General features: G+C 56.2%; 52 protein-coding genes, 1 tRNA gene and 1 pseudogene (2 of these 54 running past the window's edge). 19 read left to right on the plus strand and 35 right to left on the minus strand.

What is annotated here, in order from left to right; translation table 11 throughout:
• The 3 genes in view from I9184_RS07660 to I9184_RS07670 are tightly spaced (at most 40 nt apart) and all read right to left on the minus strand, a layout consistent with a single transcriptional unit that may run on beyond the window.
• Nucleotides 1–256, minus strand: the 5' portion of a protein-coding gene (locus I9184_RS07660; RefSeq protein ID WP_117869464.1) for a BMC domain-containing protein. Its footprint begins 53 nt before the window's first position; the window shows 256 of its 309 coding nt (coding positions 1–256); it begins with the start codon at nt 254–256; its stop codon lies off the left edge, out of view.
• A 40-nt stretch (nt 257–296) separates the two neighbouring features.
• Nucleotides 297–563, minus strand: a complete 267-nt coding sequence (locus I9184_RS07665) for a EutN/CcmL family microcompartment protein (RefSeq protein ID WP_152457497.1) — start codon at nt 561–563, stop codon at nt 297–299.
• On the minus strand, nt 563–1,855 hold the full coding sequence (locus tag I9184_RS07670; protein ID WP_171723556.1) for a glutamine synthetase family protein: 1,293 nt from the start codon (nt 1,853–1,855) through the stop codon (nt 563–565). The genes I9184_RS07665 and I9184_RS07670 overlap by 1 nt, the downstream gene beginning before the upstream one ends.
• A gap of 91 nt (nt 1,856–1,946) precedes the next feature.
• Between I9184_RS07670 and I9184_RS07675 the strand changes: the two genes are divergently transcribed.
• Nucleotides 1,947–3,086: an FAD-dependent oxidoreductase gene (locus tag I9184_RS07675; RefSeq protein ID WP_171723557.1), complete on the plus strand. Its 1,140-nt coding sequence runs from the start codon at nt 1,947–1,949 to the stop codon at nt 3,084–3,086.
• Here the strand turns inward: I9184_RS07675 and I9184_RS07680 are convergent.
• The 5 genes from I9184_RS07680 to I9184_RS07700 all read right to left on the minus strand — a co-directional run bounded on the left by I9184_RS07680 (nt 3,083) and on the right by I9184_RS07700 (nt 7,276).
• Complete coding sequence (locus tag I9184_RS07680) at nt 3,083–3,433, minus strand: DUF1127 domain-containing protein (RefSeq protein ID WP_171633536.1); 351 nt, start codon at nt 3,431–3,433, stop codon at nt 3,083–3,085. The genes I9184_RS07675 and I9184_RS07680 overlap by 4 nt on opposite strands.
• A gap of 87 nt (nt 3,434–3,520) precedes the next feature.
• Entirely contained in the window at nt 3,521–4,216 is a 696-nt protein-coding gene (locus I9184_RS07685) for a type 1 glutamine amidotransferase (protein ID WP_209833538.1), read from the minus strand.
• The gene (locus tag I9184_RS07690; RefSeq protein WP_152457492.1) at nt 4,213–5,637 is read right to left on the minus strand and encodes an FMN-binding glutamate synthase family protein; all 1,425 of its coding nucleotides are present in this window, start codon (nt 5,635–5,637) and stop codon (nt 4,213–4,215) included. Before I9184_RS07690 ends, I9184_RS07685 begins: the two co-directional genes overlap by 4 nt.
• Complete coding sequence (locus I9184_RS07695; protein ID WP_152457491.1) at nt 5,622–6,335, minus strand: glutamate synthase; 714 nt, start codon at nt 6,333–6,335, stop codon at nt 5,622–5,624. The genes I9184_RS07690 and I9184_RS07695 overlap by 16 nt, the downstream gene beginning before the upstream one ends.
• Complete coding sequence (locus I9184_RS07700) at nt 6,332–7,276, minus strand: glutamine amidotransferase (protein WP_209833540.1); 945 nt, start codon at nt 7,274–7,276, stop codon at nt 6,332–6,334. The genes I9184_RS07695 and I9184_RS07700 overlap by 4 nt, the downstream gene beginning before the upstream one ends.
• A gap of 128 nt (nt 7,277–7,404) precedes the next feature.
• Here I9184_RS07700 and I9184_RS07705 point away from each other — a divergent pair, with 128 nt between their 5' ends.
• The 3 genes from I9184_RS07705 (at nt 7,405) to I9184_RS07715 (ending at nt 13,051) form a co-directional block, all read left to right on the plus strand.
• Complete coding sequence (locus tag I9184_RS07705) at nt 7,405–8,076, plus strand: GntR family transcriptional regulator (protein ID WP_171633543.1); 672 nt, start codon at nt 7,405–7,407, stop codon at nt 8,074–8,076.
• A 254-nt stretch (nt 8,077–8,330) separates the two neighbouring features.
• Nucleotides 8,331–8,723, plus strand: coding sequence for a hypothetical protein (locus tag I9184_RS07710; protein WP_171723560.1), 393 nt, complete (start codon nt 8,331–8,333; stop codon nt 8,721–8,723).
• A 38-nt stretch (nt 8,724–8,761) separates the two neighbouring features.
• Entirely contained in the window at nt 8,762–13,051 is a 4,290-nt protein-coding gene (locus I9184_RS07715; RefSeq protein WP_209833542.1) for a thiopeptide-type bacteriocin biosynthesis protein, read from the plus strand.
• A gap of 170 nt (nt 13,052–13,221) precedes the next feature.
• Here I9184_RS07715 and I9184_RS07720 read toward each other — a convergent pair whose 3' ends face one another.
• The 6 genes from I9184_RS07720 to I9184_RS07745 are packed head-to-tail and all read right to left on the minus strand — an operon-like array spanning nt 13,222 to nt 23,334.
• Nucleotides 13,222–15,444: a geranylgeranyl reductase family protein gene (locus tag I9184_RS07720; protein WP_209833544.1), complete on the minus strand. Its 2,223-nt coding sequence runs from the start codon at nt 15,442–15,444 to the stop codon at nt 13,222–13,224.
• 1 nt (nt 15,445) lies between these two features.
• Nucleotides 15,446–16,420 (minus strand): polyprenyl synthetase family protein, encoded by a 975-nt coding sequence (locus I9184_RS07725; RefSeq protein WP_209833546.1) that lies wholly within the window; start codon nt 16,418–16,420, stop codon nt 15,446–15,448.
• A complete protein-coding gene (locus I9184_RS07730; RefSeq protein ID WP_171633556.1) occupies nt 16,413–16,868 on the minus strand; it encodes a hypothetical protein in 456 nt (151 codons plus the stop codon). The genes I9184_RS07725 and I9184_RS07730 overlap by 8 nt, the downstream gene beginning before the upstream one ends.
• A gap of 30 nt (nt 16,869–16,898) precedes the next feature.
• Nucleotides 16,899–18,296, minus strand: a complete 1,398-nt coding sequence (locus tag I9184_RS07735; RefSeq protein ID WP_209833547.1) for a S8 family serine peptidase — start codon at nt 18,294–18,296, stop codon at nt 16,899–16,901.
• Between the two features lie 16 nt (nt 18,297–18,312).
• A complete protein-coding gene (locus I9184_RS07740; RefSeq protein WP_209833549.1) occupies nt 18,313–22,542 on the minus strand; it encodes a PKD domain-containing protein in 4,230 nt (1,409 codons plus the stop codon).
• Nucleotides 22,543–22,590: 48 nt separating this feature from the next.
• Nucleotides 22,591–23,334, minus strand: a complete 744-nt coding sequence (locus tag I9184_RS07745; RefSeq protein WP_209833551.1) for a hypothetical protein — start codon at nt 23,332–23,334, stop codon at nt 22,591–22,593.
• 354 nt (nt 23,335–23,688) lie between these two features.
• Here I9184_RS07745 and parE point away from each other — a divergent pair, with 354 nt between their 5' ends.
• The 3 genes from parE to I9184_RS07760 all read left to right on the plus strand — a co-directional run bounded on the left by parE (nt 23,689) and on the right by I9184_RS07760 (nt 27,742).
• Nucleotides 23,689–25,647 carry a DNA topoisomerase IV subunit B gene (parE, locus tag I9184_RS07750; RefSeq protein WP_209833553.1) on the plus strand — a complete coding sequence of 653 codons (1,959 nt, stop codon included), beginning with the start codon at nt 23,689–23,691 and terminating at the stop codon, nt 25,645–25,647.
• Nucleotides 25,644–26,429, plus strand: a complete 786-nt coding sequence (locus I9184_RS07755; protein WP_209833555.1) for a hypothetical protein — start codon at nt 25,644–25,646, stop codon at nt 26,427–26,429. Before parE ends, I9184_RS07755 begins: the two co-directional genes overlap by 4 nt.
• Before the next feature lie 344 nt (nt 26,430–26,773).
• Nucleotides 26,774–27,742 carry a UDP-glucuronic acid decarboxylase family protein gene (locus I9184_RS07760; protein ID WP_171723571.1) on the plus strand — a complete coding sequence of 323 codons (969 nt, stop codon included), beginning with the start codon at nt 26,774–26,776 and terminating at the stop codon, nt 27,740–27,742.
• Nucleotides 27,743–27,825: 83 nt separating this feature from the next.
• Here I9184_RS07760 and I9184_RS07765 read toward each other — a convergent pair whose 3' ends face one another.
• Nucleotides 27,826–28,437, minus strand: coding sequence for a hypothetical protein (locus I9184_RS07765; RefSeq protein WP_209833556.1), 612 nt, complete (start codon nt 28,435–28,437; stop codon nt 27,826–27,828).
• 144 nt (nt 28,438–28,581) lie between these two features.
• Between I9184_RS07765 and I9184_RS07770 the strand changes: the two genes are divergently transcribed.
• Entirely contained in the window at nt 28,582–28,929 is a 348-nt protein-coding gene (locus I9184_RS07770; RefSeq protein WP_209833558.1) for a hypothetical protein, read from the plus strand.
• A 39-nt stretch (nt 28,930–28,968) separates the two neighbouring features.
• Here I9184_RS07770 and I9184_RS07775 read toward each other — a convergent pair whose 3' ends face one another.
• On the minus strand, nt 28,969–29,808 hold the full coding sequence (locus tag I9184_RS07775) for a DMT family transporter (protein WP_209833560.1): 840 nt from the start codon (nt 29,806–29,808) through the stop codon (nt 28,969–28,971).
• A 98-nt stretch (nt 29,809–29,906) separates the two neighbouring features.
• Nucleotides 29,907–30,677: an alpha/beta hydrolase gene (locus I9184_RS07780; protein ID WP_209547222.1), complete on the minus strand. Its 771-nt coding sequence runs from the start codon at nt 30,675–30,677 to the stop codon at nt 29,907–29,909.
• A 103-nt stretch (nt 30,678–30,780) separates the two neighbouring features.
• On the opposite strand from I9184_RS07780, the pseudogene I9184_RS07785 reads away from it, so the two are divergent.
• A pseudogene (locus I9184_RS07785) lies at nt 30,781–31,536 on the plus strand (hypothetical protein); the annotation flags it as partial.
• A 7-nt stretch (nt 31,537–31,543) separates the two neighbouring features.
• On the opposite strand, the gene I9184_RS07790 reads toward I9184_RS07785, so the two are convergent.
• Nucleotides 31,544–32,218 (minus strand): TIGR04283 family arsenosugar biosynthesis glycosyltransferase, encoded by a 675-nt coding sequence (locus I9184_RS07790; RefSeq protein ID WP_209833562.1) that lies wholly within the window; start codon nt 32,216–32,218, stop codon nt 31,544–31,546.
• Nucleotides 32,219–32,291: 73 nt separating this feature from the next.
• Between I9184_RS07790 and I9184_RS07795 the strand changes: the two genes are divergently transcribed.
• Both I9184_RS07795 and I9184_RS07800 read left to right on the plus strand, forming a co-directional pair.
• On the plus strand, nt 32,292–33,029 hold the full coding sequence (locus I9184_RS07795) for a folate-binding protein YgfZ (protein ID WP_209833564.1): 738 nt from the start codon (nt 32,292–32,294) through the stop codon (nt 33,027–33,029).
• Between the two features lie 113 nt (nt 33,030–33,142).
• Nucleotides 33,143–34,084 (plus strand): ABC transporter transmembrane domain-containing protein, encoded by a 942-nt coding sequence (locus I9184_RS07800; RefSeq protein ID WP_171633590.1) that lies wholly within the window; start codon nt 33,143–33,145, stop codon nt 34,082–34,084.
• A 53-nt stretch (nt 34,085–34,137) separates the two neighbouring features.
• On the opposite strand, the gene efp is transcribed toward I9184_RS07800, so the two are convergent.
• Nucleotides 34,138–34,701, minus strand: coding sequence for an elongation factor P (gene efp, locus I9184_RS07805; RefSeq protein WP_170346480.1), 564 nt, complete (start codon nt 34,699–34,701; stop codon nt 34,138–34,140).
• Nucleotides 34,702–34,919: 218 nt separating this feature from the next.
• Here efp and I9184_RS07810 point away from each other — a divergent pair, with 218 nt between their 5' ends.
• The gene (locus I9184_RS07810) at nt 34,920–35,240 is read left to right on the plus strand and encodes a DUF6280 family protein (RefSeq protein WP_037310273.1); all 321 of its coding nucleotides are present in this window, start codon (nt 34,920–34,922) and stop codon (nt 35,238–35,240) included.
• A gap of 87 nt (nt 35,241–35,327) precedes the next feature.
• Here the strand turns inward: I9184_RS07810 and I9184_RS07815 are convergent, their stop codons facing one another.
• A complete protein-coding gene (locus tag I9184_RS07815) occupies nt 35,328–35,897 on the minus strand; it encodes a cobalamin biosynthesis protein CobQ (protein ID WP_171633593.1) in 570 nt (189 codons plus the stop codon).
• A 62-nt stretch (nt 35,898–35,959) separates the two neighbouring features.
• Here I9184_RS07815 and I9184_RS07820 point away from each other — a divergent pair, with 62 nt between their 5' ends.
• Nucleotides 35,960–37,417: a cobyric acid synthase gene (locus tag I9184_RS07820; RefSeq protein WP_209833566.1), complete on the plus strand. Its 1,458-nt coding sequence runs from the start codon at nt 35,960–35,962 to the stop codon at nt 37,415–37,417.
• 3 nt (nt 37,418–37,420) lie between these two features.
• On the opposite strand, the gene I9184_RS07825 is transcribed toward I9184_RS07820, so the two are convergent.
• From I9184_RS07825 to I9184_RS07835, 3 genes are all read right to left on the minus strand, one after another.
• Nucleotides 37,421–38,194 (minus strand): hypothetical protein, encoded by a 774-nt coding sequence (locus tag I9184_RS07825; protein ID WP_209833568.1) that lies wholly within the window; start codon nt 38,192–38,194, stop codon nt 37,421–37,423.
• A 73-nt stretch (nt 38,195–38,267) separates the two neighbouring features.
• A complete protein-coding gene (locus tag I9184_RS07830; RefSeq protein WP_171633600.1) occupies nt 38,268–39,686 on the minus strand; it encodes a TolC family outer membrane protein in 1,419 nt (472 codons plus the stop codon).
• A 94-nt stretch (nt 39,687–39,780) separates the two neighbouring features.
• On the minus strand, nt 39,781–40,434 hold the full coding sequence (locus I9184_RS07835) for a protein-L-isoaspartate O-methyltransferase (RefSeq protein ID WP_171723579.1): 654 nt from the start codon (nt 40,432–40,434) through the stop codon (nt 39,781–39,783).
• 225 nt (nt 40,435–40,659) lie between these two features.
• Here I9184_RS07835 and I9184_RS07840 point away from each other — a divergent pair.
• A tRNA-Cys gene (locus I9184_RS07840) sits at nt 40,660–40,733 on the plus strand.
• Nucleotides 40,734–40,748: 15 nt separating this feature from the next.
• On the opposite strand, the gene I9184_RS07845 is transcribed toward I9184_RS07840, so the two are convergent.
• Nucleotides 40,749–41,906 (minus strand): tyrosine-type recombinase/integrase, encoded by a 1,158-nt coding sequence (locus tag I9184_RS07845; RefSeq protein WP_348539512.1) that lies wholly within the window; start codon nt 41,904–41,906, stop codon nt 40,749–40,751.
• A gap of 565 nt (nt 41,907–42,471) precedes the next feature.
• Between I9184_RS07845 and I9184_RS07850 the strand changes: the two genes are divergently transcribed.
• The gene (locus I9184_RS07850) at nt 42,472–43,077 is read left to right on the plus strand and encodes a helix-turn-helix transcriptional regulator (protein ID WP_209833571.1); all 606 of its coding nucleotides are present in this window, start codon (nt 42,472–42,474) and stop codon (nt 43,075–43,077) included.
• A gap of 200 nt (nt 43,078–43,277) precedes the next feature.
• On the opposite strand, the gene I9184_RS07855 is transcribed toward I9184_RS07850, so the two are convergent.
• A complete protein-coding gene (locus tag I9184_RS07855) occupies nt 43,278–44,768 on the minus strand; it encodes an RES domain-containing protein (RefSeq protein ID WP_209833573.1) in 1,491 nt (496 codons plus the stop codon).
• Between the two features lie 164 nt (nt 44,769–44,932).
• Nucleotides 44,933–45,388, minus strand: a complete 456-nt coding sequence (locus tag I9184_RS07860) for a hypothetical protein (RefSeq protein ID WP_209833575.1) — start codon at nt 45,386–45,388, stop codon at nt 44,933–44,935.
• A 203-nt stretch (nt 45,389–45,591) separates the two neighbouring features.
• Between I9184_RS07860 and I9184_RS07865 the strand changes: the two genes are divergently transcribed.
• The 3 genes from I9184_RS07865 (at nt 45,592) to I9184_RS07875 (ending at nt 49,014) form a co-directional block, all read left to right on the plus strand.
• Nucleotides 45,592–45,765, plus strand: coding sequence for a helix-turn-helix transcriptional regulator (locus tag I9184_RS07865; RefSeq protein WP_245218050.1), 174 nt, complete (start codon nt 45,592–45,594; stop codon nt 45,763–45,765).
• 151 nt (nt 45,766–45,916) lie between these two features.
• A complete protein-coding gene (locus I9184_RS07870; protein WP_209833579.1) occupies nt 45,917–47,815 on the plus strand; it encodes an ATP-binding protein in 1,899 nt (632 codons plus the stop codon).
• A complete protein-coding gene (locus I9184_RS07875; RefSeq protein ID WP_209833581.1) occupies nt 47,815–49,014 on the plus strand; it encodes a hypothetical protein in 1,200 nt (399 codons plus the stop codon). Before I9184_RS07870 ends, I9184_RS07875 begins: the two co-directional genes overlap by 1 nt.
• Here the strand turns inward: I9184_RS07875 and I9184_RS07880 are convergent.
• The 9 genes from I9184_RS07880 to I9184_RS07920 form a co-directional block, all read right to left on the minus strand.
• Complete coding sequence (locus tag I9184_RS07880) at nt 48,957–50,051, minus strand: DNA cytosine methyltransferase (RefSeq protein ID WP_209833583.1); 1,095 nt, start codon at nt 50,049–50,051, stop codon at nt 48,957–48,959. The genes I9184_RS07875 and I9184_RS07880 overlap by 58 nt on opposite strands.
• A 266-nt stretch (nt 50,052–50,317) precedes the next feature.
• Nucleotides 50,318–51,589, minus strand: a complete 1,272-nt coding sequence (locus I9184_RS07885; RefSeq protein ID WP_209833584.1) for a hypothetical protein — start codon at nt 51,587–51,589, stop codon at nt 50,318–50,320.
• 297 nt (nt 51,590–51,886) lie between these two features.
• Nucleotides 51,887–52,393, minus strand: a complete 507-nt coding sequence (locus I9184_RS07890) for a DUF6634 family protein (protein WP_209833586.1) — start codon at nt 52,391–52,393, stop codon at nt 51,887–51,889.
• A 216-nt stretch (nt 52,394–52,609) separates the two neighbouring features.
• Entirely contained in the window at nt 52,610–52,927 is a 318-nt protein-coding gene (locus I9184_RS07895) for a hypothetical protein (RefSeq protein WP_209833588.1), read from the minus strand.
• On the minus strand, nt 52,924–53,292 hold the full coding sequence (locus I9184_RS07900) for a hypothetical protein (RefSeq protein WP_209833590.1): 369 nt from the start codon (nt 53,290–53,292) through the stop codon (nt 52,924–52,926). Before I9184_RS07900 ends, I9184_RS07895 begins: the two co-directional genes overlap by 4 nt.
• Nucleotides 53,292–55,484 (minus strand): DotA/TraY family protein, encoded by a 2,193-nt coding sequence (locus I9184_RS07905; protein WP_209833592.1) that lies wholly within the window; start codon nt 55,482–55,484, stop codon nt 53,292–53,294. Before I9184_RS07905 ends, I9184_RS07900 begins: the two co-directional genes overlap by 1 nt.
• On the minus strand, nt 55,471–56,007 hold the full coding sequence (locus I9184_RS07910) for a hypothetical protein (protein ID WP_209833593.1): 537 nt from the start codon (nt 56,005–56,007) through the stop codon (nt 55,471–55,473). The genes I9184_RS07905 and I9184_RS07910 overlap by 14 nt, the downstream gene beginning before the upstream one ends.
• The gene (locus tag I9184_RS07915; protein ID WP_209833595.1) at nt 56,004–56,855 is read right to left on the minus strand and encodes a helix-turn-helix domain-containing protein; all 852 of its coding nucleotides are present in this window, start codon (nt 56,853–56,855) and stop codon (nt 56,004–56,006) included. Before I9184_RS07915 ends, I9184_RS07910 begins: the two co-directional genes overlap by 4 nt.
• A gap of 214 nt (nt 56,856–57,069) precedes the next feature.
• Nucleotides 57,070–57,453, minus strand: a complete 384-nt coding sequence (locus tag I9184_RS07920; protein WP_209833597.1) for a hypothetical protein — start codon at nt 57,451–57,453, stop codon at nt 57,070–57,072.
• A 189-nt stretch (nt 57,454–57,642) separates the two neighbouring features.
• On the opposite strand from I9184_RS07920, the gene I9184_RS07925 reads away from it, so the two are divergent.
• Nucleotides 57,643–57,671, plus strand: the 5' portion of a protein-coding gene (locus tag I9184_RS07925) for an SLC13 family permease (RefSeq protein ID WP_171633868.1). The gene runs 1,828 nt beyond the window's last position; the window shows 29 of its 1,857 coding nt (coding positions 1–29); the start codon lies at nt 57,643–57,645; its stop codon lies beyond the right edge, outside the window.

The raw sequence follows: 57,671 nt of genomic DNA on the forward strand, positions 1-57,671 counted from the left end.
GCGGCCGCGCGATCACGTGAACCGAGACCACCTCGCCCACCTTGTTGGCCGCTGTCGCGCCTGCATCGGTGGCGGCTTTGACCGCGCCGACCTCACCGCGCACAAGGGTCGTCACCAACCCGCCGCCAGCTTTGGTCTGACCCACGATGGCAACGCTGGCTGCCTTGACCATCGCATCGGCGGCTTCAATCGCGCCGACCAAGCCGCGTGTTTCGATCATGCCCAGGGCCATCTGCCCCGCCACTGGTTTCGCCATTTTCTGTTCCTCCAAAAATAGATGTTTCGCGTATTGTGATTCAGGTCGTCGAGACGCGGTCGATCACCGCGATGATGGCCATGTCCACAGGGGCCGTGGACAACCCGGCCGCCATGCGGGCCGCAGACCCGCTGACAACCAGCACCGTATCCCCGACCCCAGCGCCGCAGGTATCGACCGCAACCCGCGCGGGATCGATCAGGCTGCCCTTGCTGTCGACCAGATCCGTCACCAGCAGCTTTGCTCCGACCAGCCTGGCGTCCTTGGCAGTTGCCGTGACAGTTCCAGCGACCTTGCCCAAGTGCATCAGAACGCCCTCAGGTAGCGGTCCAGTTCGACCTGTGTGACCTGTTGATTGAAGAATTCCAGCTCTCGCTCGGCCTGTTGCAGGACCAGTTCCCACTGCATTTCACCCATGACATCGCGCAGCCATTCCGACCCGCGCGCCAGATCGATGGCGGTTGGCAAATCGGTTGGAATTGGATCTCCGATCCCTTCTTCATACCCGTTGCCCGTCGTCGGCTCCGAAGGGGACAGACCCTGTTCGATCCCGTCAAGCCCGGCGGCAATCTCGGCCGCAAGCAACAGATACGGGTTGGCGTCTGCACCGGCATCGCGCTTTTCCACCCGCACGGCACTGTCCGAGCCTTCGATGACCCGGATACCAACCGTACGGTTGTCATAGCCCCAGCTCGTGTTGATCGGGCAGAACGTATAGGGCTGGCGACGGCGGTATCCGTTGACCGTGCCGCTGCCGCAAATCGCCGTCTCGCACATGCGCTTTTGCAGACCTGCGATGAAGGATTTTCCGGTGCCGTTGATCTTGCCGTTGTCGGCAAAGGCGTTTTTACCGTCTTTCCACAACGAGTAATGCGTATGAAACCCGTTGCCCGATTGATCAAAAAACGGCTTGGGCATGAAAGTCGCCAGATAGTCGTGCGCGATCCCCAACTGGCGGATCAGGGATTTGAACAGAACGACACGATCCGCAGCTGCCAAAGCTTCACCATAGCGAATGTTGACCTCGATCTGGCCGGCCGCATATTCCGGGTTCGACTGTTCGATGGGAATGCCACATTCGTTGATCTGCTGACGGATCGGGCCAACGATGTGTTCCATCCGGGCGGCGCGGCCCAGGCCATAGACCTGGATGCCCGTGTCGCGGGGCTGGCCGGTTTCCGGGTCCAGCAGATAGAACTCCAGTTCCGTGCCGACATTCACCTCGAACCCCATGTCGCGGGCCCGGTCCACCTGCCGCACCAAAGCCTGGCGCGGATCGATCGGCACAGGTTTGTGATCCATGCCCTCAGCGCGGCCAAAACAGACGGCCACGCCCGGTTCCCACGGGACAGCAACAGGCTTTGTCATCGGAAAGACATGCATGTCGGGATAGCCATTGTCGAAATTGACGTAAGGCGTATCCCAGACGTCGCAGGTCATATCGATCGCCAGCAGTGCAATCGACAGAGCATTGCCGCTTTTGCAGACATGATCCCAATGGCTGGCCGGAATGCGCTTGCCACGCATGATGCCGTTGAGATCCCCGACACCAAGAATGACGGTATGTGTGCCCTCGGGCAGATCAAACCCCGAACTCATTTGCGCGTGCTCCCTGTTTTTAGCTTTATAATTGTTGTATTCTGTATACAGTATTCACAAAGCCAGTCAGGAAACAAGGAAAATCTGCGCCATGTCCAAAAGCTCGGTCATCGTTGTCGGAGGCGGCATAGTCGGCGTCATGACGGCGCTTACACTGCAACGGCGCGGCGAGGCCGTGACATTGATCGACAGGTGGGAGCCGGGACATTCCCGTGCATCTTCAACAGATTACAACCGGGTGATTCGCGCCATATCCGGGCGGGACGAGTTCTATACACGCTGGGCGCGCGAAAGCCGCCTGCGCTGGCTGGAGCTGCAAGCCGAAAGCGGCCAGAACCTGATGTATGAATGCGGCGCCTTGATTCTGGCGACGGCGGGGCATTGCGACTGGGAAGACGCAACCGCACAAACTTTCGACCGGGTCGGGGTGCCCTATTACAAATTCGGTCGGTCGGATATCGAATCGCGGTTCCCTCAGTTCAAGGTCACCGACATCGAATACGCGCTGTTCGAACCCGAAGCCGGAATGCTGATGGCGCATCGATGCGTTCTGACCGGTTTGGATCTGTTCCGAAAGGCAGGAGGCAAAGTACAACGTGGTCGCGTCACCACGGATGGATCGGAACGTCCGATGCTTGACGGCAAACCGCTCGAGGCTGATCTGATCATCATGGCGACTGGCCCATGGATGGCTGACATGTTTCCCAGATCGATCAAGCCGATCTCGACCGTGGTTGGCGTTAATGTCCTCTACACCTCAACACCCGACGGGTCGGAAGATTTCGACATGAGCCGGATGCCCTGCTGGATCGATCACGGGCAAGGGTCATTTGGTCTGCCGTCGTCCGAAGGCTCCGGCGTAAAGGCGGCGGTTGTCATCCCGGACAAGATCGATCTGGACAATGATGAACGGCTGATCCGCCAGGAAACACTGGGCCGCACACGCAGCTATATCCGCCACCGGCTTCCCGGTTTAGAGGGGCAAAGGGTTGTGGATTCCAAGTTCAACCAGATCATTCTGACCCCGGATACACATTTCATTGTCGACTGGCACCCCGAGCATGAAAACGTGCTGTTCGCCGGCGGATGCTCTGGCCATTTGTTCAAGCACGCCCCGGTGTTTGCAGAATTTGCAGCAGGCGTTGGGCTGAAGGATTTTGGAACCGCGGACCGGTTCAAGATCAGCGGCCGCAGAAAGCTGAGCCCGAAGGAAAGCCCCAGTGGACGCTAACCATCCAGGAGGGCGCGATAAATTCCAGCATTTGGGCATTTGCCCTGGGGAAGTCGCGCGCCCGCCCGGATCGCGTCACGGCAGGTTTCGGCCTGAAGGCAGTGCCCGCATTTTTCCGCCAGTTCCAACCCCAGCTCGGGGTGCGCGTTCAGGTCTGCCTCGGTCAGTCCGAATTGTCCGGCCATGGCGAGTATACGCTCTCGTGCCTGTGGTGCGCCCGATCGCAACATGGCCAGATCCGCGCGGGACAAGCCAAGGTCTGAAAGCTCTCTGTCACTCAGGTTTTCATCCCGAGGTGAGCTGACGATGCGCGCTATTTTCTGAAAGAAATCTGTGTATCCCGACATATCGCGGCCTCCTCCACCACGTTATGGATACAGTATACACAGTGTTTCAAAGCCGGAATTGATCAGGATCAAGCGGGTTTTCAGGTTTTACGGCCGACCGCAGGCATTGCGAAACAAGTCAACCGCCTGCGCGGCGGCCAGATCCTTCGGCACATGTGCCATCTCAATCGAGGCCAGCCCCTCATCCGCCTTTTGCGGTGCAAGGAACACGTCGCTCCCGCGCACGAACAATTCACGCAGATGGCTTGCCCGGTATTCGGGATGGAATTGCACGGAACGGGCCGGGAAATCATAATCCAAGGCCCCTACCGGGCAGTGATCCGCCGACCCTGTCACCTGCGCCGAAGGCGGAACCTGCGTGACCTGATCCTGATGCCAGACAAAGGCATCTACGCTGGTTCCACCATAGTCGAAGCCTCGTGCGCCGACGACATTGCCGATCTCGGCTTTCTCGGCTTTGCCGCCATAGACATCCGCCATGATCTGATGACCAAAGCAGATGCCGAAGACCGGCTTGGCATGGTCCCGGCACAACTCCAGGAAATCGCGAAGGGGCCGCATCCACTTCGTGTCATCGTAGACGCCGAATTCGGACCCTCCGACAACAACCCCATCAAAATCCCCGAGCTGAGGCAATGCCTCGCCATCAACCACATCCACCGTGGAAAATCGGGCTTCGGGCAGATGTGGTTCAAGCCATGCGCGGATCTGCTGGGCCGTACGCGGCAGCCCCTCAAGCAGCGGCAATGGATGAAGGGTCAACTCAAGAAGCGCGATCCTCACCAGTCGAAGGCCCGGTCGATGCCCGCCATCTTGACGCCGGTAAAGGCCGAGGCCTGAAAACTGAGCGCGCGCAGATCTTCGGTTTCCAGATTGTGCACCGAAGATTTGCCGCAGGCCTTGGCAAGCGCCGTGATCTCCATTGTCATCGCGGTCAGATACCGCGCGACGCGCTCTGCACCTGCATGCGGGTTCATACGCGCCTCAAGGTCAGGATCCTGCGTTGCGATCCCAACCGGGCAACGGCCCGTATGGCAGTGATGGCACGCCCCCGGCGATGTTCCCAGCGCCTGGTAATCGTCCAGATATCTGGGAGTGTTGCATCCCAGCGCGACCATCGCGGCATTCCCGATCATGACTGCATCCGCCCCAAGCGCCAGACATTTGGCCGCGTCCACACCTGATCGGATCCCGCCCGCGGCGACAAGCGAGACCTTGCCGCTCATCCCGCACTCATCCAGCGCTTCGCGTGCCGCGCGTATGGCACTCATGGTCGGTATGCCCGTGTGATTCAGCAGCAACTCGGGTGACGCACCGGTGCCGCCCTCGGCCCCGTCCACCACGACCACATCCGCGCCCGCCTTTGCAGCCACGGCCACGTCGAACCGCGGCCGCGTGGCCCCCATCTTGATAAAGATTGGCACCTGATAGTTCGTGGCGATGCGCAATTCCTCGATTTTGACGGCCAGATCGTCAGCCCCAAGGAAATCGGGGTGCCGGATGGTGGATCGCTGATCGACCCCTTCAGGCAAAGTGCGCATTTCGCTGACCCGCGGGCTGACCTTCATTCCCAGCAGCAGACCGCCGGTGCCCGGTTTGGCCCCCTGCCCGACCACCAGTTCAAGCGCATCGGCGCGGCGCAGGTGATCCAGATCGACCCCATAGCGGGCAGGCGACATCTGGTAGAGCAGGCGTTGGGAGGCTTCGCGCTCCTCTTCCAGCATGCCGCCTTCGCCGGTGCAGGTCATGGTGCCCACCTTCGAGGCACCATAACCCAGCGACGCCTTGGCCGAGGCCGAGAGCGCACCGAAAGACATCGATGCGATATAGATCGGGATTTTCAGTTCCAGTGGCCGTTCCACCAATCCGCGCCCGCCGCCAAGAACCGTCGTCGTATCGCAGCTCTCGCGGTATCCTTCCAGCGGAAGGCGGGTCATCGTCGCCGGGACAAATGTCAGATCGTCGAATGTCGGCAACTGCTTGTTGAACGTGTTGTAGCCACGCACCTGATACCGCCCAAGCTGCGCCAATGCGTGAACTTCCGATATCGCTTCGGGCGTCCAGCGGGTTGATCCCCCTTCATCATAAGACGAAGGCACACCAGCCGGTCGTCCATCGACCGCACCTGCGTCGCGAAACCGTATTTCTTCCTCTGACGCGACCTCGAACGGGTAGTCATAGGGTTTACTCAGATCATGAGCCATGCGCTTGCGTCCCTGCTTTCAAAATACCAAAGGCGCTGGCCAGAGACCATTTTGCGCCAGTTACGAGAGCTGTCGACAAGCCCCAGAGGGTCAAGGATCGCATCGACCTCGGCCACCTCTTCGGCAGTGGGTTCGATCACCGAGACGTCCACACCCAGGCTGTCAACTTCGCCTGCGACCCAAACCTCGCCTTGCCACAAAGCGTCCGCACAGGATTCACCCGCACCGCCCAGCGCAATGATGCGTCCCGCATGCGCCATGAAACCGGATTGGTATCCGATCTTGCCCTCGACCACGATGTTGCCGCCCTTCATGGCAACACCGACACGCGGCCCGGCATCACCTTTGACATGAATGGTGCCGCCAATCATCGCCGCCCCGCAGGACATGCCCGCATAGCCACCGACAGTGATGTGACCCTTGGCCATCCCTTCGCCCACGGCCCACCCGCAATTGCGTTCGATAGAGATGTTGGCGCCAGTGTTCAGACCGCCGCAATAGTACCCCACCGAACCTTCGAAAGTGATGTCCACATTGTCCGGCAGGCCCACGCCCAGATTGTGTCGCGACAGCGTATCGACAACCCGGATCGGCCGTCCTGATGCGCAGGCTGCCATGATATCCCTGTTCACCTCACGAATATGCCGCTTGCCGACTTCGATGACGATTTCATCCATTTGTCTTGCTACCTCGCTCATGCTGCCAGGCTCCGGTTGCCGACGCCCCAGATGCCGGTCAGCGACGGGCCATCATAGTTGATCACGTCGCATTCTTCGGCCATCACGCGACGCACCGCCTGTTCTTCGGTCGCGGCAGCCAGATCGCCATTGCGATTGACCACAACCAACGGCTTCATCGCGAACCGATCCTTGGCAAATCCGATCCCGTCCGGCGTTGCGATCATGTAGGTGAATACTCCGTCGATAGAGGTAATCGACTTCTTCAGCGCCTGTTCCATCGTCAGACCCGCTTTCATCTGGTCACTGACCCAGACCGCAATCAACTCGCTGTCATTCTCGGTCAGAAAGCGATAGCCCTTTCGGCTCAACTTGTCGCGCCATGTGAAATAATCGGTGATCTGGCCGTTATGCACGATCGCCACATCCGAAAACGGCCGCGCCCAGAACGGGTGTGAAGCGTTGGGCAGAACCGAGCTTTCCGTCGCAAGCCGCGCGTGGCCAAGACCATGGGTGCCGATGATGTCGCGCACGCCATGCTTTTCGGCAACCGCTTCGGCGCCGCCGATGTCCTTGATGATCTCAAGACTGCGGCCGCAGGACTGCACTTCGAACCGGTCCGTCAGCTCATCTGCATCCCGCACCCAGGCCTGCAAATCAGTCGGGTCCGAGATTTCCGCGCGAAAGCAATAATGCCGGTTCTCATCGGTTACGATCTTCGGATCGGACAAAAAGCAAGAGCCGTGATCCTTCAACACCGCCTCAAACGCATTCAGGTCAGCATCCTGCCGGGATTTGTCAAATCCCATCCCTCGTAAAACATATCCGGTGTCTCGTGGCGGTCCAAAAACTGCAAACCCGGTGCTGTCTGCGCCACGGTGTTCCTGCGCATCCATCAGGTCTACCAGGTCCGCCCCGACCTGCCCGGGTGCGGTAAGAATCCTTCCAGCGATTCCACACATGAAAAGCTCCCTGTTCAACTGTGTTTGTATACTGTATACAGTACACGGACAATAGCAAGCCCATTCGCCTTGGCACCAGATGCTTTTTTGAATACAGAATTCACAAAACACGGAAAGAGAGGCTCCGAGTGGCTCTGAAACAGATAAAAACACAGCGCAGACGGCTGGCGGACGAGGTTTATGATCAGTTGGTCGAAGCCATAATGAGCCGCGAAATCTCTGCCGAAGACCGATTGGTTCAGGAAAAGCTGGCAGCGGAACTGAACATCAGCCGCACCCCGGTTCGCGAGGCTTTGATGCGGCTGGAAACCGAAGGTGTTCTGGAAGTCGCCGCAAGCGGTGGTTTCCGGCTGGCCCGCATGGATCAAGCCGAAGTCCGGCAGCTGTATCAGGCCCGCGCCGCAATCGAAGGTCAGGCCGCCCGGATTCTTGCGGCCCACGCAGACCCCGCGGTTCTGGAGGGTTTGCGCGCGCTGATTCGTCGTGAAGAAAACCTGACCAACCCTACGACGCGCGACTATTTCATTGCCAATCGGCGCATTCACCGCGCCTTCATGGTTGAAGCGGGAAACAAGTTCCTGCTGGACATGTTTGACATGATCTGGGGCAAGGCCATGGCCTTTCACCTGTTTTCCGCAATCGAAAATGTCGATATCTCACAGTCTCTGGGTGATCATCAGGCGCTTGTCGACGCGATTGAAACCGGAGACGTGACAGAAGCACTGGAAACCTTTACCGCCCATATTCAGGCCGGGTTCGATTTGCAGATCGAGGGGCTGAAAGAAGCGGACAACGGCTGACGCACGGAACCGTCGGCAAGGCGGACCGCGCCGGTTCGCCTGCCTGAAACCGGCTCATGCATCGCGGGCAATGCCATCAAGGTATCCGCGCGCTGTTCTGACGGCTTCATGACAAAATGGTCCTTTTCGTCTATTATTGAAATCTCTCATTACAAAGACCCTCCGATTCCATCGGAGTTGATATTTGAACGACACGTTTTTCCCCAGGCGGTCCCAAGTCGACTATTCGACCACCTCAGATTCCGGAGAGAGAAATGAGTGCTGACGAAAACGACAATCGCAAAGAACACGATTACACCGAAAGCGAAAAGACAGATCCGGAATGCCGGTCTGTCGATGACAGGCTGACCGCGATCGAGCAGCGCCTCGACCAGTTGATGCGCGTCATGGAACCAGGCCCGGAAGACAGGCTGGAAACCGTCGAACATCGCGTGGACGCGCTTTTGACATCCATCGAATCCCTGGGCGAGTTGGGGGATCATTCTTCTGGCTTCAATCCCACGTCCACCGGTCCTGCCTTCGGCTTCGTTGACGCCGGCAGCGTTGGGGCCCCGACGCGCCGCACGTTCAGCTGGGCCAAAAATTGCTGCAAGAATTGGTGCAGCATCCGTGCCAGCAGCAAAGGGTGCCATCCAAACGCCTGCTGAATGGTAAATCTCGCGTGGCGGAGAATTTATTTTGTTCAATGTCTATTTCATCAACGCGGATTGAAGCGGCAATACAGTCCATTGCAGGGTCGATTGTGGCGGCCCCGATCAGAACTGATGCTATCGGACTGGGAAGCGCCGTCGCCGGAGAGGCGATGGCATTGCTGGCGGCAGACAAGTTTCTGAAGGATGTTCGCGTGCGATCCGCCGCGTCACGTCGCCTTGCGACCATCTGGGCTTGCGACCGAGACCTGCGCGGAGCCCCTGTTTCACTGTTCGAAGGCCGCGCCGGCCTTGGGTTGCTGGCCTGTCATGCTCTGGACGCCAATCCAAACGATCCCGAAGCGCAACTGGCGCTTGACCGTGCCCTGCGTTCGGTTGCGCAACGCCTTCTCGAAGCCCCCTGGATGGGGCATTTCGATCACGTGTCCGGTCTTGCGGGTATATCCGTATTTTTGTGCGAACCGAAATCCCGGACGGCCCGTCTTGGGGGAAAGTCGCTGTGCCTGCGTTTAGCCGAGGAGCTTTGGAGGCACTCGGCACGCACAGAACGGGGGCTTGCGTGGACAGAACCTTTTTCCTCTCCGGAAGACGAGACCGGCCCCCTGAAAACAACGCGGTACCTCGTCAACATGGGGCTGGCGCATGGTTCTCCTGGCGCCGTTCTGGCTCTGGCTCGCCTGGGTCGGCGGCACGCGTTCACACCGCGACACATCGAAGACCTCAAAGACGCGGTCCTGTTTCTCCTTTCGCACCGGGGCGCGTTTTCAGACAGCGGCCTGTCATCCTGCTTTCCCTGCATGTCAGCGCTCAGTCATGCGTGGGAGGTACCGTCACGTCTTGCGTGGTGTTATGGCGATCTAGGTATCATATACACCGCGCTCGCGGCGGCGAGGCTGGTGGGTATGAAGGACGAAATACACGATGTCGCATCGCGAGTTCTGGTATCCTGCGTCGACAGACCTATTCGTGAGACAGGTATCAATGACGGCGGGCTGTGCCATGGCGATGCCGGAATTGTCGTGATGGCCCTTGCCATTCGATCGCTTTTTCCCAACGCGGACGTCGATCCCCTGATCGAAAAGCACGCCGAACGGCTTTTGTCCCTCGTTGAACGGGAATTGAGCCCGGACGGGCTTCCCGCGATCGGCGCAGGCTGGAAGACGTTTCAATCGACGGATCTTTTGACCGGGTCGAGCGGCGTTTTGTTGGCACTGCTTGCCCTAAGGGACACGGGTTACCTCGGATATCTGAAGTTCATGGGGCTGGATGTTGAAGAGAGTGCACACTGTCCGTCCCGACCAGAACCGCACAACTCTCGTCCGTTCCTCGGAATTCGTGTTAGTACGCGTTCACCGCAGCACGATCTTGGCGGAGTCACAAAAAGCACCCGAAAAAAGGATCTGGAAAAGCGTGCTTCAGATTTAATTCGCGATCCGGCCTTTGCCGTGTCGCTGTTCATTGCACGACCCGGTTTCTTTTCGAAGGTCATGCGGGAACTCGAGAAAGGCGAAGGCCTCTCCCCCGCAGTCCTCGGCACATTGTATCGGTTTGTTTACAGAATGTGTTTTCGCCCGACGCCGTTCGGCGCATTCGCGGCAGTGGGCACGGCAGTACCTGTTGCAGGCAAGGGCATCGTCACCGTGGCCGACCACCATCTGGATATGGATCTGGACTGTGGGTTTTTGTCCCATATTGCCGCCGGACTCGCCGAAACGCAAAGCACAAGGGTGAGGTGCAATCCATCGGCCTGGTGGGAACAGGACGTTCTGCACTGGATAACCAACGGTGATCTCGACGGCCCCTGGAACCACGAACAGATCATTGCAGCGGCGGATTCCGATCTGGCAGAGTTCATCTTTGATGTCGATTCCGTACCGATTTCCGATCTGGAAACGGCCCTTAGAGACCGATCTTTCAAATCTGCCGTGACGATCTCGGATCTCTGTCGGTCCGAGGCTCTGATACCACGGAAAGACCCAATACTTCTGGGACATGACGCAACGGCCAGAACCCTGAAGCGGCTGGAAAGAGATATGACCGCCCGCCAAAAGAGAGGTTTGGCGGCGCTCGGGCATGATCTTGATGCCGCGCGTGAAACTCCTTCGATGATCGCGTTAAAGCAACTGAGGCGAACAGCTGACTCTTTCGCCCCGGGTTGGAGAGGTGATTTTCTGCATGTCGATGCGCATTGCGTCGGCACGTTGGGAACACCACTGCGCGCGGTGCAGGCACTGACCGACGCATGGAACATTTTGGAGAAGATCGGCTTTCGCGTGCCAAAGCCAAACCGTTTTCTGGAATTTGAACGGCGTTTCCTTGACCGTTACGGTGACCGCGCCGTGTTGCTGGGTCAGGCCGTGGATGCCGAAAGCGGGCTTGCATATCTCGGCATGCCGCTGCGGATGGATTTCGTTACAGGTACGGGGTCGTCAAGTGATGCCCCTAGGCAAAACCTTCAGGAATTTCCGCTGGAACCCGATTGGGACGCGCACAAGTGGGTGCTTTGCGCGCAGGATATCGAGATCCTGCATGCCCGCAACACGGACCAGACCCCTTTCGCCATCCAGGATGGCGTTCTTCTAAGCAAAGTAGGACGCAGTGTAGGGCACAACCCCGTCTGGACGGCCTATCCCGAAGGTATTTTCCCGGGCGGACCCAAGGCGATTTTCGGCCGTTTCTCAAGGCGAAATCAGTTGATCGCAGACGCGTTGATGCAACACAGCCCCACGCGTGAAGAGGATTCGACAATTGTCGAAGCAGACATCCTGTGCGCCACGGACCCCCGGTCATCAAACATCCTCAGACGCGCCAGCCTTTCCCGGTATGTCATCGAGATCCTCGGCGACAGCGGGTTACCGCCCGAACTGAGGATTCCGCTGCACGATCTGTGGATTCGCCACGATGGCAGTCGGTTCCGACTGTTCTGGGGCAGCCAAGGCGTCGAGGTCATTCCACAACTGCACGCTGCCCACCAAAGCCCTCCCGGGGCGCCGGCTGTCTATCTTCTGCTCATCGACATCGCCATGCACATGCGGCAACCGTCGGTGATCTGGTCGTGGCAATCGCAAAGCAATCGGAACTGGCTGCCCAGGGTCTGTGCTGGAAATGTGGTCCTTGCGCCGCAACGGTGGCGTCTTTGCATCCCGACACAGGTGGTCAGGTCGGGCAAAGCGGAATTCTGGCTGGAAGCCAACCGACAAAAACTGGAATTGCCGCGATACGTGGCCCCTACGGATGAGGCCAGCGACATGGCCACGCCATGGGATCTGGACAACCCCTTTTCCACTGCGAACCTGATCAAGACGTTGAAAAGAGGGCCGCTTTCGATCTGCGAGTACCTTCCAACGCCCAAGGATTGGTGGATCGACTCGTCGCATGGTCGATTGGCCTCTGAACTGGTTTATGCCCCAGCAAAGCCAGTTGATACGCCCTTTGTCGAATACGATGCCAACCCGACCGCATGGCAACCGCTGGGGCACGGCACTGAAGAGGCTGGGTCATGGTTGTATCTGCGGCTTTTCGGGGATGCCATGAAGCTGGAACAGTTCCTGAAACTGCAATCGAACAGGTTGGTGCTGTGGCAGAAACGCAATCTGATCGAGAACTGGTTCTTCGTAAGATATGCAGACCCGGAGCTTGAACTGCGCCTCCGCATCAAGTTTTCAAACGATCATGAGAGAGTTCTGAGGAACCGGGTGCTTGTTCACTTGCAGAAAACGGCCGGTGGATTGGTGGACAGGTTTCTTGTTGACGAATACCTGCCTGAAACGGCGCGCTACGGCGGAGAACTGGGGCTCGGCGCATGCGAGAGGATATTCGGCGCCGACTCGATCACTGCGCTTGATGTGCTCAACGATCCGAAGATCAGCCGGTCCAGACGGTGGATGGCGTCAGCCGCCAGTATCGACGCCCTGTTCGAAGATTTGGAATTGCCTACAGGTGTTCGGCTGGCGATCTCCGAGCGCTGTTCGCAAAACTACGGCGGCGGCCCGGCGTCGTGCCGGATTGCGCGTCGTGCTATTGGAAAGGAATGGAAAAGTGCGTGTGTTGTTCTGAGTGAGCTCGGGGTGGGCAAAGGCATTCATTCGCGGCCATCGCGCTGGAACGCACGTGCGGCCAGGCTTCATCCGGATCTTGGACGCCTTCAGCGAGAAGAACAGGATGGCCGGTTGGGAAGCAGCTTGGCCGACGTTCTGGGAAGCCTCGCTCATATGTCCATCAACCGGATCCTCCACTGGGGAACCGCCGCGGAAGAGGCGGTCATCCACGAGGCGCTGTGTCGACATTATCGAACCAAATTGAGCCACGGGTGGAAATCGTCCTAAGCGGCATGCTCACGGCAGCGGGTTGGAACCTGAACCGTCCGCCCGAAACATGGGCTGTCCACACATACCCCCCCTGCCCCCGAATGAAGCACCCGGCGCATGGGGCAAGGCAACGCGAACGGTTGCGCTTTTGACCTACAGCGGGACACCACTGAACCTGGATCGCACTTTTACAGCACGCGGCGTTTTGGGACGTGTCGACTTACCGCGTAACCTGCAAGCGCCGAAAGCGATTTTGCTACGCCGCCCCGTGGCACGGGGCTTAGCGCTGCTATTGCCTGATCGCGGTATTCTTCAGGCAATTTCTGCCTCTTTATATGGCGCGCGGCCGGAGAAAGCTCTGCCAAAAACCGCGCAGGGTCGCGGTGACTGAGGAAAGCACGGACTGCCGCGCCCCCGGTTTGCCGCTGGGCTGCCTCGAGAACAGGCACGCTGAACAGGCCGCTCGAGAGGTCTGACGCAAATGGGGTGCTGCCCGGGGGGCGGTCCAGGGCCAGTTCATCCTCGGTCAGCAGGTAAGCCAGGCCAAGATTCTCGCCATAGTCGCGAAGGGCGTCTGACAGATCGTTTTGTTCGGCAAGCATCGCACCGAGTTCACAAGGCAGTCGGAAGAATGCAGCCATGCATTGCCGCATCTGCGCGATGCGCTTTTCGACCGCCAGATCCGGTTGCCATGCGGTCCGAAGCTCGGACACCCGGCCTTCACAGGCCGAGGCCATGGCACTCAGGATTGATGGCACCAGATCCGGGCAGTCCCGTGCGCCGACTTCATGCGCCTTCGCCAGAAGATAATCACCTGTGAGTATCCCAAGCTTGTCGCCCCAATTGGCCTTGGCGTCGGCTGCTACTGCCGCAGACTCGATCCCTCGAATGCCGCTTTGGGCAAGAAACCCCAGATACGCAAGTTCCATCGCCGTGGCCGCGGCACGACGCCTTTTTGCCTCAACATTACCCAGATAGGACGTCAGCAAAAGCAACAGCGAAGGTCGAAACGCAACCATGTCAGCCCGCTTGCCCGCGAAGGACATGCGCGTCAGAAACGGCCAATCGGTGCGCACGATGTGATTGAGGCGTGCGCCCACATCGCGCAGGTCGTCCCCAAGCGGCATCTCGGGCACTCGTACAAGGGGCGACACGTCATCCAACATGGCGCTTTCCACATCACCGCCAGTGCCTTCAGGCACCAAAACGGCGCGGCGCAGCATGTTGTGGACCGGCTTTTCGCTTTCGAACGTATCGTCCAACACGCGCCAGATGAACTCGTATCTGCGGCTTGCGCGGTTCCCGAGCGTGAAGTACCCGGCAAAGCGATCCCCCAACAAAAGCGCATAGTCGTCTGCCGCCACCCAAGGGCCTGCCCCTGTGCGGAGACATCGATCAGTGGTTTGCGCCGCAAGCACACCGGATTCCAGCGCAAAGCTAATTCCTTCGCCTGTAAACGGGCTGATAAGACCGGCGGCGTCCCCTACCAGCAACAGACCTGAATGGGCGGCGCGTTCCGGTGCGAAATCGAACCTCAGCGGTGCACCCAAGGTCGTACCGGACAACTGAATGCCCGAATATTCCGGATAATCCTTTCGGAGCACGTCCAGAAATTGGTCAAACAATGTCCTGACATTGGTGTCAAACGCCCTGCAGAACAGCCCGACACCGACATTTGCAGTTCCCTTCCCCGTTGGGAATGCCCAGCCATAGGACGGCAACAAGAACCGGTCCGTAACATCAGTCAATGGCAGCATTATTTCCAGCAGTGGCGGAGTGTCTCCGCAGCCATCGACATAACCGCGAAGCGCGGTGCCATAGCCTTGTTCCGGTGTTTCCCGCAATCCCGCTGCTTTCGCCAATCGAGACGCGGCCCCGTCTGCGGCGATGACCATGTACCCGGTCAGAACCACTGTCGTGCCATCCTGCATCCGAGCGGTGACACCTGTGACAGTCCCGCTTTCATCCGTTACCAGATCGTCGGCACGGCATTTCGGCAAGAAAGCCGCTCCTTCCGCGCGGGCCTGACGCAAAAGACAGTCATCCAGTATCAAACGGGGTACAACCAGCCCATAGTCGTCTTCGCCCTCGTATAGAAAATCCCGGTGGCCCTTGTTGCGCATATGGACACGCACGCCTTCGACCTCCTGTTGATCTGTAAGCGCGGACAGGATGCCGAGGCGTTTCAGCTGAGAGATACCGGACCGGGTGATCCCGTCTCCACAGCTTTTGTCCCGAGGGAAATCCTCACGGTCGATCATAATGACCTTTCGACCTCTCCGCGTCAGCTCAATGGCGGCAGCGCTGCCGCCGGGCCCCGCACCGACAATGATGGCGTCCCATGTCTCGGCGGCGGCTTCCGCAGGTGTCGCAAGCGGCAGATCCTCGGCAAGAGGGCCGAAACCGTCCATGTCAGGCCCTCCTTTCCACAGAGAGCCGGGCGAGGTTTGCCAGCGAGGCGCGCAGCACATGATCGTCCAGCCCCGAGATGACCTGTACGGCCGCTTCGGATTTGTCCCGCGCCAACTGTTCCGTAGCTTCGACCGCACCCGAATTGCGAATGATCTCTACAGCGCGCGAAATATCCGCATCCTGCATTTCAGCCAACCTCAACCGGGCCCGCAATTCATCGGCGGCCTGACCGTTCTGACCCAGGCACAGGAGCACCGGCATCGTATAGGCCCCTTCGCGCAGATCAGAGGCGGACCCCTTTCCAAGCTCGGTGCTGCTTGCAATGTAGTCCAGAACATCGTCGCGCAGCTGAAATGCAAGGCCGAGGCACTTTGAATAGGTGATCAGTGCGTCTCGTTCCTGATCACTTACGTCTGCCAACATCGCCCCCAGCGATGCGGCGAGAACAAACAGCTCGGCCGTCTTGCCCTCGAGCATTTCAAGATGCTCTTCAATGGTCCAATCGGCGTTGTAGGCGTTTTCTGCTTCGCGCAACTGCCCCAGACACAGCGCGGAACAGTGTTTGCCAGCCAGCTCAGAGGCTTTGGGGCTGATGGAATCCAACAGGTTTAGTGCACGGGCCAGAATGAATGTTCCGGCGAAGCTGGCGATGGGCGAAGACCAGCGACGGTTCACGCTTTCCGCTCCACGCCGAAGTTCGGCCCGGTCCATGACGTCGTCATGATAGAGCGACGCCACATGGATCATTTCGACAGCCGCCGCCGCCTGAATTGCGCGCTTGCGGCCTTCTGTGTCGGCGAGGCTTCGCGCGGTAAGCAGCAGAAGAATTGGCCGCAACCGTTTCCCGCCAGCGCCGATAAGCCAGTGGGCTATCTCTTCAAAACCCGGCTGGTCCGAGGCGACAGCATCCAACATGAATGCTTCAACCTGGGGTATCGTGGCCCGGATCTGTTCGTCCTGCAACCAGTCAGACATCCGCAATCTTGCGGAACTGCGCCAGCGTCTTCTGCAAACGCTTCGACCTGAGCGCCGCTTCAGAGTTCCTGATGAAACTGTCGTAGCCCTCGTGCAGTGCTGCGGACTCGGCGCGAACAACAATCTCACCACGGTGGAAAGCGTCCATTACGGTCATCCTGCCTTCGGAAATGGCCACGAGAGCTTCCGGTGAGATCGCGCCGACGCCCCGGCCTTTCCCTTTGCGCTTTTGGCTCGGGTTGATGTGAACTTCACCGCTCATCACCGAAACTTCGACCGACCCCATACCAAAAACACCAACCGTTGCACTGGCGCCCTCGTACTGCTTGACCAGTTCAGCATATTCCTTCTTGGCGTCCGCCTTGAAACCCGCCAAAGCATCTTCGGCCAGTTTTTCGACTGCCTTTGCACCCTCTTCCGGCTGCATCCGCTGTTCATAGTCTGCCACGTTCGTATCCTCCGTTCCAGAATTTCCAAATCAGACCGAGCCGACCGCCGCCCGAGCATCCACACGCCCGGCGCCCTGCTGCGTGGTCGGTGCGCCGATATCGACGGCGGTGGCCATGAGAACTGCCTTGATGTCAGCCGGCAGCAGTGTCGGGTTTCGCTGCAACATCAGCGCCGCGACCCCGGCGACATGGGGGCAGGCCATCGAGGTGCCGCTGGCCTCGAGATGAAGCGGATCTATCACCGTCGCGCCGCCATTCATGTCATTGCCGGTCGCCGATCGCGATGCCACGATATCCACGCCGGGGGCGGTGACATCCGGTTTGTCGCGTCCATCCGGCGTTGGTCCGGGACTGGAGAAACCGGCCATGTTGTCGCTGTCATCGCTTGCGCCGACGGTGATCACGCTCTGCGCAATACCCGGACAGCGAATGCGCGTGTCATAGGTGCCGCAACTGTCATTGCCCTCGTTGCCCGCGGCCACCACAAAGGTCACCCCGGCGGTCGAAGCCGCATCAGCGGCGACACACAAAACGCATGTTCCGTCCGGATCGACCCAATTGCCGTTTCTGTGCGAAAAGCCCCAGGAATTGGAAAGAACATCCATCCCGTCCGCGACGGCCTGTTGGATTGCCGAAACGCAGTTTGGAGCGTTCCCACTGCCAAACTGATCCAGCAGCTTGTAGTCGTGGATAACCGCCCCCGTGGCGACACCACGGAACGTCGCGCCATTGCTGGCGACAACACCCGCACAATGAGTACCGTGCCCGTTCAGGTCGCCCAACCCCTCGCCGGTAAAATCCTGTTGGGTGCCGAAATTTCCGGCAAGTTCGGGATGTGTCTGGTCCACGCCCGTATCCAGAACGGCAACATCCACTTCGGCACCGTTGATCCCGCTGGCTTCCACGACATCGGCATTGATCAGCGGACGACTGTTATCCAGGTCGATCAGGATCTGGTTTTTGCAATGAACCATCTTCATGACATCGGCGCGCCCCGCGATATCCGTAAGGCGCTGATCATCGGCAAGGACAACCAGACTGTGAGTCAGCCAAAACGACCGTTCGACCTCAATCCCCCGCTCTTCAAAGCTTCGGGCGATTTTGCCCACCACGTCTTCACCATGGCGTCGGTGTTGCATGATCGAACGGCGGCGCTGGCGCCGGTCGAACGCACGGGGCGGGCGATCCGGCGATGCCCTGCCGCTGCGCAGCGAGACCAGCACGCGATGCCGGGGAAGCTGGGCGGTTTCGGTTTGGCCAAGCAGGGCGTTCAGGCGCGCCTCTTTTCGGTTGGCCAAGAGGTCGCGCAAGATAATGCTGTCCATCTTCAAGATGGACTCGCTGCCAAACTCGGCACGAAGCTTCTCGATTTCACGACGTTCCGCTCTTTCGAAGCGATCAACGTGTTCCCGGCTTAACTCGGACATTTCGTGCTCCTTTAGATCATGGTCTTATGGGGTTTTCAGGAATGGCCTGACGTTTGGTGGAATGGGTGATCATCACCACGGAAGGATCGTTGGCCATTGTCGCGATGGCCCCGGGCGAAAGTTCAACGGCAACACTGTCGATCAGCCACAGTTCGGTAATCCCGACACCGCCCAGGCTTTCCAGGGTGCCGACCAGGGGCCGTGTGCGTCGGCGGAAATAATCTTCGCGTGCCTTCGTTTCGGCGCGCCGGAAAGAGGGCGCATTGCCTTCGGTGTCTGGCGCCAAGCGCAATATGACCTGCACCGAGTTCCCATCATCGCCGTCTGTTGCAGCCTTCGCCAATTCCGATCGCAGCTGAGTGTCCAGCTTGCCCCAAGCCGCCTCGGACAGGCCGAACGGATGGGGGCTGTTGGTTTCGGTCAAGGTTCTGTCCTCCGTGGTCGTCCCTGCACTGAACATGGCCGGTGCGACGGCACGGTCGAAGCGCGGATTCACGACAATGCCGGGCCCCGGTTCAGGTTCTGCCGAGGGCGTACTGCGCGGGTGTTCCGGCAGGAAACACAGTTCGATCAACGCCGCTTCCTGCGCGCGCATAGCGAGGGTCACCATACCGCTCGCCTGAACTTCGATAATCTGTACCCCCTGCTGCTGCGTTCCTGTCTGGGTCGTCAGGACATTGCCCGCCGCATCAAGTGCGATGATCGTTATGGGCTTTCCGCCAGCAAAGCTCAGCTTGAGGCGGGCCCAATCAGCAACGACCGGCAGATGGGCAAAGACACCGGCGATGGAAAGCAACAGTTTGGGTGTGCCTTGCGGCTGGAACCCGCCAATGATCTGAAGAAGGCTGCCCTTGGTCGGCAGGAACCGCACACCGCCGACGTTCAATACCGGATGGCGGGAAGGCAGTTTCTGGCCGCGAAAATCAATGCAACGTTCACGCGGTGGAATTTCCGGATCGGGCTTCGGCTGCTCCGGACAATGCGGCTGAATCGCGATGAAAGCGCAATCATCAATATAGCCAAGCGCATCGTTGCGCGGATCATCTCCGCTGAACTCCAGAAACACCGTCACGGCCTCGGCTTCCGCCGTCACGCGGCCCCGCAATTGCCGCCAGGCACCGTCTAGATTGCCGGTCCACCATTCCACCCAGGGCGCCCGCGGATCATCACCACCGCGCGGATCCAACCCTAGAGCATAGCCGCCTGCGTCGCCGGCCTCCTTCGCGAACCAACACGAGAACTCATAATCCCACCCCGGATTCGAACCCAGCGATTGCCACAGGCCGACACGAAGGCCGCGCTGCGCGATGACCCTTTGGGACCTGTCCCCGGTCCGGACGATGCAACCTTCGCAGTCAAAGGCATCGGCGGGGATCGGGGCCAATTGCGGAACGGGATTTCCCTTTCCGGCATGAAAGGCTGCCAAGTCGGTCAGCCATGCATAGGGTGTCCAGAAGCGACCGACATTGCCCGCTGGAAGCGAACGGAAACCATCTTCGAAACCAGGGTTCAGCAAATGCACGACCCGGACGGTCAGGTCATCCTGACCAAAGGCGCCATCGTCATCCATGACGGTACAGATGGCCCGGAAGTCACCACAGTTTTCATAGATATGTGAGGCGGTCGCCGTGCCTTCGGCTGCCGGTGGTTCATTCGTTTCCTCGATCAGGGCCGTGCGGGGTTCACTGCAATCGCCGAAATCCCACTTGGCCGTATGCGTGTCGCACCAGCCGGGATCCCCGAAATCGGCGACAAGCGTGATCGGTGTGCAGACATATGCATAAAGGTCCGGGCCAGCTTCGACTTCGGGCGGAACATTGGTCACGGTGACACGCAAGGTGTCGATGGCCTCGCCCCCGTTGACGTCGCGAATACGCACCGTGACGGTGTATTCGCCATTGTCGCACCAGGCATGGGTCACGGTCGACGTGCCTGTCGCCGCAGGAGGAGCATTGGTTTCAGAAATAACGCCGGGTTTGGGCGCGTGGTGATCACCGAAATACCACATGGACTCGTGGGTGTCGGGGTATTCGACATCTCGGAACCGTGCGACCAGAGTGACCTCTTCGCCCTCCTGCACCGTCAGATCAGGGCCGGCATCCACTGTCGGCGGCACGTTTTCGACGGTAACAAGCGAGAAACTGCGACTGCGCGCGCCGCCCGGCTGGTTGATCGTCAGCGCATGTTTTGCGGTGTAGACACCGCTTGCAGCATAGACATGCTGAATCGAGGGCAAGACCGCGGCCGGTGTTCCGTCACCCGGCAACCACTCGTACCCTGCGTCAGGATGTTCATTCGCAGCCGCAAGCGACATGGCCGATGCGGCCGCACCCGACCGTGCACCACCCGAATCCGCCGGGACGACATCCGTGGCTTCGCAACTGCTTATGACAGTGAAATCTCCGGCAATTTCAAGACCGTCGGTATCAATCACGATCGGGTCCGAAAATACCGCTTCGACCCGCCCGATCCTGGCAAGGTTCTCCGGCCAGCCGGTGATACCCGTGACCGTATTGGTAACTTCATCTGACAGGATTTCACTGCCCATGCTTTCGGCAATTCCCCGGACGACAAGGGCCACGATCACAACGACCAATGCGCCCAGAATTCCGAAAGCGCCGAATGACAATATCGCGGCGATTGCCGTCAGCACCCAAAGCAGCACGGATTCTTCGGGATCGACATCGCTGTCGATTTCAAAGTGATCCATTTGCTGCCCACCGGTTGGGCCCAGCGAACCGTTCGGCTGCCAGCGCAATCCGACATCATTGAAAAAGTCGGCATCCACATCAATACTGCCCAGGATCGCGTCTACGACCGTCACCTTGCCCGATATTCTGATCGCCCCGGCCCTGAGGCTCACGTCCAGATCGGTCAGCCGGACTTCGCGCCCGTCAGGTGTAAAGGTCTTCGGAAGGTCATCATCCGACAATTCGGCTTCGATGCGCGCCGTTTCAATCGATGCTTCAACCTGGGCCGCGCTGATGGCAATTGCAAAATCCCTGTCAGCAGGGATGAAATTGGCAAGCCCGCCTACGTCACCACCGCCATCATCGTTCAAGGCGATCGCCAGAAACTCGTTTGTCACGCCGACGGTGATACTGTCGACTTCAAACTCTTCGTCCGTTGCCTCTGGCCCCCAGATGTAAACGAAATCGCGGGCCTCAAGATCCTGATGAAAAAAGTCGCCGATGAATTCTTCGATCTCGGCTACTGTCGGGGCCGCAATTGAAATCTCGCCCAGCCCACTGGCCAATTCCTGCCCCCGCGACACCAGTTCGCTGGATATCTGGGCGTCGAGGTCAATCGCGACCAACGGGATCGCCGCCAGTTGATCACGGTTGTCGATGTAATTGTCACCCTCTGGCCCATATTCCGGACCGGCGGGGTTGATCGCGTCCACGGTAACGATGGCCGCGTTTAAATCCGTGCGGAATTCCGAACCGACCCGATTGAATGGTGCCGTGATGTTGATCCGCGTTTCGATCCCCATGGGATCCTGCGGATTGAAAAAAAGCTGTACCGTCGGCCCAACGACAATGTTGAACATGCGCAGATAGACCGGCAACGAAATTGTTATGTCACCGCCTGACACGGTGGTTTCAATATCGTGCGCCGTGTCCGAGGCGTCGTTGAAGATTTCCGCATGGACATCCGTCGTCAACGCTCCCAAGGCAAATTGCAGCTCGGTCTCATCGATGACATGGGGGATGGAGGGAAAGGCCGGATCGATCGGTCCGCCGGGGCCACCGTTCTCATAGGCTTTGTCCACGAATTCACTTGCGAACAACTCGATATTGGACGCAATCGGATCGCCGCTGGTCAGCGTGGCGGACACCTGGTTGCGAGGCAGGCCATCCAACAGCCATCCCACATCCTGACGCCCGGGAATTAGACCGATCGGCGCAGCCGCAGCAAGATCGGCCGTCATCGTCAGCATTTGCGCCGATGGAACCGGGGGGTTTTCGATTTCGATCTGGATCAGGACACCAAGTCGAATTTCGGCACCGGTGATGTCCGGACGCAAGCTGGCGTCCAACTGGTCTTCGGGAATCTGAACAGACCCGTCAGCGACGACAAAACCGCCAAAGGTTTCACCTGCGGGAACATCCATGAATTCGGGAATGCGGCCTTCATCGCCGGGATCATCGTCGCATTCCGCGGACTTCCACGCCCCCCGAATGACCTTTCGCAGGACCTCTTCCGAGGCTTCGACGACAACTTCATATCCTCTTGTATTTGCCATCCTGACGTCCTCGGTGTGACGGCGCGAGGAAATCGCGCCCGGGTGTCTTCAAGCAGTGCCGGTGACAACGGCGCGGGGCGTGATATTGACCAGCCTACGTTTCCCGGTTCGCACGGCACGATACAGCGCCTTAGTCGCAAAACGCGGTGTCGATGCATCAAGTTGCCGGTAGGCAAGTAACGGAGAGATGATTTTGTGCGCCTTGCCCAGCGCTTCCAGCGGGTCGGGAATCTTCACGGGCTCAATCAAACTCGGATCGAGCCCGGCGACGGATTTGCCTTTGGCTTTCCCAGGAAACCGGCGCGCGATTTCAGATGCCTTGACCTTGGCCACCTTCACTTTGGAGGTGGAATAGCGCACTTTTCGCATCGGCAAGGACAAGGGAGACAGGTCAGGGCGTTTCGAAGTATCATCGACCAGCTTCAACTCGTCGAAAAGGACCACAGCCAGATCGTGTTCCTGCCCGGGGTCAAATTCATGCCCGGACGCGGCGAAGATCTTTTTTCGCAAACTTTTGCGTTCAACGATCTGTTTCTTGGAAAACCGCGCTCTGTCCTCCAGCTCAAGTCGGCCAGACAGGTCCAATTCGAACCCAAGCTCCTCAAGCGCCAACACGGGGTTAATCAGCGCAGCACGAGCAAGCTCTGGGGTGACATTCAAACGGGCAGCAATATCATGCACTGCTGCTTGAACGTCCTGAAACGTAGCCATAGCAGCCTTCCAATTACGAAATAAACGTAACTCTTGAACGCTTGGAACTGATAGATAGATACTTTGGGAGTCTGCCTTCACGATATATTTTTAAAGCGATTCCGTCAATGAGCCGGAGACGCAGCAAGGCTGACCACAACCCGATCGCGTAACGTTATTTGTCGCGTCGCTGGTTTTATCGGACGGGATTATCGTGAATTTTGCGGCCTGAAATACAGGCCCTGACCAACTATCGATAACAGCAGTACGGAACCTTCCCGCGCCATGGCCAGGGGCGGTGGTTTCAAGCAAAACCGCCAATCGTGACGTTCGACGAATTGCCCACGCAATCCGCGGCCCCGCGCCTTCTATCCGTCCACAACACCTCGCGCCCCTCTTCCCCCGGACCACATCACCTGCCATAATGGGGGAAACTCAAAAACAAGAGCAGCACCCATGCCCGACGATCTGTTGACGCCAGAAGCGACCACAACTTATGACGCCTCCTCGATCGAGGTGCTCGAAGGTTTGGAACCGGTCCGCAAGCGACCCGGCATGTATATCGGCGGCACGGATGAGCGCGCTTTGCACCATATGGTGGCCGAGATCCTCGACAACTCGATGGACGAGGCCGTGGCAGGCTATGCCAACCGGATCGAGGTGGAACTGCACGCCGATTACGCCCTGACCATACGCGACAACGGGCGCGGCATCCCGATCGATCCGCACCCCAAGTTCCCGGACAAATCCGCGCTCGAGGTGATCCTGTGCACATTGCACGCGGGCGGCAAGTTCTCGGGCAAAGCGTATCAGACCTCGGGTGGTCTGCACGGCGTGGGCGCTTCGGTGGTGAACGCGCTGTCGGATTCGATGGTCGTACAGGTGGCGCGCGACAAGACGCTGTTCGAACAACGGTTCTCGCGCGGTGTTCCGCTGGGCCCTGTGGAAAAAGTCGGCGCCGCCCCCAACCGGCGCGGCACGACCGTAACCTTCCACGCGGATGAGGAAATATTTGGCCACCACCGGTTCAAACCGGCGCGCCTGTTCAAATCGATCCGGTCCAAGGCCTACCTGTTCTCGGGTGTGGAAATCCGTTGGAAATCAGCCATCGACGACGGTGAAACCCCGACCGAGGCCTCGTTCCACTTTCCCGGCGGCCTGTCGGATTACCTGAAAGAGACGATGAACGGCTCGTCCACCTACGCCGAGCAACCTTTTGCGGGCACCGTCGATTTCAACGAGAAATTCGGCACCCCCGGCAAGGTCGAATGGGCGATCAACTGGACACCGTCGCGTGACGGGTTCATCCAGTCCTATTGTAACACCGTTCCCACCCCCGAAGGCGGCACCCATGTGGCCGGTTTCTGGGCCGCGATCCTCAAGGGGATCAAGGCTTATGGCGAGTTGATCAACAACAAGAAGGCCGCCCAGATCACGCGCGACGACCTGCTGACCGGGGGCTGCGCGCTGGTCTCGTGCTTCATCCGCGAACCGGAATTCGTCGGCCAGACCAAAGACCGCCTTGCCACGGTCGAGGCGCAGCGGCTGGTGGAAAACGCGGTGCGCGACCATTTCGACAACTGGCTGGCCGCCGACACGAAATCCGCCGGCGCGATCCTCGACTTCCTGATCCTGCGGGCCGAAGAACGCCTGCGCCGACGGGCCGAGAAGGAAACACAACGCAAGTCCGCCACTAAAAAACTTCGTCTTCCCGGCAAGCTGGTGGACTGTTCCAGTTCAACACGCGAAGGCACCGAACTATTCATCGTCGAGGGCGACTCGGCCGGCGGCTCGGCCAAAATGGGGCGCGACCGCAAAACGCAGGCCCTGCTGCCCTTGCGCGGCAAGATCCTCAACGTGCTGGGCGCGGCCAGTTCGAAACTGGGCACCAATGCCGAGATCAACGACCTGACGCAGGCGCTGGGCGTGGGGCTGGGCAGCAAGTTCAACCTCGACGATCTGCGCTATGACAAGGTCATCATCATGACCGACGCGGATGTGGACGGGGCGCATATCGCGTCCTTGCTGATGACATTCTTCTTTACCCAGATGCGCCCGATGATTGACGCGGGTCACCTGTACCTGGCCTGCCCGCCTTTGTACCGCCTGACGCAGGGTGCCAAACGGGTTTACTGTCTGGACGAGGCCGAGCGGGATGAATGGCTTGAGAAAGGTCTGGGCGGCAAGGGCAAGATCGACGTGTCCCGCTTCAAGGGGCTGGGCGAGATGGACGCCAAGGACCTGAAAGAAACCACGATGGACCCCAAGTCCCGGAAATTGATCCGGGTCACCATCGACGAGGATGAACCCGGCGAAACCGGCGATCTGGTCGAGCGTCTGATGGGTAAGAAGCCCGAACTGCGGTTCCAATACATCCAGGAGAACGCGCGGTTTGTGGAGGAGTTGGATGTTTGAGTGAGACGACTGATTTTAGTATTCGCACAGATGAGTTGATCAAAGAAATATCTCTTGTACCGATGCTAGGGTTCCTGTTGGCGTTTTGTCATGAAAGCGCTTACTTTTTTTCTCTTGGTATCGACGCTAGATATATAATTTCACTACAGGATATAATAAGAGCTAGCACCTTAAGCATTTTGCCAGCAATTCCTCTAATTTTGATTGGGCTTTGGCTTGGCTCAGTCCCAAAACCAAAGCCCGCGAAAAGTGTCCGTGAAAAGGCGAAGAACTTCGTTGCTCTAGCTCCCGAAAAGATGGTGTTCATCACCGTCTATTTGTCGGCAGCGTGTTTTATTCTTTTGGGAGCGGCACCTGAGTTAAGTATTTCCTTTTTATATTTGGTAATCATAGTCGTAGTTGGAAGGATTTTCATTTTCCCCCATCTTAGACAGACTGGGGTTACTTCCTTCTTTGGGATTTGGATCATAATAGCTTCCTTGGGGCTATTCGCAGGCATGGGCTCATCGGAAGCATACGACGTAAGGTCAGGACAGCGAGAAAAGTTTCCGGTTTTGTCTTCAACTCAATTCTCGGAAGTCGCTGACTCCACTGCGTTTGTTCTCAGGAGTTTTTCTTCTGGACTTTTGGTCGGAACTAACGACCGCGAAAGAGTCTGGTTTTTAGATAGTACAACGACATCCACGTTGGAATTCGAAATTGACCCGGAACCCTTCAAAGGTCTTCTGTGTTACGCATTAGACTGGTGTTGGGCCAGTGGATGGGCGAACAAGCCCAAATAGACAGAACAGCAGGCGTAGTAGGGGTGCCCGTATCCATCATGTTGCTGCATCAAACTGGATGCAAAAGCCCATGCAACATAGCACCTTCCTGCGCCCGGTCCAAAGGCGAGCGAAAACGCGTTTGCAGTCACTACCGATGGTTTGCCTTCAGCCAAGCGGGGCGGGTCGGGCGCGTGCTTGATGCTCTGCATCAAGCATTGGATCGATAGGAAGCGCACCAACACCACACGCGCCCTCAAAAAACCAAAATCTACTGCAATTCAAATCCCTTCGGTTTACTAATCAAACCAAGACCCGGCTTCCCCGTGACAAGCTGGCTTGGATTTAACGATTAAGGATTTGCAATGGCCCGCCTTTATGACAGTCGAAAACGTGTTCTCGTAACCGGTGGGGCCGGATTTCTGGGCTCGCATCTGTGCGACCGGCTTCTGGATCAGGGGCATGAGGTTTTGTGCGTCGACAACCTGTTCACCGGCACCAAGCGCAATATCGACCATCTGCACAGCAACCCGCGGTTCGAGTTCATGCGCCATGATGTGACCTTCCCTCTGTTTGTGGAGGTCGACGAGATCTATAACCTCGCCTGCCCGGCCTCACCCGTGCATTATCAGCACGATCCGGTGCAGACGACCAAGACCAGCGTTCATGGCGCGATCAATATGCTGGGTCTGGCGAAACGGCTGAAATGCAAGATCTTTCAGGCCTCGACCTCCGAGGTCTATGGCGACCCGACGATCCATCCGCAGACCGAAGATTATTGGGGCAACGTCAACCCGGTTGGTCCGCGATCCTGCTATGACGAAGGCAAACGCTGCGCCGAGACCTTGTTCTTCGATTACCACCGGCAGATGGGTTTGGAGATCAAGGTCGCCCGAATCTTCAACACCTACGGGCCCAGAATGCACCCCGCCGATGGGCGCGTCGTGTCGAACTTTATTATGCAGGCCTTGACGGGTGATCCGATCACGATCTTTGGCGACGGTACGCAGACCCGGTCTTTCTGTTACGTGGATGATCTGATCGAAGGGTTCATTCGCCTGATGGAGACCGGCGCGGACGTGACCGGCCCTGTCAATCTGGGCAATCCCAACGAATTCTCGATGAACGAACTTGCCCGCGAAGTGCAGGCCCTTGTGGGGGCCGAGACCCCTGTCAGTTTCAAGGAGTTGCCAGAGGATGACCCGAAACAGCGCCAGCCCGATATCACACTGGCGCGCACCCTGCTGGGCTGGGAACCCAAAGTGCAACTGAAAGAAGGATTGCACGCAACCATCCGGTATTTCCGAGACCTTCAGGCCGAAGTCGAGACCTAGGGCCAAGGCCCGGTTTAAGATCCGGGCACGCCCCCAGCCCCTGTCCTGCCCCGGCGCTTGCAGAACCTTCGCAAAGCACCGCCTTATTCGAAATCTGCCTGATCCAGCAACGTATAGGTGAACTTGTTGCCAAACGCGTCGCGCCCGGCTTCGCATTTCAGCAGAAACTCGGCAAAGTGACGCTGATCGGCGAATACCTGACACCCGGCGGAATAGATCGTATTCGCCGTGTCATCGTCACCGTTGTTTGGCCCCTTGTGCAGATTTATGCCGAACATCCCGCTTTGAGGATTAACAAGGTTCAGGTTTCCATCCCTGTTGTTGTCCCGAAACACGGTAACGTTTCCCAGCCTTTGACACAGCGCCTTGTGGCCTCCGGGCCGGCCTCGTTTATGAATATCGATCTTGTAGCAGGACCGATATTGCCCCGGCGCCAGAATGGCCGTCCCATCCGGGTTTATCGGGTTCTTCAGGTAGTGATCGCTGGGATCGGCCGTCATCGGGTAATACGCTATATCCCAAACGCCAAGAAACCGGTGAAACACCGTCATGACATCATCGAATTTCTTGGGTGAAACCGGGTGGGCGCGAATGCCCACTATGTTCAGGTTCCAATCGACAGTTGGGGTGTCGAAAACTACGTAATCCTTTTGGGACATGACATCCATAATCGCTTCCACAGAGGGTCTGAACATCTCTCAATTCTCCTTAAACAATGCGGCCATGTTACCACAGAAGTGACCGACCGTAAAAATCGTCCCCTTGGCTTGTCGCTGAGCGCGTAGGATTTTCGTTGCCTAACCCGTTGATCTCGTTCAAACTTGCTGAAACACAAAACCATGATTGAGGTCCGGGCGTCCAAACCCTTTTTGATCGACAACAGATTTGCAGGACGAGAGGACGACCTGAAAACACTGACCTATGGGCTGGCCTTTGCTATGCTGGCGACCCAGGCCCCGGCGAAAAAGACGCTCAGCCTGGCATCTCCGATCCCGGACGGAACGGAAACACGGTTTTGCTATTACAAGGGGCTGGCTTTTTCCCCGGATTCCTTCATCGTGATCTCTGGCCACAACACCGTCACAGAAACGATCAACACGCGCGAGGAACGCCTGCTGCGATGCGTAAGCAGCGACAAAGGCACCATGCACTGCAAGCCACAATGCACGTTTCAGGTCGGCCGCTAAGCCAGAGGTATCACTGTCGCCCGAGGCTTTTCCGCCGGATCAGACTGTCATTCCGATCAGGGCGACACCCACGGCCATGAGCACCGCGGCACCCAACCGTCGCGCCCAGTTCCCTTCCTTGAGGAATACGAACCCGATCAGTGCGGCAAAGATGACCGAAGTTTCCCGCAGCGCCGAAACCGCGCCCAACGGTGCGAAATTCTTGGCGTACAGCACCAGACCATAAGCTGTCATCGATACCAGCCCGCCAAGAATGCCGATCATCCATACTTTGGCCGGCAGGTCTTTTAAGGTCGCACGTTTCCGAACCCCGACAAACCCGGCAATGAACAGGTGCAGAAACGCCCCCCATGCCCAATAGCTGAGCGTGTTGCCCGACAGCCGAACACCGATCCCATCAACGACCGAATAGATCGAAATGCAGAACCCGGTGCCCAGCGCAAACATCAGTGCATTGCGCCCAACGCCCGAGCGCAGAGCTTTCCAACTGCTCAGCTGGATGCCCACGGCAATCAGGGCGATACCTGTCCAGGCCTGAAAAGGCAGCACTTCTCCGACCAGGACCATTGCCCAAAGCGAAACCAGCGCCGGGACAATCCCACGGGCGATGGGGTAGACCACACTCAGATCACCGTGCTGATAGGCTTTACCCAGCATGAAATAATAACCGAAATGCACAACGGTCGAGAGCAGGATGTAAATAAAGCTCTCTGGGTTTGGCAGCGGTAGAGCCATCACCATGACCGCCGCAGGCAGCACTTGACCCAGAGCGACCAAACCCAGCATCGTGGTTCGATCAGCCGCTGTCTTCACGATTGCATTCCACACCGCGTGCAGCAAAGCAGCCGAAAGAATAATAAGGACAACGAACAGGGTCATGTCCGGACCTTTCCCGCAGAGGTTTCGCGTCAAAAGGGTCAACTGCCCTATTCACTTGGCGCCATGTCCGCAAAGGGTGGATTGTTGTCAAGCCCGTTTCAGGTCACCTGGGTTGTCATCCAAGTCTCGATCATCGAGGCCGGCCCTTCCCAACCCGGCTCCATGAACAGGAAATGCGCATGGTCTTCGACCAGCAAAAAGGTTCCGCGATCCCCATAGCGCGCTGCCAGTGCGCGGCAGGTATCGGGGTTAACAGCCCTGTCTTCGGCACCCGAGACCACCAGAACCGGGCAGTCAACCTTGTCGAAATCAACCTTGATTGCGTGATGGTCATCAAACATCCAAAAGAACATTTCAAACATCACGCGCCCGCTTTCTGCGCCCAATCGGTCGAATACAGCGTGTTGTTGCGCCTCATCCATCTTGTTCAGAGCAAACGGGGCCATCAAATCGAACCCGACCCGCATCGGCTGCTTCCAGAATGGGCCGCCTTCCATCAAGGTGCGCGGTACAGCGCGTTCATCATCGGTTTCGGGCAAGGTGCCCCAAGGCGCATTGGGATTGATCAAAACGATGGCACTGGCCAAACCACAAGACGCCACTTGCTGTGCCACCACCCCAGCAATGGCATGCCCCAAAATGACAGGTTTGCGATCCAGTCCTTTTACAAAATCGGCGATGTCGTTGGTGTAGTCCATGACACTAGTATCGGTCAGACCCGGGTCGGGGTCCGCTTTCGGATCACCGTCATGGTACCGCAAGGCAGGAACGTGAACCGTCCAACCTCGGTCCCGAAAGAAGTCCGCGTAATCCTGCATACACCAAGGTCCGGCAAATGCTCCGTGGATAAGAACGATTTCTTTGGTCATCGAAGTCCCCCCTGCGCTGTTTCCAGTATGGGGATATGGTAAGACGTTACAACTGCCCGTGATCCCTGTTGCAGGTCGAAGCACAGGTCCTAAGATTGGACCCATGAGTTTTGTGACCGACAATCAATTGCCCCTGCTGATCCTGTTCTTTATCATCGGCTCTATCGGCACTGCCTTTCTGTTTCGCAAACCGGCCGGGCACCGGGCGTGGAAACTGGCTGATCTGGTATGGGTTGTGCTGGGTGGCATCGGGGCATTGGTGGCTGTTTTGGCCGGGCTTTACACCTCGGACAGCTCGCGACTGGACCGACAGATCGACGTAGCCTATGCCGCGACGCTGGCATTTGACAGGGACGCGGCCCGGTTCCGCCTGCGGTTCTGTGATCCGGCCTATGATCCGGATACCGCCGTTTTATGCGAAAAGGTTGAATTCCTTTCTGCTTCGACCGCCAGCAACTCGGAACTACCCCTGTTCATCGCGGTCACGAACGAAGTGGCCCCCCTACAGGGGCTTCACTTCCTGGTTGGGGGTCAGTCCAGGGACGAAATGGACGAAATACGTGACATGGCCGCCAAGGCCGATGCCTTTGACATCGACCAGTTCCTTGTCTTCACTTCACTGGACGAAAGCACACAGACCGCCATTGACAATATGCGTCGCAAGGTTCCCGCGATTGCGGGCGACTATCTGATACTTGCGCAGAGCTACGATGACCTGATCGCGCAGGTCGGGAAGCTGAAAGAAGAATGGGAATACCTACAGGACAATGCTCATATTCTTGTTCTGCAAATCGTGGCCCTATGCCTTGTCAGTTTTGCGGCACCGTTTCGGCTGGGGAAATCCGTGGTCGAGCTGCGCACCACGCTCAGCGACGATACGTCTGCGCCAAAACTTGCGGGTCAGCCCCAAGAAAGTAACGCAGAAGAGTCCACAGGTTCCGAGCTCCGCGCCGAATCCACCCCGCCCGCTCATACCGCTCCGCACTCGTAAAGGCGCGTGTGTTCAGAACAGTTACCTTTGGCAACGCGCGCACCAAAGCCACATCTTCCATCAACGGCTGGTCGGGAAACCCGCCTGCCGCTTGATAGGTGTGACGCGGAACCAGCAACCCCTGATCTCCGTAGGGCAATCCCAGCATCCTGCTGCGCAGATTGGCCCAGCCAGCCACCCAGGCCGGCGCGATCCCGCGCGCGCGGAACGCCAGCTGAAACGCGGCAGGTTTGGTTGACGGCAAGTGGGCGCTGACGGTCTCGCTCCACCCCTTTTGCAGCACTGTATCGGCATGAAGAATCAGCAGCCAATCCCCTTTGGCCTGCGCGCACCCTCGGCGCAACTGGCCGCCTCGGGATGGCGGGCCGGTCACGACCATCGCACCGGCCTCTTCCGCAATATCCGGCGTGTGATCGGTTGAGCAGGCATCGCTGATGATCAATTCCCGGATCAACCCGGCATGCACCCCTTCCATCAAAGCCCCGAGACATTCGGGCAAAGCGTCGGCAGCGTTGAGGGTCGGGATCACGACGGTAATAGGCGCGGGCACGTCTGATAACCTCTGGTCTTGGCATCGGAACTTCCTATATCACGAGGCCTGAGGAAATGACGAGGACCAAGCCATGCCCACCCGCCGCATTCTGCGCCTGTCCGGCTCGGATACCGAAAGCTTTTTGCAGGATCTGATCACCAACGACATTAAGGGGTTGGACAACGGGCTGGTCTACGCCGCTTTGCTTACTCCGCAGGGGAAGTACCTGGCGGATTTCTTCCTGAAACGAGATGGCGACGGAGTTCTTCTGGATGTGGCCGAACACCTTGCGGATGATCTGGTCAAACGTCTGACGATGTACAAGCTGCGTGCGGATGTGACGATCGAGGGAACCGATCTGAACCTGCAACGCGGCACCAAGGCTGCGCCGGAAACCGCCCTGCCCGATCCCCGCCACCCGGACATGGGCTGGCGCAACTACTCCCCCGAACCCGAGGGCGATGACGGAACCGACTGGGATGCACTGCGCGTCCGGCACTGCATTCCCGAGTCAGGCATTGAACTGACCCCGGACAGTTACATCCTGGAATCCGGGTTCGAAGCGCTGAATGGCGTGGATTTCAAAAAAGGATGTTATGTCGGGCAGGAAGTGACCGCGCGCATGAAGCACAAAACCGAATTGCGCAAAGGTCTGCGACGCGTCGTTGTCCAGGGCTCGGCCCCGGTGAGGACCGAGATCAGTGCAAATGGCAAACCTGTCGGAACATTGTACACACAGGCCGGCGGAAACGGGATCGCGTATCTGCGATTTGATCGCGCAGGCCCTGAGATGCAGGCCGCAGACGCCACGGTGCGGCTGGAGGACTGAGCCCTCCTTGTTGCCAAATCGGCACGACCCGCGCATCAGCTTGTATCGAAAAGTTTGAACCCGTTGTCCTGCACTGCCAAAGTGCAGGACAACAGGACGAACCGGATACCCGCATGTTTCGACTTTATTCCGCGATCTGGCGCGCCAGTGCGGGGCGGCAGATCATCCTCATCATGCTGTCCGTCGCAATTGCGGGCCTTGCCGCCGTGCCGCTTGAGTTTCAGCGCGACATCGTCAACCACCTGACATCCGACGATGTCGGGACTGAAAAACTGATCCAGCTGGGCATCGGCATGATGGCCGTCATCCTGCTGAGCCTCGCCCTGAAATGGGTACTAAGCTATCGCGCCGGAACCTTGGGCGAAGACATGATCCGGCTGATCCGCCAACGCCTGCTTTGGCGTTCGACCGACCTGAAGGATTCAGACGAAGGCCTGCGCAAAGGCACCATGACCACCGCCATTTCGGCCGAAGCCGAAGAGTTGGGCAAGTTTGCCGGTGGAGCCTTTTCGGATCCGGTCGTTCAGATTGGAACGCTGATCAGTGTGATCGGCTATATCTCGTCCACGCAACCAGGTCTGGGGCTGATTGCGTTGTCAATGATCGTGCCGCAAATCATCATCGTTCTGGTCTCGCAGCGCAAAGTGAACACTTTCGTGGCGGAACGGGTTCGCATTCTGCGCGGTGCCACCGACCGGCTGACAACCGAGGATATCGAAGCCGTCGAGCGGGATATCAACACTATGTTCGATGACATTTACGACACGCGGCGGCGGATGTTTCTATGGAAACTGTCGGCAAAGTTCCTGCTGAGCGTGATCAACGGGGCCGGCACCGTCGGTATCCTGATGCTGGGGGGATATCTGGTCTTGCAGGGCAAAACGGATGTGGGCACCGTGGTGGCCGCCACCAGTGGGCTCAGCCGCATTCAAGGACCCACTGCCTTTTTGATCGCATTCTATCGTCAGGTCAGTGCCAATCGCATCAAATATGAACTGATGCTGGAATTGTTTGGCCCCGACCCAACACGGTATCGTTATCGCCCTAACGCATAAAAAAGACCGCGCGGCGAATGCCTGCCCGGTCTCTCATAAAAAGTGACGAAACGTCACGCGCGTTCGGAATATTCCATCGTTTCCGTGTTCACGACGATCATTTCGTCCTGGCCGATGAAGGGGGGAACCATGACTTTCACGCCATTGTCCAGCAGCGCGGGCTTGAACGAGTTTGCCGCCGTCTGGCCCTTTACGACCGGTTCGGTCTCGACGATCTTGCAGGTCACTTTCTGCGGCAGCGTCGCGTTCAGCGCCTCGCTTTCGTAGAATTCGACAACAATGGTCATGCCATCTTGCAGAAACGGACGACGGTCACCCAGCAATTCTGCTGGTAATTCAATCTGTTCGTAGGTTTCTGAATCCATGAACACCAGCATCCCGTCGGATTCGTACAGGAATTGCTGATCCTTCTGCTCCAGACGCACGCGTTCGACCTTGTCCGCCGAGCGGAAGCGTTCGTTCAATTTCGAGCCATTGCGCAGGTTGCGCAGTTCCACCTGTGCAAAAGCCCCACCTTTGCCCGGCTTTACATGGTCAACTTTGACCGCTGCCCACAGGCCACCGTTATGCTCAAGCACATTGCCGGGGCGAATTTCGTTCCCATTTATCTTGGGCATTACATAAATCCTTCACAAACGGTTGATGCATCAGTTGCGGTCCCTATATCTGGCGGGAACACACCTGACAAGACAACGACACCTAGTGCTGCAGGTGCAGCAAGCCATGCAAGTGACGCAACGCAACTATGCATTTTAGCTGTATCCGAATCGCACCTAATCGGTCATAAGGACCCTCACGCCGAAAATGCAAGAGCAAGAACAACAAGGAAGACGAGATGAGAGATTTCGTTGACGGCACTGCCTTTAACAATGAGCAAGGCAATCGTGCGCGCAAACTTTTCGCGGCCGTTGTCCTGGCTGCGCTTGATGATGCTATCGCCGATGACAAGAAATACGGCAATGGCCCCGAACAAATCGCCCGCTGGGCGCGTTCGCGCGATGGGCGCGAAGTTCTGTCCTGCGCAGGCATTGACCCGAACGAACGGGTTGTCAGCGGGCTGATGGAGTTCGTTGGCCGTGGCGTGCGCACCTCAGTCGCATTGTCACGCGAGGAAAGCGAGCGTCGCAACGCCGCACAGCAGGCTGAAGCTGCCTGAACCAAAGTAGATTTGGATTGAACAAACGCGCTCTGCCTATCAGAGCGCGTTTTTCTATGCCTGATCGTCAGGTAAGAAGCCAATGGCTCAAAAGAACAACAGCCATTGCCGCACCACCCAGAATTCAGCTGCCAGCATGGTCGCGAACAGGGCTTTGCCCCAGACCGGCAATCCACGCTGCCAAAGCAGAACATATGCGGCCAGACAGACAAAGGCTGACACCGGAGCCACCCACAAAGCATGATAGTCGCTGTCCCAATAGCTGACAGGGCTGCTGAACACCCAGTCGCTGATGGGCCAGAACTGTGGCCGTCCGTCGCCCGCATGAAGCAGGAAATCTGTCGCTAGATGCAACAGACCCGCCGCTGCACCGACAGCCAGAACGTGCCAACCTCTCCAGACTGCCAGCAGGAATGCCAGCCCCCAGAGGATAAAGGAATTGTCTATGGCGAATACGGTCTGCCACGCCGGGGAAAAGTAAAGCTGCCCGAAGACCACCTGCTCAGGGATGCTCAGAACAAACAGGGACACGCCCGCCATGACATACAGGGACAGATCCGGCAACAACGCTCCCAGCAGCGCAGCCCAGAGGATACGTCCTTGCGGCGGCCGGGCAAACACGGCAGCCCCGATCAAAAGATGCGCAGGCGTATTCATCCGGGGCTTTCCCTTTCGGCTCAAATCAGATCATCTGCGCCCAGACTTATAGGAGACAAGGCATGGTTCGCGCCATCATGATTCAAGGGACCGGCAGCAATGTCGGAAAATCGGTTCTGGTGGCGGGGCTGGCGCGCGCCTACACGCGCCGGGGCCTTCGGGTCGCGCCGTTCAAACCACAAAACATGTCGAACAATGCAGCCGTCACCGAAAATGGTGGCGAAATTGGCCGCGCACAAGCCCTTCAGGCCCGTGCGGCAAAGCGGGCAACACACACGGACATGAACCCTATTCTGCTCAAACCCGAGACGGATACCGGCGCGCAGATTATCGTTCAGGGGCAGCGTGCTGGCACGATGAAGGCCGGTGACTATCGCAAGGACAAATCCAAGCTACTGGGCGCAGCGCTGGAAAGCTTTGACAGGCTTTGCGCCGACGCTGATCTGGTTCTGATCGAGGGCGCTGGCAGCCCGGCTGAGACCAACCTGCGCAAAGGTGACATCGCCAATATGGGATTTGCCCGTGCAGCGGACATCCCTGTTGTACTGGTCGGGGACATTCATCGTGGCGGAGTGATTGCGCAGATCGTCGGTACTCAGGCCGTTCTGGACGAAGACGACGTGGCGCAGATCAGGGGTTTTGCCATCAACCGCTTCAAGGGCGACGTGTCCCTGTTTGACGAAGGCCGTGATGACATCTCGGCCCGAACAGGCTGGCCCTGCCTTGGGGTCGTGCCCTGGTTTCACGACGCCTGGAAACTGCCGGCCGAAGACATGATGGACATCCGTTCCCATACCGGCGGCGCGTGCAAGGTCGTTGTGCCTCAGCTGGAGCGTATGGCCAATTTCGACGATCTCGATCCGTTGTCCGCCGAGCCCGGCGTGAGCGTCGAGGTCATTCCAGGCGGACGTCCCCTGCCCGGCGATGCGGATCTGGTTCTGCTTCCCGGCAGCAAGTCCACGATCGGAGATCTGAGCTATTTTCGTGCACAGGGCTGGGATATCGACCTGTATGCACATGTTCGCCGCGGTGGACATGTCCTTGGGTTGTGCGGCGGCTATCAGATGCTGGGCAAGACCATTTCCGATCCTGATGGCGTGGACGGCCGGCCGGGCAAAGTTGATGGATTGGGGTTGCTGAACGTCGATACCGTAATGGGCGGGCAGAAACAGGTCATCCTGCGTTCCGCCCATGCCCTGCCAGACCGAGAACCGGTCAGCGGATACGAAATCCACATGGGCCATACCGACGGCCCGGACCGCGCCCGCGCATGGCTTGAGGTCGAAGGCAGACCAGAAGGCGCCGCCAGCAGCAACGGTCGGGTCAAGGGCAGCTATCTGCATGGAATTTTCTCGTCAGACGCATTTCGTGCCCGTTATTTGTCAACGCTGGGCGTGACGTCGGACATTGCCTACGAAGACGGTGTAGAGCAGGCGCTGGATGATCTGGCCGATCATCTGGAGCGCCACATGAATCTTGACCGGATGCTGAGCCTGGCCCAGCCACCACAGCGCGGTTGAATCTTATCCCAGATCTTTCGCGGCGAGCGCGCGCGCGATTTCCCGCCGCACCATTTTGCGCACGTTTCGCGTGATCCGCTCGCCCATCGCGCCTTGCAACTCCTGGCGGACAACTTCCGCGATCAGCTCACGCAATGTTTCTTCATCCAAATCCGTTGCCGAAACGTTTTCAACGACTTCAGTGGCACGATCGGATTCAGCCGGTCGTCCCGCCCGGATGAACTCTGCGTTTTGTACCGAAGCGGACTCGGGCTGCGGATCGTCCGTATCTTCCTGATCAGTCAGAACGACGGTCCTTGCGGCCGCAAACTCCTCTTCGACGTTCCACGGCAGGGAATGCGTCGGTGTGCCGGAATAGGCGTCTGCGCTGTCGCCATCCGGCTCCCATTGATCCTCGGTTTGCGCAATCGCCGCTTCCAGCGCTTCGATCTTGGCACTCAGACTGATCGCGGGATCATCGGCTGAGCCGGTTGCCGCGGAATGTCCCTCGGTCGCGTCATCCGCAGTGTTGGCAGGATCACCTGCCCTGACGATGTCGCAGGCACGCAGCAGCATCGGCTTGGCCGAGTCGGCAACATCAGGAGACGGCTTGGCGGGCATGATCTCGGGCTGAGCGGGTTTGCTGATGCGCAGCGCGTCCGTCAGCACCAAACGCCCCGGCTTTCGCGTAGCACCCTGTTGATCCGAGGAGGATTTACCGCGACTGTCTTCACTGACCAGACGTTTGACCGAAGACAGAACGTCTTCGATCCCTGCTTTCACGACATTATCAGACATTGTTCTCTACCGCTCTATCGTTGGATCGAGTGTAGCCAAACAATCCGAGCCCTACAACAAATAGTATTGCCGGTTAGTCCCGACGCAACGCTTTGAGGACTCGATCCAGATCCTTGCTCTGTTTGCTGACACGCGCGGGGGCTTTCTTGACCAGATTATAGTACAAAGTCGGGTCATAGATCTGAACCGCCAGGCCAAGACGTTCCGCCGTCAAAAGGCCCTGCGCCTGCAACAGCTGATACGCTGCGCGGGATCGTTCCGTTCGCGACGCCACTTCGGCCAGCTGCGCGTCCAGCAAATCCTGCTGAGCATTCAGAACGTCCAAAGTGGTCCGGGCACCCAAGGTCGCTTCTTCCCTGATGCCATCAAATGCAACCTGTGATGCGCGAACCCGTTCCGTCGACGCCCTGAGGCTGGCACTGGCTGCCTGGAACGCTGCATACCGGTCCGTAACGCCCTGTGTGATATTCTTTTGTACGTTCAGAAGATTCGCACGAGACGCATCCCGGTTTGCCATAGCGCGCCGCACGTTCGCGGCCAACCGGCCACCGGCGTAGATCGGCTGTGTAAAGTCCAGCGACACGGTCGCGTCATTCACATAGTCGTTGTTGTCATAACTTTCACGCACACCCGCATCAGCATTCAAACTGACATTCGGCCCAAGGTTGGCCCGCTGCTGCTGTACAATCAGATCAAAAGCGCGGACCTGATGCTGCGCCGACAGAATCGCCGGGTGGTTGCGTTGCGCGAGGCTGATCGCTTCTGCCTCGCTCCGTGGAAGATTGGGCAGGCTGGGTTGACCGGCCGTCCTCCCTGGCGCCTTGCCGACCGCATTGACATACTCAGCCTGCGCGATGCTCAGTTCACCACGAGCGACAGCCAGATCAGCTTGAGAACTTGCCAACTGCGCTTCGGAAAGCGCCACGTCCGTGCGCGTCACTTCGCCAACCTCGAAGCGATCATTCGATGCGCGAAGCTCTTCCGCCGAAACATCCACGTTGTTCTGGCGAATTGCGACTGTCTCTTCCTGAAGCAGCACGCCCAGGTACGCATTCGCAGCGCGGATAAGCACCTGTTGTTCAATGTCGATCAGGGTTTGTCTGGTCGACAGAACCGTTTCCTGCGCCGATTGTTTGCCCAGAACCGAGGCGCCACCATCATACAGAAGCTGGGAAAGCCTCAGCCCGGTGAAAAACCGGGACGGCTCGGTCGTTGTGACCACATTGTTGGTCCGAGACCGGGTATAATCTTGGCTGACCTGTACAGTCCAGTTGATGATTGGCCGCAATGCGGAAAGCGCGATTGCCACGTCTTCATCTGCCGCGCGCAGCAGCGCCCGGTTCTGCTCCAGCAAGCCGCTTGTATTATACGCGCCGATGAAGGCGTCTGTTATGTTGTCAGCCCACGCCGGACGCCCTGGCATAACGCTGATGGCAAGTCCTGCGGTCACTGCGAATGCCCTGACCAGCTTGCCTGTCGCTGAACCACGCATACCGAAATCCTCTCAAACGAAATTACACTGCCCTGAAGGCAGTTTGCGGTCTTCTTTTCAACTAATCAAGGCGCCAGCAGAATCTATCGGCGAACTATAGCGAAAATGCACACTCCGCCGAAAAGCTCTCTAGTATCGGTGCACTGGCGTTGAAGGCATCCCTCCAGCTGACCCGGCCTCCGGTCTTTCGACCGATCCGCACAGTTCCAAGATTGCCTTCAACAAACAGGCATGCAATCCGGCCATGTTCCTTGAGCTGATCCAACAGGGCGTCGGGAATCCGTTCAACACCGCCCTGCACCATGATCGCATCGTAAGGGCCGTGCTCAGCCGCACCCTGCTCCAAAGGACCGACGTGGATAATGGCATTGTCCACATCGGCCTCAGCCAATAGGCTTTGCGCCTCGGACGCCAGCGAGTCGTCGCTTTCCACACCAACAACCAACTGCGCCATACGCGCGGCAACCGCAGTGGAATACCCCGTCGCCGGACCGATATCGAGAATCATCTCGTCGTTCGAAATGTTGAGCGCATCCAGCATTTTAGCAAGGGTCCTCGGCTCGAGCATACAGCGCCCGTTGCCCAGATCGATCACACTGTCGGCATAGGCGGCCTCACGCTGTGCGTCAGGCACGAAGTTTTCGCGCGGGACGTTCAACATCGCCTCAATGATCGGGAACTTTGTAACATCCGAAGGCCGGATTTGCGTATCAACCATAGTGCGGCGCCGGGCAGCGAAATCTGTCATAGGATCTCTCGAGTCATTCCCAAAGTTACCCGGCTTTTGCCACATCCTGAAACGCCCAGCAACGGCCCTGTTGACGCAACCCCCTTGCACCTGTGCGTTTGCGGTTGCGGGCTTCGGCAAATTTCAATCTGGTCGTCAAAAATGCGCGCAATCCTCTGGACGCCCCTTGGGAAAGCTGCTAAAACCCCACGCACACCACGGCAAGTATTTGATTTTACTTGAAAAGGCGAGTTGGCGGAGTGGTGACGCAGCGGATTGCAAATCCGTGTACACCGGTTCGATTCCGGTACTCGCCTCCATTTATTTCCAAGCACTTAGCTCTCTCCTCTCTTTGCCCCATCCGGGGCGTTTACAATAGCGTTTACAGTTTTGCCCTCGCGGCGCTGCTTCTCGCGCTGCAGTAAGTCGAGAACTTCCACGCTCTCAGCAGGCGATACGGCGGCGTAATGCTCGATCACAGCGGCGGCGTAGCGAAGCGACCAGCCCATGTGATTTGCGATTTGGTTCAGGCCCAGGCCTGCACGCAAGAGTCTCGTTGCAGCCGTTCCGCGCGTATCCTGGAGCCTAAGCGTTGGATCGCTCAGCTTGTCGGTAATGCGATCTCGGTAGCGTGCGATGGCTCGACTTGCAGACGTGGAATTGAGCGGTTTGTTCCGATCATTGACCAGCAAAACAAGCTGATCCGCCGGTGTTTCATCGATCAGTTGCCGAAGTTCAGGCGTCACAGGAATATGTGCCACACGCCCCCTCTTCTGCGTGCGAACCCGAAAACGATCGATTCCATCGAAACTTTCAAGGTTGCCTCGCGTCAATCGCACAAGATCTGCAGGCCTAAGCCCGGTTTCGCATGCGAGCGTCATCACGCGCTGCACCCAGGGCGGTGCTGCTTCTTTGAAATACCGTTGGTCGGCGTCCGTCCAAACGATCTCTGCCCGGTCTACTGTATAGATGCGGTGGAGGCGGTCGCAGAAGTGCGCCGCAATCTTTCCTTCATCACGCGCCCAATTGAGGATGCGCACCGCGACTGTGCCGGCGTAGTCATGCTGCTTTGGCGAGTCTTTCCACTTCGCCCTCCACTCGTTGAGCTCACCCCTAGACTTTGGGTTTTCCCAAAGTTTCGCGGGATCATCAGCGAATTCCTCTGCAAAGCGCAGAGCCCATTTTCGATAATCCGCTTGTGTGCGTTCGCCCTTTGGCATTGCAGTGCTATCGAGAAAATCGTCCACCATCTCGGGCGTCATGTATGCGGCGGCAAACCTGGACTTTGCCTTTTCGGCAAAGGCTATAAGAAACTCAGGTTCGCGAGGCTCCTTAACCGATGACTCCCAGAATTTCGGGCCTCCGCCACGCCAGGCATAAAAATGAAATTTCACGCCTTCCACGGTATCGCGGCGAACACGATGCACACCCTTTGGCAAGCTACTGCGCGGCACGTCTTGCCCTCCGTCGCGCAACAAGATCCACTTTATCACTTTGCATCTCATCTACGCTTTGCAGTCCCTGTGCTTGATCCAATCTTAGACGGACGAGTTTGGGATCAAAAAAATTAGGGTTCCGCCTCAACGGGATGATGTCCAGAGACCGGCAGAAGTTGCGGAATGCATCGTTTGGAGAAGCAAATCCAAGCGCGACTGCAAGATCGTCAGATGATACTAGCCTTATATCTTGACAGCTGCTCGACACGGAAAAACTAGCCTCTTGGCTGACTTGCAGAGGATGAGGCTTCAATGCACATGAGCGCCTCGATGTGACTGGAGGTGAGCATCATAGCTCGGCCAAGTGAGTAAAACTGCCCATGCTCACGAGCCAGGCTTCGAAGAGCTCTTGCAGAAACAGAAGCACCGGATTTCTGCAGTCTTTTACACCACTCTTCAGGTGTTGCCATATCATCGATTGCAATCAAAGCTGCATCCTCCAAACTGCGTCTAACCGCAAGTTTCTACAAGTTTTTGTGCGATTCCAGTGGTAAAATACCCGCTGTTGAAGTTAAGCTCTATTTGAGCACAAACGTGCGCAATTACAGGTGAGACTTTTTCAATGGATCGCGACTTCAAAGCCCAATTCAGGGCCCAAGGTATAGCTGAGAGGAAAAGGCAAACTCGAAAGCGGAACGAGCTACGAAGAAGAGAGGCTTCGGAGTATGCTGAGTATCTTCGAAGAAAGGACGCAAAACAGCGTCGGGCAAGCCGTAAACATATTTGCGTTTCGGAAGGTCTCATCAGGTGCCGGAAGCAGCGGAAGCTGAACCAGACCGATTTTGCAAAATTTCTCGGAATCTCAAGACGTGCTTTGGTAAACTACGAAAACGGTCGGAGAGTGGTTGGTGGCGATGTATTGGAGAAGATACTGGCCGACGGGGAAATTGAAATGCACGACATATTCAATTTGAACCCTGATCCGGTCCCGATAAGTACCCGCCTGGAAATTGCAGAGCTAACGGCCAAACTGATCGCAGCGTGTCGCGACGAGTGTCCAAATATAGATATTGATAAGGTACTTTCATTGGTTCCACACACTGTCGCTCATTGGCCAAAGTCGCGACGGCCATCACGCAAGAACATCGAGAAGGCTGCCTTGGAGATCCTGGACGACGTTGACCACTGGGAAGAGGCAGAGGCGTATTGGGACGAACAGCAAGGATAGCCGTCCGATCGCTCCGCTCTGCATCTGATTGTTGTTGCAGGATACTTTCCAGTGGCGTGGCGCCGTTGCATTCTTCAAAGGTTGGCGCTCGTCACGAACAAAGCGATAGCAACCATTTGAGCCGTTCAGCATGCCCATCACATTGTGAGAATAAGCTAACCTGCTGAAATGCGCAGTCGATTCATCAGGTTAACCCAATTTCAGAAGGCATCGACACTCGGCGTATTGTATTCGAACCATCTAACGCCATGAGGTTCAGCAATAACGCGAACTCCCCTAACAACATGAACAGTTAGGGAGCTTGGATCCACCCTAAGTGTGTCGGGACGCGTGTCCGGATCGATAGGGAAGTCCTCCATGCCTAATACATCAGCAAAGGACAAAGGCTTCGATGATTCCTTGCTTGCCGCATCCTCATTATCTTCTTTGGGCGGAGGCTTGCGGACGGTCACCCGATACTCTCGTTCTGGACCTTCATTGTACATTTGCCAAGTGTCAGCATCAATCTCGGTATCTTTTGAGTGTTCAACTTTGAAGACGCGCGAAGACTTATTGAAAAGCACAACATTGAGGAATTCCGGCTTCTTATCGTCATTTTCATCTTTCAAATCTGTCTGGACAGAGGGGAAGAGAATACCGTCGAGTGGGTAGTCCAACGCCTTCGAAAGATAGTCAGCTATGACCTGGGTCGGAAGGTAGTCCAAGTCGGCGTCATTAGGCATGACTGGCATCGACATAAGTGCGGCCAAATCCCCAAGAAACTTGGTTCGTTTCAGAAGTGGAAGAAAATCAGGATCGAAATAGCTTCCAGCTATGCCTATCTGCGGCAACGAGCTCAAATCGAGTAACTTCACTTCTCGAAGCAACTGGAATTTCGCGACCAATACTTGGCTTCCCACTGGCGGTCGAACTTCAGCCAGCGCAGCATCTGGAAGGTTCGCTCCATAAAATGCAGCTACACCTCGCGAGTTCATGCGTCCGGCTGTCGCAAACCTTGTAGGAGGAGGTGCAAGTTCGCGATCAGGTGCCTTCATCGCTTGGATCAGAGCCTCATCCGTCTCAAAATGACGCGCTCGATAGAATTCTGAAATCTCGTGACCAGGGCCAGCTCGAACTACCAGTGGCCTCCCATCACGTGTCGTCAGGTCGGCTAAGCCGCCAAAGATCATTTTTAGGAACCCAAAGGCGTGGGGGCTGAAGTAACGTGTCTCAGTCTTCAGTTCCCGCTCGAACTCTCGCCATTGCTCCCAAATGTCAGAATAGTCAGCCGGCGTATCCCAATAGTGCGCATCTGCATCGAATTCGGCCTCCTCCCAATACTCATCAATGCTTGCATGACGATTGTTAAGAATCTTTTGGAGGTGACGTGCGACATCAGCTGAGACGGCCGTAACATCTTCAATGGCATCAATTGTTGGCTGTCCTTCGCGCCACCACGAAAAGTCGCTTTCCTTGTCCTTGAGCAGCTGTTCTTCGTACCAATTCGGTTCAGCAGGTGTGCGTTCGTAATGAGCCTCAAAAACAGCTTCAACTCTATCCGCCAATTGCTCTAACGGAATTGTTGGCTCCTGCTCTTCACCGCAGTAATCGCACAGCGCAATCGAGCCGGTTTTTTCAATTTCTGCGGATAAGTAGATTTCTCCAATACAAAGATGACAAATGTGGTTTTTCTCTAAGGCCTCGACGCACAATCTTCGCTTCCTTCAAGTCAATTTTCTGTGTGAGCTATGGCACGCACTGCCCGGACCCACAATTGCGAAGACTGCGAAAAAAATAGGTGCAGGCGCTAAACCCTGTCAAACATAATTGACCACGTCGTTGGCCGATGGGCTAACGGCCATAACACCAGTTGATTTCAACCTCTATCGGAGACGAAATCTAAAATACCCATAGCGTCCTCGGCTTCAGAAAGTTCCGCGACATGAAAAAGAGCGGCAATCTTCCCCAGGCAACTCACCAAGCTCACACCTTGATGATCGAGGACTTGGCAACCGTCAGCGCTGATCCACTTAATATCGACCCCCGCTCTCGAATTTATCGTGACTTCAAAGACACTTCCATCTGAAATCACTTCGATCTCACGAGCGGTTCGAGCGTTTTCACCTTGCCCCCGTGCCAATCTGTGAACTTGCGTTCTGTTACAGAAATTCTGCAATGCCTGATCCAAAGCCAACACTTCATCGGAGTCTATGTCAGCAAGGCCGTCCTGTGCCTGGAGTCCTAGCAGAGCATACTGTCCGTTCATAAAAACTCGAAGCAAGGTATCGAGTTTCTGATCAAAATCGACACTGATTTCGTCCAGAACATTCACAACTTGATGTCCACATCGATCGAGGTCAGAAACCAAAGAAACAATGAATTAGCGATTGTTTTCAGAACTCTACTCATTTCAAAATCCTCATCTCAAACACGAATGTCTCTTAAAACAGGTAGAGTTAAAACAGGCGATGCTCAATAGCATTATGCGTGAAACAAACGCCCAAAAGTCCTCTCCGCGACACTCTCGCACGAAACATGCGCCTTCTCAGAGCTGAGAAAGGTTGGTCTCAAGAGCGTCTTGCTGAAGAGGCAGGGTTGAATAGAACATACCTTAGCGCTGTCGAGCGGTCCGAACAGAACATTTCCATCGATAACCTCTACAGGGTTGCTATTGGTTTGGGCGTTGATTCATGGACGCTTCTCAAATGATGGGAACCGATCACTTCAAGGAGCATGCGACCAATAATGCCAAAGGATCAAGCTACGGAAATAGCCCCTAAGCCTCTATAATTTCATTAGTTTTAATTTCATTTATCCATGTATAACATACGTATCGAAGCAATTTCTTTGGAACACGCAATTGATTGACCTACCGAACAAGTTGTCCGAAGACATCAGCAATAGTGCATCTACCGGAATACCAGTAGATGGTGAGCTCAAAACAGACGACCGGATTATCGCAAGGGTAACCGATGGTATTTACCGCGAACCATGGTCCGCTTTCAGGGAGCTAGTATCCAACGCCTACGATGCAGATGCCACCAATGTTTCTATCGACTGCGACTACCCTTTCTTCAAAGAGATCAGGATCGCTGATAACGGCCTTGGCATGGATCCGGCAATTTTTGAGCACCTACTCCTCCATATTGGAGGGAGCTCGAAGCGAACTGCCCGTGGTAAGGAACTCGGAACAGCAAGCCTAGATGATGCTACCCTAAGCCCGTCGGGGCGACGGTTGATTGGTAAAATCGGTATCGGACTGTTTGCCGTAGCTCAGTTAACACAACAATTCCAGATCATCAGCAAACGCAAAGGCGATACAAAGCGTATCTCTGCCACGATACAGCTCAAAACCTTTCAAGAGGACACTCTTGCTGACGCTCCGGAAGCCGAGAGCATTAGCGGCTCATACAAGGTGCTTGCCGAGGAAACCGGTGAAACCGAAACTCATGGCACGACGATCATTCTGACTTCTATTCGCCCAGCAATACGCCAAAAACTACAGAGTAGTGATGTTTGGTCTGCAATAGACGAAATATCGAACGATCCTGAAACCGGCTTATTAGACCTCGTTGCTCAACCAAAATTCCACATTGGTCGCGTGAACCAAGAGTTGGAGCTAGTTGATAGCCCGGAACTACCGTGGTCATCAGATGATGCCCCATTGACCAAGTTCCAGAAGCTGTTTGATGCGGCAATCAATGTGAGCAGAAGTGCTCGAGAGCAAGCGAATCTCAGCCATTTCGACAACTACTTGAAGATGTTATGGCGGCTTAGCCTGGCGTGCCCCGTCGAGTATCTTCAAGAACATCCATTCGATATTGATCCAGAAGGAAAACTGGGAGTTTTTGAGCTTTCAAACTCACCGAAAGGGTCTGCTTCAGAAACAATACTGGAAGAAGGAATTACTCCCAGAAAAAGGTTCGATCTTGTTGCTGGTTCTGCGGATCCGATTGGAGAGTTTACCGTTCACATTGATGGCGTAGAGTTGCGCCGGCCAATAGTTTTACCGATGGAATTGAATGCTGCCTCGCAGATCGGCAAGCCGCTGCTTTTCATTGGAAAGGTGAATACTAACTTCGGAGGTTCGTCACCGGATCGTTCAGGCGGTGAACTAGGGTTTGAAGCTTACCTCTATTGGAACTCGAAGATTGTTCCCAAGGAAAGCGTGGGGGCCTTGATCCGCGTCAACGGAGCAAGCGGAACATTATTCGACCCCGAGTTCATGGGGTACCAAGTTTCGGAACAAACCAGAAAGCGCCAAGTAACCGCAGAAATATTTGTAAACAAAGGCTTAGATGGAGCTCTCAACATTGACCGAGAGTCCTTTAACACAAGCCATCCTCACTATTTGTATATTCAGAAGTGGCTTCACAGTGCCTTCCGACAATTTGCGACGCAGCACAAAAAAATAGGTGCAGCTGTCCGCAAGGAGCGAGCGGAAGAAAAAAAAGAAGTGGCCTCGTCAAAAATGCAGCAACACGCGGACCAAGTTTGGTCAAAAATGCGGGGTGAAACCATCGACCCCCCTGCTGTAGAATTTCAAGACTCTGGCACCGGAATTTCGATTCCTAAAATGGTTGGTGCTAACCCGATCATTTGGACCGCGGAGAAGACCACATCCAAGCATGTGGAAAACACTCAATTGATTGAAGCCATTTCGGTGGTTTTGGAAGCCCATGGTGTACTTGAAGGCCTAGATGAAAAAGGGCGAGCCGAACTAATTTTCGACCTAATAAGTGTATTTGAGCCTGATTAATGAACGTCAGTACTGAAGACGAGCTCGAAGCGCTCGTACAGCCCCCTGAACCTCAGGAACTATCAATTCCAGAACCGCTTAAATTTGCCCCTTGGCACAGGCCTAGGAAGCAATTTGTGCGCAAAGAGCAATGGATGAGACACATTTTGGGCATCCTCGCTAAACTCAGGGAGAACGGTGAAATGGTTGGGGATCGACCATTCAAATACCTCACCCTTCCTGGTCCAGATTTGTTGGATGTCAAGTTGGTGGCCGACCTTTGCGGAGCTAACGATGCAAAGCTTCACTATCTCGGGTTTTGCCAAGCAGGCGAACAAGAGAGTAGTCGCCTTCGCCGCAACGTGAGCGAGTTCAGTATCTCGCGGTCGGAGAGTATTGCTCCAGGATCGAAGGTCGTTCTGGCGCCTTTGCAAGATGTGCAGAGAACAAGATCCGAGGCTTCAGTATCAATGACAAGCAGCGGTACGTTCGATGCAGTCAATATTGATGCCTGTGATCCAATTGCAAAAGAGGATAAAAACTCAACAGGCAGACTCATCGACTCCATAAGGAGCATCACGGAGCATCAAATCGCAAATCGCAGATCTCCATGGATGCTATTTCTAACTACGCCTGTACAAACCGATACTATTTCCGAAGAAAGCCTCACGGCAATTAAGCAGCAAATCGAACAAAACACTCAGGCAGATGAAGAATTTGCCCAAGAGCTTGCAGGGCATTTCAGCGACGGTGAGGACCTAGCTTCCTACATGGCCCGAACATCTGCTGAAAACGGGCAAGATTTACTGTCCTTGGTCAGCCTGGGTCTTACAAAGTGGCTAATCCATCTAAGCGAGCAAGCTAGGTTTCGCGTCAAAATCATGCGATCGTATAGCTATTCAATATTCAGAAGAGAACCATTCGAGCCCAATATGGTGTCTTTGTGCTTTTTGTTTGAGCCAGCGCCGCTACCAATTGTCGATGAAACAGGCCTAACAGAAAACCCTGCTCCTAATCCCGCGAATACACCTGGGATATCGGATCATATCAGAGCTTTACGTAAGTCTATCTCGATCGAAAACGTAGATACGCTTTTGGAAGAAAACGTAGACCTCAAGTTACAGATGACCGAAGAAACTAAGGAAATGCTCCGAAGTGCTGGCTATCCGGTAGATGACCCGAACGATGGGTATGACGCTTGGGAAGCTGGTCCTGAATAGTTCAACTTCGACTGCTGTTGATCGAAGTATTTAACAACGGCGCTAGCGACTGCTCTTGCTAAAGGCGGAGGCACGGCTTCGCTAACTTGTGTTATCTGTTCAGAAAGTGTTCCCAAAAGATTAAATTCTCGAGGGAATCCTTGAATGATCATCGCCTCCAAGACACTTAAGCGCCGCTTGCCGCTGGGATGAACATGAACCTCACGGTTACCATATGCAGCTGTATAGCTGGGTTCATCCCACTTAAGTGTTTTGAAGCTTCGTTTCGCAACATATCCTTCCGTGAGCTCTCCGGTTTTGAATTTTGGAGATTTCGGAGTCATGCACCAGTGATTTGGATGAAAGGGAATGTCGGCTGCTCGAAACTTCTTATCAAAGTACACAGGTTGAGGTAGTTGCCCTATTGCCTGCTTGACCGAAACAACGTCCGAGAAAGGCTCAGGAGCACACCAACTGATCTCCAGATTTTCGCAACCTCGTACTGCGACCAAAAAAAATCGCCGACGTGATTGCGGAACACCATAGTTAGCGGCATCTAGAATAACCTGAGTAACTTCGAACCCCCTGCTCTCCAGCCTCTGCGTTTGCTTTTCGACGATTTGACCGCCTCGCTTACCCACAATGGCAGGAACGTTTTCCATGACCACAAATTCTAGCGGGGCTCTTTCATCTAGTGATATGACCAAGTCAAAAAACCGCTCGACCAACTTGTTTCGAGGATCGGCTAGGGAACCAGTTCTGTTCGCCAGAGAAAACCCCTGACACGGTGGACCTCCAATCACGGCACTAGGACGAAACACACCTCCGTAGTCTGCGTCCATCTGTTCAAGAGTGAGCTCGTTAATATCGCGATTTAGTGCAGTTCCACTTTCAAAGTTGTGATTCCACGACTTCAGACTTGATGCCCTACGATCATAGGCCAACGCCGTATGGAAACCCGCCTGCTCGAATCCAAGATCTAGACCACCGCACCCACAGAACAGACTTAACAATTCAAGCCGCCGTTCAGCGCAGGGTTCTGCTTCAATATACGCCATATTTAGCGGTATTTCCGTTAGTTAGATGCAATATATAGCCCCCCATATCGCAGCAAGAATACAGAATTCAATCAAGAAATCCTACCCTCATTCTTACCATTTTGGTGCTAAGCCATTCCTTCTATTCACTGCAGATGTTCGTTCTACCAACCAATATGTAGCACCGTTTTCGGCGCAAAGAGCTCGACAGCGATCAATTCGTAGAGCCATTTGAGAGAAGGGCTGTTGCTGAATATGGCATAGCTTCATTGAAGTACTCGCCTACGTCAGGAGTCCCCTGGCGCACGAAGTTTGAACTCCTTTGTGGGCTTGGATAGTTCGGCTTTATGAGCTGTTTTGATTGCTGCCAGGTCTTCTCTACCAAAGAGGCTCCTCAAAACGGTCCACAATACGGCAAGGGTGCGCTTGAGGACCTTTTCGCGCTTTATGGCCGCCTTTGCCTTCACTTCAGCATTCTGGAGTCTTTCGGAAGCTCTCTCAGTGACTAACTCGTCAATCCGATATTTGACCCTCTCCCAAGCGCGCTCCTCAACCTCCGCAATTGCTTCTGCGCGATGTTCCTCATGTTTGGCCCATCTCTGATCTATTTCAGCTTGAATGGAGCGCTCAGCATCTTTCAGGCCATCCCGGCGAGCCTGTTCGCGGATAGCACGTGCCTCATCTTTCGCGTGGTACAACTGATCCAGTGCATCGGATGCGTCTTCCCATGTCTCCCGAGCTTGCTTTTTGGCTTCCAGCATGTCCTCATTCTGAACCACTCGATCCCGATCCAGTTTTTCGCGCTCTTGTTGAAACTTGTATTCCTCGACCTCCAACCTGTCCTGATCTCGACCAAGTTTCTTTTTTCCTCGCTCAACCCAATCTAGTCCTACCCGGTCGTGCAAGTGTTTGAACCATAGTAATTGGAACGCACGACCTTGGTAGTATTGGCTATCGCAATCGACCAGCACAGGATTGCCATCATCATCTTCAACAGGCCCGAACTTCCCGTTCTCTTTCTTCTCAAGGAGCGGCTTTTGCTTAAAGATTTCGACGGCCCGTTCTTTTCCGAATTTCGTAAGGCTGATCCAGTCCGTGGTACCGCGCTTTGTTGTCTTCGCGTAACGCGGTGCGAAGAATACGTCGACCCCGTGTCTGCCTTTCTCATCCCGATCAAGCCGCCCACGAAACACTGCCTGGCCGCCGTGCGTTTGGTTGACGAACTCGACTGCCTGATCGAGCATCATCTGCTCAGTCTCCGGACTGATGTCGAGATCTGTTGGGAACTGCAGAAAGGCATGACGTGCGATCTTGGATGCACCCTTGTTAACTCGGGCACCTTCGATGTGTTTTTCGTGGGCTTTGACGAGACCACCTTTGGTTAGCCCGGTGCCATATGGGTCATACAAAAGAGGTGGCACTGGCTCGCCATCTGGGCCTTTTCGTACGCTTCTTTTTTTGCCCGCCAGGTCATTGCGCAGCTCGTGGTTTTCCATTGCGGATAGATCGCTTGCCGTCAGACTATTGGCCCTGAATGAACCACTTCTCCCTTTGGTCATTGTTGCGCCCCTAATCTCCCCTTTGTTCCAAAAGGGAGACCCGCTATCCGTTTTGGGGCCCTCCTGCGGAATCCCAAAACAGCGGGTGGGGGAAGCATCCCCTCAACCCCAACACTCCGGCTTCCAGCCTGCGCGGATCTTCGATCCTTGTGAGCCGTCCTGACGGACGGCGCAAAACCCACTCCTCCCCTGCCTTGTGGCGGGCGATGTCGGTGTGGATTTTGCGGGGAGCCTGGACAGCCCGGAGACCTCAAATATCGAAGGGCTGGCCAGGCGGTGGTGCAGGATTCCTGTTGGTCAGAAAAGCATACCATCCCGCTTCGCCTTAAGTTGGTCGAGCAAACATTTCTCGGTCTCATCCAGCGCCGCCATCTCTATGGGATGCGCGGCTTCCATGATGGCCAGGATAGCGCGCCCATCCAGTTCCGTGGCGGCTGTGTGACGGGCAACGGCACGCGCAATGTTTGGGGTATCGGAGAGCGTGTGGAGCTGAGCTGGCTGTTCCTCAACCAGCCGTTCGCGATGGTCTTGCAGTTGGCGGCGTCGGCGGGCAATTTCTAGCTCCGTTGGTTGTCTGTAGGCGGGTTCTCCCAAGACATAAAAACGTGACATCGTTCGCGCCCATTGTTTGAAGCAATCGAGTACAAGAAGGGGTGAGGTGAAGATCCGTTGATCATCCAAAACTGGGTGCCCCGTCACTTCACCGCGCAAACGTGTGGATCTGGAATCCCGGATTTGTGCCCACCGTTCCAACCGGGGAGCAATCGCCAGTTCCGCAGAAGTAGGATTGAATTTACTGTTCATCCGTCGATCACTCGCCCCACGCCTTTCACGCCCGCGCTATCAGCCCCGGTGCGACCACACTCGCACCACGCAACGCCACGCGTTTCGCCCTTGGGCACGTACTTTGTCGTGTGATGCCAACTCTTGGCGATGGTTCCGCAATGAGGACACCTTACCTGGAACGGGCTGGTTGTCGGAGTTCGCTGTTTTTTGGGCATGATCAGTTTCCCTGCCTGGTTATCGGCTCTTCGGCTTGCGTAGAGAAGAAATCACGAACATCGCCAGGACCAGCAGGGCCGCATAACTGGTTGTGATGGACCAAAGGATGAGGACAATCGACGCCAGATAGAATACGGTGCCAACGTCGCTGCCTGGAATGTCATCTGCGGCAAGCCTCAGCAGAAAACCCCAAGCCAGCAAAGACAGGACGAGCGCCCAGGCCGCGCTGAGATACCGCCTACCAAGCCTCTCGCCCCATCCCCTCTTCAGTGCGGTGAACGGGCGAAAGAACATCGTGGCCATGTCGAACAACAGGTTATCGAGAAACGCGGTCATTGTGCGACCTCCTCGACAAGCCAACCGGCGTCTCCTTTGAAGACATGCCCGCGAATGTCCTTGATACCTGCCTGCACCACAAAGCCATCATCGCGGAGCAGATCGAAATTGTAGATGCACAGATAACCGACATCGGTGGGGTGTTCCTCGCACGAGGTCAGCTTTACGTTCATGGCACGCATTTTCAACGAGAGTTGCAAGCCAGCTGGCATGTTTTCGATTGAACCGTATTGCGCCAGAGCGGCAGCTTTGTCGGCCTCAACCCCGTTCAAATAGCCTTGTTCAATATCCTCAGCGCTCGGGCTGTCATCTTTGCATCCGGCCAGAACCGACAATGCCAACATTGCGATGATTGTCTTTTTCATCATCGGTTTCCTTTCGATTTTGGACTTTTGAGGAGGCGCTGCGCGCTATGGCCGACTCCGGCCTTGGTCACACGTCCCACGGCAGCTGCTTGATTGCTGATGATCCGTGTGGGTGCGGCTGTGCCAACCACGTTGGATTCGAGGTTCATCGTGTTCGCTCTTTGCGTCAGCATCCCGGCGAGCGACATGGCATTGTCTCCCAGCTCAGTGATCACGCTGGATGCCAGGATGACCAGATAGAGCGTCACCAGGACGTACATACAGACCAAACCCACAAGAATGATCACAGTGAACCAGGATCCACCCGCCGTCATGAAGCCGAGAAAACCTGAGAACAGCAGAAACAGAAAGTCCATTCCCACCCGCATGATGATCAGGCTCACGATAAATCCTATGATTATTAGGAGGGGTCTCAATAGAGCACCGAGAAACGAGGTCAGAATGCCTGCCGCCGGGCCAATTAACGTTCCGTCCCGAGCTGGTGCGAAGTATGCGAGAACGGCCAACGGCGCTGCAAACAGGACTTCAATGACGGTCAGCAGCCAGGACAACACAGCAGCAAAGAAGTATACAAGCGGTATCGCTGGTATGATCGCAATCAATACAAAACCGAACATCAGCAGCGCCCATCCGACCGGGTAAAGCAGATATTCGGCTACATATCCGAGACCCTTTGCAAGCCCGCCAAACATCGAGACGCCATCAGCGACTGCACCTGCCGCGATCATAGTGCCGCCGACGGCCGAGATTTGTTTGCCGACGGTGATGACGTCTGCCATCGGATCAAGGTAGGTCGCAGTATCACCGCCATCTGTGACTGTGAAAACTTCAAGCAAGACCTGGTACAGACGATAAAACCATCCACCTGTGTCGCTATTCCCAGCATTCACCACTGTCGCAGTCGCGCCGGGTTCATAGGTTCCAAGCTCGACCACGAACCCCTCGAATTGCTCTAGGTATCCGAAGTCATCATTGACCTTCTGAAACATGGCGGCATCAACAGAGCCCGTCATTCGCGACAGCAGCCCACCAAAGTAGTCGTTTATGCCATTGTCGAAATTGGTATAAATCTGAAGCTCGGCTGCGGTTCCAGTGGATGTGTAAGCGGCCATGGTGATCCCGCGATGCCAGCTCAGCGCAAACGGCCAGCCGAGAGTGTCCACTTCATCCAACAGGTCGGAATGAAGCGCCTCGTACTCGGTGTTCGATAGTCCGCCAGATGTGATGCCGGCCATGTAGTTGACGAAGGCACCTGAAACTGCGTCGTCCATCAGGGTTTGGATAGATTCTCGGTCACGTTCTCCAGAAAAGATCAAATCAGCGATCTGGGACGCCACAGGCAGCAAATTGCCGGTGATAGCGCCGTCAGCTGCTTGGTATCGATTGAGCAGAACACCCGAACCAACCCGAGTAGCGAAGTCGGCGCTACTTTCACCATCGGCGGCAGCGATGTACTCGACCTGGTGCGAAACGCTCGCGCAGAGATTATCCGCGCTCCCGTAGGAACCACCCTCATCCGAGTAATAAATCAGACGTTCTAGGTGCGTGTATTCAGTCGAGTTAATTCCGAGAAACCCTATCCGCGTAACATCATAACTGTCGAAATCTACGACTCGTTGAGTTGTCCCTGCTGGCCTCTGAGCAAGGATCGCGAGGCGATCCATTTGGCGTTGACACAGTTCGCCATGGGTAAGCGCGTAGAGCGTATTCGCGAACTGTTGATTGATCAGATAGTCGGTTTCCGAAAGCGGCGCACTTGCAGCAAGGACCGGCTGATCCCGCAGCGTGCCATCAGCGACAGCACGCCATGCCACGTCCCCCAGAGCCGACCCTTGGACGCTCAGCCAGATTAGAGCGAGCTGCGCCACGGTCAGCCCACCCTGGATGGGAACAAACGAGATGGCCCCCACAAGAATGCGAACGATAGTGTACTTTGTGTCCGATTGGTTGCCGAAGGTTTTGCCATCGGCGGCGGTGTCGAAAACAAGCACGTAAGTCGTATAGCTGCCGACGATCAGAGCGAGCAGAAGGCACGCTGTGTTGAAGATCGAAATCAAGTCTGTGAGCAGCGTTCCATCTGTCAAAGATCCTCCTTCTCCGGACACAAACTCGACCACGCCACCAAAAACACGGGTGAGAAGGTCAACCGCATAATCGTTGTCTGAAAGGTTAAAGAGATCACTGAACTCCATGTTGCCTCCGTGGTGCTGTAAACACCGCTGCTCGATGATATTGGGGGAGGTGTTCGTAGCCTGCGCGTAAAATTCTCGATGCGGCGCTCCGAGGAAGAGGCCCGACAACGATCAAGATTGGCGCTTGCGCTGTGAATTCTGGCAGAGATCCATCGCTATAGCGGCGGGTGTCGATGAACAGCACGTCTGTCGGGATTTCCTTGGTGATGTCATCGACCACCACCACGTTTCTGCGTTGATTTAGCCGAAACGTCTCACATGCTAAGCTCAATCGCCTCGCATCTGGATCAGTGCAGAAAATCCGACGCGTGCATGGCGCAAGGTATGCGGCTCTAAGCCCCAAGTTGCAGCCCAACTCAGCTACGGTCTTTCCTTGCAATAGCTCAGAAAGCCAATTGTTTTCCGTCAGTTCCTCGCCGAAACTCAACTCAGCTACCAATTCTGGATGAGATTTGGCCGCATCGGGGACCTTCAAACCTTCAGGAAACGCTAACGAACAGCCCGTAAATTGATCTGTGTTCATAATCCAGCTCCCTGAACCAGTTGCGGCCTAGAATTGTGATTGTGCTGACCACGCCGCCTTTCAGGATCGCTAAACGTTGGCCGCCCGTACTGGTGCGCTAACGACCACCGGATGTATCCTCGGACCATTGATTGATCTTCACTGTTGGTGGGCACCCAACGGCGCGGCATTAGATAGCCGTGGTCACTCCCATCTCTGCCGTGGATCGACAGACCGTGGAGCGGGGGAAAGCCGTTGTCGCTCAACCACTGATCCCAGGCCGCAATCTTCTCAACATCGTCAGCTCGGACAACAACGAGCGTGCGCACCGGGCACTGTCGCGGCGGGCCGGATTGCCCCTGATCAGGCAAATCCGGCGCGCAAGCGCCTTTTTCTCTTGTTTTTTCTTTCCCTTTTTTTGGCAGACATTCCTGTCCGGGTTCTGAGGACATTTTTGTCCGGGACTTGGGACAAGAATGTCTGCCTTTGGCAGTTTGAAGGCGGACAATATTGTCCGGCTTTTCAGCCTCTTCCCGTTCGCGTAACTCTTGGGCTGCGAGATGCGTTGCTTTGGTAGGGACGTACTCGGTTGAATGCTTGAGACCATTCCCGCGCTTAATATCGAACCACTTGCCATCGAGTTCTTTGATCAAGCGCTGGATGGTCTTTTCATTCTTAAGACCAAGATCTTCGCACACTTGGGCATGAGAAGGCCAAGCCTTCCCTTCATTGGGCCCTTTGCCTTTGTTGCAGCGCCAAACCGCAAGATAAGTGGCGAACTGAAAAGCTCGCGCGCTTAGTTCTGTATCAAGCAACAACAAGCGCAGCCATTGAAGCTGAACATCTTTGAATGGGCGGAGCTCTTTCATGTTGCATCCGCCTGGAAACCATTTACCGTTTCCCTGTAAGTCGTTGATTTTCCGTCGTGAACAAACGGGGTCCGTTTACAAAGAAACTGTTGAGAAACAGACCTCACATGCGGATTGCAAATCCGTGTACACCGGTTCGATTCCGGTACTCGCCTCCACTACCTCCAACGACTTGCGATACTTTTTCCCTCCTCGAGGTTCAATATCCAACCAACTATTGGATTTTTCGTGTTGCGATCTTGTTCTGTTCCATCCGACTGCGAGCATTCTGGGCATATGCCGCCAGCTTGCGTTTAGGCAACACCCCGCCGTACTTCCTTGGCATCTTCACCTCGAAATGATCAGAATTGGTGACCTGAATTATTTGTCCGGCCCGTTTAGGTGTAAACCATTCTTGTGGGCAGTTTGCGATCAGGGACGGCCAAGCCGGCCCTTTGCCCGGTTCAGGCGGCGGCAGAATGGTACTGCAAACAAAGCTGTCGGATTGTCTGTTGTTCGTGGCTGGAATTGACTTGCCATTACCTGTGCTGCTTCGACCTTGTTGGAACGGCATCGCGCCGGTACGAAACGTGCTGGTTTCTTCATGCAATTTGGTCAATCCTTCTTTCTGACGTGTTCGTCAAACGGGGTTCCCGAAAGCATTGCTCCCACAGCAACCATTGAGCAACATTATGTCTCAACATCGCCGAAAAACGAAACTTCATGACAAGTCGGGAGGGATGAACTAGGAATCTAACAAAGAAAAAGTTCTGGACGTATTGTGGAACATATTGCCTTTACCTTCGAGATGGGGGTCGTTTGCACCCTTCTGGCTTT

The sequence above is a fragment of the Ruegeria sp. HKCCE3926 genome, assembly GCF_017872515.1.
In the GTDB taxonomy this organism is placed as follows: domain Bacteria; phylum Pseudomonadota; class Alphaproteobacteria; order Rhodobacterales; family Rhodobacteraceae; genus Ruegeria.

Bases quoted from the DNA above. Each gene is read 5' to 3' on its own strand.
- I9184_RS07875 (WP_209833581.1), top strand. From the start codon at position 47,815: ATGAACGTCAGTACTGAAGACGAGCTCGAAGCGCTCGTACAGCCCCCT.
- I9184_RS07720 (WP_209833544.1), bottom strand. From the start codon at position 15,444: ATGGACGGTTTCGGCCCTCTTGCCGAGGATCTGCCGCTTGCGACACCT.
- I9184_RS07885 (WP_209833584.1), bottom strand. From the start codon at position 51,589: ATGACCAAAGGGAGAAGTGGTTCATTCAGGGCCAATAGTCTGACGGCA.
- I9184_RS07670 (WP_171723556.1), bottom strand. From the start codon at position 1,855: ATGAGTTCGGGGTTTGATCTGCCCGAGGGCACACATACCGTCATTCTT.
- I9184_RS07775 (WP_209833560.1), bottom strand. From the start codon at position 29,808: ATGACCCTGTTCGTTGTCCTTATTATTCTTTCGGCTGCTTTGCTGCAC.
- I9184_RS07900 (WP_209833590.1), bottom strand. From the start codon at position 53,292: ATGAAAAAGACAATCATCGCAATGTTGGCATTGTCGGTTCTGGCCGGA.
- I9184_RS07890 (WP_209833586.1), bottom strand. From the start codon at position 52,393: ATGAACAGTAAATTCAATCCTACTTCTGCGGAACTGGCGATTGCTCCC.
- I9184_RS07765 (WP_209833556.1), bottom strand. From the start codon at position 28,437: ATGTTCAGACCCTCTGTGGAAGCGATTATGGATGTCATGTCCCAAAAG.
- I9184_RS07675 (WP_171723557.1), top strand. From the start codon at position 1,947: ATGTCCAAAAGCTCGGTCATCGTTGTCGGAGGCGGCATAGTCGGCGTC.
- I9184_RS07895 (WP_209833588.1), bottom strand. From the start codon at position 52,927: ATGACCGCGTTTCTCGATAACCTGTTGTTCGACATGGCCACGATGTTC.
- I9184_RS07880 (WP_209833583.1), bottom strand. From the start codon at position 50,051: ATGGCGTATATTGAAGCAGAACCCTGCGCTGAACGGCGGCTTGAATTG.
- I9184_RS07910 (WP_209833593.1), bottom strand. From the start codon at position 56,007: ATGAACACAGATCAATTTACGGGCTGTTCGTTAGCGTTTCCTGAAGGT.
- I9184_RS07735 (WP_209833547.1), bottom strand. From the start codon at position 18,296: ATGTCCGAGTTAAGCCGGGAACACGTTGATCGCTTCGAAAGAGCGGAA.
- I9184_RS07780 (WP_209547222.1), bottom strand. From the start codon at position 30,677: ATGACCAAAGAAATCGTTCTTATCCACGGAGCATTTGCCGGACCTTGG.
- I9184_RS07680 (WP_171633536.1), bottom strand. From the start codon at position 3,433: ATGTCGGGATACACAGATTTCTTTCAGAAAATAGCGCGCATCGTCAGC.
- I9184_RS07700 (WP_209833540.1), bottom strand. From the start codon at position 7,276: ATGTGTGGAATCGCTGGAAGGATTCTTACCGCACCCGGGCAGGTCGGG.
- I9184_RS07795 (WP_209833564.1), top strand. From the start codon at position 32,292: ATGCCCACCCGCCGCATTCTGCGCCTGTCCGGCTCGGATACCGAAAGC.
- efp (WP_170346480.1), bottom strand. From the start codon at position 34,701: ATGCCCAAGATAAATGGGAACGAAATTCGCCCCGGCAATGTGCTTGAG.
- I9184_RS07665 (WP_152457497.1), bottom strand. From the start codon at position 563: ATGCACTTGGGCAAGGTCGCTGGAACTGTCACGGCAACTGCCAAGGAC.
- I9184_RS07915 (WP_209833595.1), bottom strand. From the start codon at position 56,855: ATGAAAGAGCTCCGCCCATTCAAAGATGTTCAGCTTCAATGGCTGCGC.
- I9184_RS07905 (WP_209833592.1), bottom strand. From the start codon at position 55,484: ATGGAGTTCAGTGATCTCTTTAACCTTTCAGACAACGATTATGCGGTT.
- I9184_RS07800 (WP_171633590.1), top strand. From the start codon at position 33,143: ATGTTTCGACTTTATTCCGCGATCTGGCGCGCCAGTGCGGGGCGGCAG.
- I9184_RS07770 (WP_209833558.1), top strand. From the start codon at position 28,582: ATGATTGAGGTCCGGGCGTCCAAACCCTTTTTGATCGACAACAGATTT.
- I9184_RS07830 (WP_171633600.1), bottom strand. From the start codon at position 39,686: ATGCGTGGTTCAGCGACAGGCAAGCTGGTCAGGGCATTCGCAGTGACC.
- I9184_RS07835 (WP_171723579.1), bottom strand. From the start codon at position 40,434: ATGACAGATTTCGCTGCCCGGCGCCGCACTATGGTTGATACGCAAATC.
- I9184_RS07690 (WP_152457492.1), bottom strand. From the start codon at position 5,637: ATGGCTCATGATCTGAGTAAACCCTATGACTACCCGTTCGAGGTCGCG.
- parE (WP_209833553.1), top strand. From the start codon at position 23,689: ATGCCCGACGATCTGTTGACGCCAGAAGCGACCACAACTTATGACGCC.
- I9184_RS07865 (WP_245218050.1), top strand. From the start codon at position 45,592: ATGCGCCTTCTCAGAGCTGAGAAAGGTTGGTCTCAAGAGCGTCTTGCT.
- I9184_RS07815 (WP_171633593.1), bottom strand. From the start codon at position 35,897: ATGAATACGCCTGCGCATCTTTTGATCGGGGCTGCCGTGTTTGCCCGG.
- I9184_RS07725 (WP_209833546.1), bottom strand. From the start codon at position 16,420: ATGTCTGACTGGTTGCAGGACGAACAGATCCGGGCCACGATACCCCAG.
- I9184_RS07715 (WP_209833542.1), top strand. From the start codon at position 8,762: ATGTCTATTTCATCAACGCGGATTGAAGCGGCAATACAGTCCATTGCA.
- I9184_RS07740 (WP_209833549.1), bottom strand. From the start codon at position 22,542: ATGGCAAATACAAGAGGATATGAAGTTGTCGTCGAAGCCTCGGAAGAG.
- I9184_RS07710 (WP_171723560.1), top strand. From the start codon at position 8,331: ATGAGTGCTGACGAAAACGACAATCGCAAAGAACACGATTACACCGAA.
- I9184_RS07820 (WP_209833566.1), top strand. From the start codon at position 35,960: ATGGTTCGCGCCATCATGATTCAAGGGACCGGCAGCAATGTCGGAAAA.
- I9184_RS07760 (WP_171723571.1), top strand. From the start codon at position 26,774: ATGGCCCGCCTTTATGACAGTCGAAAACGTGTTCTCGTAACCGGTGGG.
- I9184_RS07850 (WP_209833571.1), top strand. From the start codon at position 42,472: ATGGATCGCGACTTCAAAGCCCAATTCAGGGCCCAAGGTATAGCTGAG.
- I9184_RS07825 (WP_209833568.1), bottom strand. From the start codon at position 38,194: ATGTCTGATAATGTCGTGAAAGCAGGGATCGAAGACGTTCTGTCTTCG.
- I9184_RS07810 (WP_037310273.1), top strand. From the start codon at position 34,920: ATGAGAGATTTCGTTGACGGCACTGCCTTTAACAATGAGCAAGGCAAT.
- I9184_RS07695 (WP_152457491.1), bottom strand. From the start codon at position 6,335: ATGAGCGAGGTAGCAAGACAAATGGATGAAATCGTCATCGAAGTCGGC.